The 55,547-nt window shown below is 69.9% G+C and carries 52 protein-coding genes and 1 tRNA gene (2 of these 53 cut by a window edge); 29 read left to right on the forward strand and 24 right to left on the reverse strand.

Going from position 1 to position 55,547, the window contains the following annotated elements; all coding sequences use genetic code 11:
• Nucleotides 1-84, forward strand: partial view of an amino acid ABC transporter ATP-binding protein gene (locus MFF22_RS01315; protein WP_283206146.1) — the final stretch only. Its footprint begins 696 nt before the window's first position; the window shows 84 of its 780 coding nt (coding positions 697-780); its start codon lies off the left edge, out of view; the stop codon is at nt 82-84.
• A gap of 153 nt (nt 85-237) precedes the next feature.
• Here the strand turns inward: MFF22_RS01315 and MFF22_RS01320 are convergent, their stop codons facing one another.
• The 3 genes from MFF22_RS01320 to MFF22_RS01330 form a co-directional block, all read right to left on the reverse strand.
• Entirely contained in the window at nt 238-2,454 is a 2,217-nt protein-coding gene (locus MFF22_RS01320) for a tyrosine-type recombinase/integrase (protein ID WP_238247316.1), read from the reverse strand.
• A 321-nt stretch (nt 2,455-2,775) separates the two neighbouring features.
• A tRNA-Gln gene (locus MFF22_RS01325) sits at nt 2,776-2,850 on the reverse strand.
• Between the two features lie 124 nt (nt 2,851-2,974).
• A complete protein-coding gene (locus MFF22_RS01330; protein WP_238247317.1) occupies nt 2,975-3,688 on the reverse strand; it encodes an SDR family NAD(P)-dependent oxidoreductase in 714 nt (237 codons plus the stop codon).
• A 132-nt stretch (nt 3,689-3,820) separates the two neighbouring features.
• On the opposite strand from MFF22_RS01330, the gene MFF22_RS01335 reads away from it, so the two are divergent.
• Complete coding sequence (locus MFF22_RS01335; RefSeq protein WP_238247318.1) at nt 3,821-4,060, forward strand: hypothetical protein; 240 nt, start codon at nt 3,821-3,823, stop codon at nt 4,058-4,060.
• Between the two features lie 40 nt (nt 4,061-4,100).
• Here MFF22_RS01335 and MFF22_RS01340 read toward each other — a convergent pair whose 3' ends face one another.
• From MFF22_RS01340 to MFF22_RS01355, 4 genes are all read right to left on the reverse strand, one after another.
• Complete coding sequence (locus tag MFF22_RS01340) at nt 4,101-4,490, reverse strand: phage holin family protein (RefSeq protein WP_238247319.1); 390 nt, start codon at nt 4,488-4,490, stop codon at nt 4,101-4,103.
• Between the two features lie 133 nt (nt 4,491-4,623).
• Entirely contained in the window at nt 4,624-5,427 is an 804-nt protein-coding gene (locus tag MFF22_RS01345) for an ABC transporter permease (protein ID WP_238247320.1), read from the reverse strand.
• A gap of 128 nt (nt 5,428-5,555) precedes the next feature.
• On the reverse strand, nt 5,556-5,708 hold the full coding sequence (locus MFF22_RS01350) for a hypothetical protein (protein WP_238247321.1): 153 nt from the start codon (nt 5,706-5,708) through the stop codon (nt 5,556-5,558).
• A 180-nt stretch (nt 5,709-5,888) separates the two neighbouring features.
• Nucleotides 5,889-6,305 carry a hypothetical protein gene (locus MFF22_RS01355; RefSeq protein ID WP_238247322.1) on the reverse strand — a complete coding sequence of 139 codons (417 nt, stop codon included), beginning with the start codon at nt 6,303-6,305 and terminating at the stop codon, nt 5,889-5,891.
• A 246-nt stretch (nt 6,306-6,551) separates the two neighbouring features.
• Here MFF22_RS01355 and MFF22_RS01360 point away from each other — a divergent pair, with 246 nt between their 5' ends.
• Entirely contained in the window at nt 6,552-8,012 is a 1,461-nt protein-coding gene (locus MFF22_RS01360) for a methyl-accepting chemotaxis protein (RefSeq protein WP_238247323.1), read from the forward strand.
• Nucleotides 8,013-8,031: 19 nt separating this feature from the next.
• Here the strand turns inward: MFF22_RS01360 and thpR are convergent, their stop codons facing one another.
• Nucleotides 8,032-8,571 (reverse strand): RNA 2',3'-cyclic phosphodiesterase, encoded by a 540-nt coding sequence (gene thpR, locus MFF22_RS01365; RefSeq protein WP_238247324.1) that lies wholly within the window; start codon nt 8,569-8,571, stop codon nt 8,032-8,034.
• Nucleotides 8,571-9,185: an arylesterase gene (locus tag MFF22_RS01370; RefSeq protein WP_238247325.1), complete on the reverse strand. Its 615-nt coding sequence runs from the start codon at nt 9,183-9,185 to the stop codon at nt 8,571-8,573. The genes thpR and MFF22_RS01370 overlap by 1 nt, the downstream gene beginning before the upstream one ends.
• Nucleotides 9,186-9,329: 144 nt before the next feature.
• Between MFF22_RS01370 and MFF22_RS01375 the strand changes: the two genes are divergently transcribed.
• From MFF22_RS01375 to MFF22_RS01390, 4 genes are all read left to right on the forward strand, one after another.
• Entirely contained in the window at nt 9,330-10,031 is a 702-nt protein-coding gene (locus tag MFF22_RS01375; protein WP_238247326.1) for an ABC transporter ATP-binding protein, read from the forward strand.
• Between the two features lie 254 nt (nt 10,032-10,285).
• Nucleotides 10,286-12,853, forward strand: coding sequence for an ABC transporter permease (locus MFF22_RS01380; RefSeq protein ID WP_238247327.1), 2,568 nt, complete (start codon nt 10,286-10,288; stop codon nt 12,851-12,853).
• Between the two features lie 248 nt (nt 12,854-13,101).
• The gene (locus MFF22_RS01385; protein WP_238247328.1) at nt 13,102-13,875 is read left to right on the forward strand and encodes a Bax inhibitor-1/YccA family protein; all 774 of its coding nucleotides are present in this window, start codon (nt 13,102-13,104) and stop codon (nt 13,873-13,875) included.
• 162 nt (nt 13,876-14,037) lie between these two features.
• Nucleotides 14,038-14,931, forward strand: coding sequence for a dihydrodipicolinate synthase family protein (locus MFF22_RS01390; protein WP_238247329.1), 894 nt, complete (start codon nt 14,038-14,040; stop codon nt 14,929-14,931).
• Nucleotides 14,932-14,938: 7 nt separating this feature from the next.
• Here the strand turns inward: MFF22_RS01390 and MFF22_RS01395 are convergent, their stop codons facing one another.
• The gene (locus MFF22_RS01395) at nt 14,939-15,313 is read right to left on the reverse strand and encodes a DUF2794 domain-containing protein (protein WP_238247330.1); all 375 of its coding nucleotides are present in this window, start codon (nt 15,311-15,313) and stop codon (nt 14,939-14,941) included.
• 381 nt (nt 15,314-15,694) lie between these two features.
• On the opposite strand from MFF22_RS01395, the gene bluB reads away from it, so the two are divergent.
• A complete protein-coding gene (gene bluB / locus MFF22_RS01400; protein ID WP_238247388.1) occupies nt 15,695-16,333 on the forward strand; it encodes a 5,6-dimethylbenzimidazole synthase in 639 nt (212 codons plus the stop codon).
• Nucleotides 16,334-16,558: 225 nt separating this feature from the next.
• Nucleotides 16,559-17,056 carry a L,D-transpeptidase gene (locus MFF22_RS01405; protein WP_238247331.1) on the forward strand — a complete coding sequence of 166 codons (498 nt, stop codon included), beginning with the start codon at nt 16,559-16,561 and terminating at the stop codon, nt 17,054-17,056.
• A 226-nt stretch (nt 17,057-17,282) separates the two neighbouring features.
• On the opposite strand, the gene MFF22_RS01410 is transcribed toward MFF22_RS01405, so the two are convergent.
• Nucleotides 17,283-17,591 (reverse strand): cupin domain-containing protein, encoded by a 309-nt coding sequence (locus MFF22_RS01410; RefSeq protein ID WP_238247332.1) that lies wholly within the window; start codon nt 17,589-17,591, stop codon nt 17,283-17,285.
• A 55-nt stretch (nt 17,592-17,646) separates the two neighbouring features.
• Nucleotides 17,647-17,865 (reverse strand): DUF1674 domain-containing protein, encoded by a 219-nt coding sequence (locus MFF22_RS01415; RefSeq protein ID WP_238247333.1) that lies wholly within the window; start codon nt 17,863-17,865, stop codon nt 17,647-17,649.
• Nucleotides 17,866-17,962: 97 nt separating this feature from the next.
• On the opposite strand from MFF22_RS01415, the gene MFF22_RS01420 reads away from it, so the two are divergent.
• The 6 genes from MFF22_RS01420 to MFF22_RS01445 all read left to right on the forward strand — a co-directional run bounded on the left by MFF22_RS01420 (nt 17,963) and on the right by MFF22_RS01445 (nt 23,926).
• On the forward strand, nt 17,963-19,276 hold the full coding sequence (locus MFF22_RS01420) for an RsmB/NOP family class I SAM-dependent RNA methyltransferase (protein ID WP_238247389.1): 1,314 nt from the start codon (nt 17,963-17,965) through the stop codon (nt 19,274-19,276).
• A 183-nt stretch (nt 19,277-19,459) separates the two neighbouring features.
• The gene (gene thrS / locus MFF22_RS01425; RefSeq protein ID WP_238247334.1) at nt 19,460-21,487 is read left to right on the forward strand and encodes a threonine--tRNA ligase; all 2,028 of its coding nucleotides are present in this window, start codon (nt 19,460-19,462) and stop codon (nt 21,485-21,487) included.
• Between the two features lie 328 nt (nt 21,488-21,815).
• The gene (coaD, locus tag MFF22_RS01430; RefSeq protein ID WP_238247335.1) at nt 21,816-22,316 is read left to right on the forward strand and encodes a pantetheine-phosphate adenylyltransferase; all 501 of its coding nucleotides are present in this window, start codon (nt 21,816-21,818) and stop codon (nt 22,314-22,316) included.
• Nucleotides 22,317-22,347: 31 nt separating this feature from the next.
• Nucleotides 22,348-22,893 (forward strand): peptidylprolyl isomerase, encoded by a 546-nt coding sequence (locus tag MFF22_RS01435; protein WP_238247336.1) that lies wholly within the window; start codon nt 22,348-22,350, stop codon nt 22,891-22,893.
• Nucleotides 22,890-23,405, forward strand: a complete 516-nt coding sequence (locus MFF22_RS01440) for a UCP034077 family protein (protein ID WP_370877595.1) — start codon at nt 22,890-22,892, stop codon at nt 23,403-23,405. Before MFF22_RS01435 ends, MFF22_RS01440 begins: the two co-directional genes overlap by 4 nt.
• Before the next feature lie 62 nt (nt 23,406-23,467).
• Nucleotides 23,468-23,926 carry a peptidylprolyl isomerase gene (locus MFF22_RS01445; protein WP_238247337.1) on the forward strand — a complete coding sequence of 153 codons (459 nt, stop codon included), beginning with the start codon at nt 23,468-23,470 and terminating at the stop codon, nt 23,924-23,926.
• A 253-nt stretch (nt 23,927-24,179) separates the two neighbouring features.
• Here MFF22_RS01445 and mobA read toward each other — a convergent pair whose 3' ends face one another.
• Both mobA and apbC read right to left on the reverse strand, forming a co-directional pair.
• Complete coding sequence (gene mobA, locus MFF22_RS01450) at nt 24,180-24,782, reverse strand: molybdenum cofactor guanylyltransferase MobA (protein WP_283206147.1); 603 nt, start codon at nt 24,780-24,782, stop codon at nt 24,180-24,182.
• Nucleotides 24,783-25,033: 251 nt separating this feature from the next.
• Nucleotides 25,034-26,182, reverse strand: coding sequence for an iron-sulfur cluster carrier protein ApbC (apbC, locus tag MFF22_RS01455; protein ID WP_238247338.1), 1,149 nt, complete (start codon nt 26,180-26,182; stop codon nt 25,034-25,036).
• Between the two features lie 204 nt (nt 26,183-26,386).
• On the opposite strand from apbC, the gene MFF22_RS01460 reads away from it, so the two are divergent.
• From MFF22_RS01460 to MFF22_RS01495, 8 genes are all read left to right on the forward strand, one after another.
• Nucleotides 26,387-26,887 (forward strand): pyridoxamine 5'-phosphate oxidase family protein, encoded by a 501-nt coding sequence (locus tag MFF22_RS01460; RefSeq protein WP_238247339.1) that lies wholly within the window; start codon nt 26,387-26,389, stop codon nt 26,885-26,887.
• 195 nt (nt 26,888-27,082) lie between these two features.
• Nucleotides 27,083-28,378 (forward strand): nicotinate phosphoribosyltransferase, encoded by a 1,296-nt coding sequence (locus MFF22_RS01465; RefSeq protein ID WP_238247340.1) that lies wholly within the window; start codon nt 27,083-27,085, stop codon nt 28,376-28,378.
• A gap of 264 nt (nt 28,379-28,642) precedes the next feature.
• Nucleotides 28,643-30,112: an MmgE/PrpD family protein gene (locus MFF22_RS01470; RefSeq protein WP_238247341.1), complete on the forward strand. Its 1,470-nt coding sequence runs from the start codon at nt 28,643-28,645 to the stop codon at nt 30,110-30,112.
• A gap of 172 nt (nt 30,113-30,284) precedes the next feature.
• Nucleotides 30,285-32,363, forward strand: coding sequence for an AI-2E family transporter (locus MFF22_RS01475; RefSeq protein WP_238247342.1), 2,079 nt, complete (start codon nt 30,285-30,287; stop codon nt 32,361-32,363).
• 68 nt (nt 32,364-32,431) lie between these two features.
• Nucleotides 32,432-33,220, forward strand: a complete 789-nt coding sequence (hisN, locus tag MFF22_RS01480; RefSeq protein ID WP_238247343.1) for a histidinol-phosphatase — start codon at nt 32,432-32,434, stop codon at nt 33,218-33,220.
• 46 nt (nt 33,221-33,266) lie between these two features.
• A complete protein-coding gene (locus tag MFF22_RS01485) occupies nt 33,267-34,403 on the forward strand; it encodes a hypothetical protein (RefSeq protein ID WP_238247344.1) in 1,137 nt (378 codons plus the stop codon).
• Between the two features lie 136 nt (nt 34,404-34,539).
• The gene (locus MFF22_RS01490) at nt 34,540-35,976 is read left to right on the forward strand and encodes a YcjX family GTP-binding protein (RefSeq protein ID WP_238247345.1); all 1,437 of its coding nucleotides are present in this window, start codon (nt 34,540-34,542) and stop codon (nt 35,974-35,976) included.
• Between the two features lie 74 nt (nt 35,977-36,050).
• Nucleotides 36,051-37,070: a YcjF family protein gene (locus MFF22_RS01495; RefSeq protein ID WP_238247346.1), complete on the forward strand. Its 1,020-nt coding sequence runs from the start codon at nt 36,051-36,053 to the stop codon at nt 37,068-37,070.
• A 133-nt stretch (nt 37,071-37,203) separates the two neighbouring features.
• Here MFF22_RS01495 and MFF22_RS01500 read toward each other — a convergent pair whose 3' ends face one another.
• Both MFF22_RS01500 and MFF22_RS01505 read right to left on the reverse strand, forming a co-directional pair.
• Nucleotides 37,204-37,608 carry a PRC-barrel domain-containing protein gene (locus tag MFF22_RS01500; protein WP_238247347.1) on the reverse strand — a complete coding sequence of 135 codons (405 nt, stop codon included), beginning with the start codon at nt 37,606-37,608 and terminating at the stop codon, nt 37,204-37,206.
• Nucleotides 37,609-37,757: 149 nt separating this feature from the next.
• The gene (locus tag MFF22_RS01505) at nt 37,758-38,714 is read right to left on the reverse strand and encodes an RgsD C-terminal domain-containing protein (protein ID WP_238247348.1); all 957 of its coding nucleotides are present in this window, start codon (nt 38,712-38,714) and stop codon (nt 37,758-37,760) included.
• 178 nt (nt 38,715-38,892) lie between these two features.
• On the opposite strand from MFF22_RS01505, the gene MFF22_RS01510 reads away from it, so the two are divergent.
• From MFF22_RS01510 to MFF22_RS01530, 5 genes are all read left to right on the forward strand, one after another.
• Nucleotides 38,893-39,456 (forward strand): nitroreductase family protein, encoded by a 564-nt coding sequence (locus MFF22_RS01510; protein WP_238247349.1) that lies wholly within the window; start codon nt 38,893-38,895, stop codon nt 39,454-39,456.
• 7 nt (nt 39,457-39,463) lie between these two features.
• Complete coding sequence (locus MFF22_RS01515; RefSeq protein ID WP_238247350.1) at nt 39,464-40,093, forward strand: flavin reductase family protein; 630 nt, start codon at nt 39,464-39,466, stop codon at nt 40,091-40,093.
• A 135-nt stretch (nt 40,094-40,228) separates the two neighbouring features.
• Entirely contained in the window at nt 40,229-41,320 is a 1,092-nt protein-coding gene (locus MFF22_RS01520) for a lytic transglycosylase domain-containing protein (RefSeq protein WP_238247351.1), read from the forward strand.
• 11 nt (nt 41,321-41,331) lie between these two features.
• The gene (locus MFF22_RS01525; RefSeq protein WP_238247352.1) at nt 41,332-42,825 is read left to right on the forward strand and encodes a DUF2336 domain-containing protein; all 1,494 of its coding nucleotides are present in this window, start codon (nt 41,332-41,334) and stop codon (nt 42,823-42,825) included.
• A 176-nt stretch (nt 42,826-43,001) separates the two neighbouring features.
• Nucleotides 43,002-44,198 carry a hypothetical protein gene (locus tag MFF22_RS01530; protein WP_238247353.1) on the forward strand — a complete coding sequence of 399 codons (1,197 nt, stop codon included), beginning with the start codon at nt 43,002-43,004 and terminating at the stop codon, nt 44,196-44,198.
• A gap of 309 nt (nt 44,199-44,507) precedes the next feature.
• Here the strand turns inward: MFF22_RS01530 and speG are convergent, their stop codons facing one another.
• From speG to apaG, 3 genes are read right to left on the reverse strand one after another with little or no spacing between them, the layout of a single operon-like run.
• Complete coding sequence (gene speG / locus MFF22_RS01535; RefSeq protein ID WP_238247354.1) at nt 44,508-45,074, reverse strand: spermidine N1-acetyltransferase; 567 nt, start codon at nt 45,072-45,074, stop codon at nt 44,508-44,510.
• The gene (gene argE / locus MFF22_RS01540) at nt 45,071-46,240 is read right to left on the reverse strand and encodes an acetylornithine deacetylase (protein WP_238247355.1); all 1,170 of its coding nucleotides are present in this window, start codon (nt 46,238-46,240) and stop codon (nt 45,071-45,073) included. The genes speG and argE overlap by 4 nt, the downstream gene beginning before the upstream one ends.
• Before the next feature lie 55 nt (nt 46,241-46,295).
• Nucleotides 46,296-46,688, reverse strand: coding sequence for a Co2+/Mg2+ efflux facilitator ApaG/CorD (apaG, locus tag MFF22_RS01545; RefSeq protein ID WP_238247356.1), 393 nt, complete (start codon nt 46,686-46,688; stop codon nt 46,296-46,298).
• A 227-nt stretch (nt 46,689-46,915) separates the two neighbouring features.
• Between apaG and MFF22_RS01550 the strand changes: the two genes are divergently transcribed.
• Nucleotides 46,916-48,022: a 2'-deoxycytidine 5'-triphosphate deaminase gene (locus tag MFF22_RS01550; protein WP_238247357.1), complete on the forward strand. Its 1,107-nt coding sequence runs from the start codon at nt 46,916-46,918 to the stop codon at nt 48,020-48,022.
• Between the two features lie 71 nt (nt 48,023-48,093).
• Here MFF22_RS01550 and MFF22_RS01555 read toward each other — a convergent pair whose 3' ends face one another.
• From MFF22_RS01555 to tkt, 5 genes are all read right to left on the reverse strand, one after another.
• Complete coding sequence (locus MFF22_RS01555) at nt 48,094-49,164, reverse strand: HD-GYP domain-containing protein (RefSeq protein ID WP_238247358.1); 1,071 nt, start codon at nt 49,162-49,164, stop codon at nt 48,094-48,096.
• Nucleotides 49,165-49,292: 128 nt separating this feature from the next.
• Nucleotides 49,293-50,018, reverse strand: coding sequence for a 6-phosphogluconolactonase (pgl, locus tag MFF22_RS01560; RefSeq protein WP_238247359.1), 726 nt, complete (start codon nt 50,016-50,018; stop codon nt 49,293-49,295).
• 7 nt (nt 50,019-50,025) lie between these two features.
• Nucleotides 50,026-51,006, reverse strand: coding sequence for a phosphogluconate dehydrogenase (NAD(+)-dependent, decarboxylating) (gene gnd, locus MFF22_RS01565; RefSeq protein ID WP_238247392.1), 981 nt, complete (start codon nt 51,004-51,006; stop codon nt 50,026-50,028).
• A 279-nt stretch (nt 51,007-51,285) separates the two neighbouring features.
• Nucleotides 51,286-54,135, reverse strand: a complete 2,850-nt coding sequence (locus MFF22_RS01570) for a bifunctional transaldolase/phosoglucose isomerase (protein ID WP_238247360.1) — start codon at nt 54,133-54,135, stop codon at nt 51,286-51,288.
• A gap of 247 nt (nt 54,136-54,382) precedes the next feature.
• A protein-coding gene (gene tkt / locus MFF22_RS01575) for a transketolase (RefSeq protein WP_238247361.1) crosses the window boundary here: on the reverse strand, nt 54,383-55,547 show its 3' portion. Its footprint extends 911 nt past the window's final position; 1,165 of the gene's 2,076 nt are visible here — the last part of the coding sequence; its start codon lies off the right edge, out of view — the gene reads right to left on this strand; its stop codon occupies nt 54,383-54,385.

Consider the following 55,547-nt stretch of genomic DNA (forward strand, 5'->3'; position numbering starts at 1 on the left):
ATCGTCGAGCACGGGCCGCCCGCGACCTTTTTCGCCTCCGCCCGGGACGAGCGCACGCGCCGGTTCCTGTCGCAGGTCCTATGACCCTCCTTTCGCAAAGAACTCAATTCAAAATCTTGAACCTGAATGTCCGCTCTGAAGGAGAGTTCGTGTCTTACTGAATGACCGGAATGGGCGCTTTGCAGAATGTCCGCTCCGGACAAAGGAAATACCGAAGCGGACACGATCCATAGTTCTTCAAGTAGTGTTTTTGAGTTTGCGGCTTGGCTCTGGGCGGGGTTCGACAGAACGAGGCGACCGTCCGGTCACGATGATGCAATCCTTGCGTAAAGCATGCCGGGGTGATCCGCTGGATGTCGTACGTCGCGCGCCCCGAGGTCGAGCTGCTCGCGCTTTCGGCGGGTCTTCCGTGAGCGCTTTGCCCAACAGCGACCAGTCGTACGCTTTCAAACTCCAAGTGACTTCAGGTATGGAGGCGATAGCAGTTTGCAGCTTCTCGGGCTTGAGCGTCTTTTTGTAATGGCGTGAATTGACCGTGGTACCCTCGTGACCCATCATCGACTCGCGGATCGGATCAAGAACAAGAGCCAAGATCATTTCCATGTTGCCCAAGTGTCGGAAGGAATGAAACGTCTTTCCTTCTTCCCGTGCCGACGACACGGCTTGGTCCAAGACGACGCTCCAGCGCTTGTCGAACAAGTTCGAAAGTGGTGTGTTTTCACCAAGCCGTTCGATTTCCGAAAAGATCAGATCCGTTCGTTTTCCTGATTGTCTCTGCACAAAATCGAGGAAGCCGAGCCGAATAAGTTCGGGATGGATCGGCAAGGTTCGCTGCGACGCCGCATTCTTGAGACGGCGCCTACGTGTTGGCCTAATCTTGAGCGTGCCCCGTGTTACGTCGACGTCGCCGATTTCAAGATAGGTCAACTCCGACAAGCGTGCGCAGGTGTAGTAGCCGAGAAGGGGCAGCCAATAAACAGCTGCGAAGATCTGCTGTTGGCTTGCAATCTGCCGCATGTCTACCTCGGACGCTGTCGACGTCCAGACGGGATGCGCGAATAGCCGCTCGACGTCCTCTACCTCGAAGGCGGGTCGCTTGTCGCCATCCCGTTGGGGGTCGATCAGGCGAAAGTCGCGTAAGAGCTCCACTTCTCCGATCGGACGCTGATTGGCGCGGCAGTATTTCAAAATGGTCGAAAGCTGTGTGATATGCCGGTTGACCGTCGCAGGACTGAGCCCAACTTTCTCAGCCTCTCCAGCAGCACGCAGCCTCTTCCCACGTTCGAGAAGATCCGCGATCGAGAGTTCCGCATCCCGTTGGCTTTTGCCGTAAGACTTCGGCAAGTTCGAGAGATTCTGAACATAGGCGACGCAATGCGCGTGTTTGATCTCCCCCAGAACGTCAGTTCCCGCGATGGCGGTGAGCATCTTGGAGACGGCCCGATGCTGACGCCGGGTCTTCTCGTCCCACGTCTTACCTTTGTGGCCGATGAGCTGTTCGACGATTTCCGTCAGAGAGTTTGTATTTTCGTCAGAGGTCGTCTCAGTTTGATCGTCTTTACAATTTAAGCCTTCTTGTTCGAAAACCTCGGTGCCGATGGTGGCGTTCTCAACCGGTTTCTCACTTTCATTCACTGCCTCAGTGTCAAGCGTTTCTGAGGCATGCTCAGGCGCTCCGCTGTGCCTTTGTTGAGGAGGCGTCGGTGCGGCGGAGGTCTGGTGTCGCCTGCCGGGCACAGGATCTTGTTCGGGCGTCGGAGAGGATGCAGGCTCGGTTTGGCGAGCGTTAGATCTCTCATCATCGTCCATCGCCTGCTGCGACGGGGCAGGGACTTCGACTTCGAAGTCGCCCCATTCGAAGCTGTCGGCGCCGTCGAAGTCCGACTTGGCCCAGCCCAATGTGTCGCGGGGTACTTCGCCATTTGCACGCATGGCTGAGAGATTGGCCCAGGCCTCCCGTGGATCTGCCCGCGCCTCGGCATAAGTCGAGGCGAATTCGCGTGAAACATGGCCGGAAAGCGCCGCGAGTCCACGCAGGCAGCGATTGAGGCCGGCCTCCGTCAAAGGCTCGTTCATGCTGGTCAGCATCGTCTGAAGATAAGCGCGCGGTGGCGTAAGCCGACCGGTTTCGTCCGGGCGACCGAGATCGCGCAGGTAACCGCTCTCGATGCGCCGTCGGATGGCTCCGCGCTCCGTCGGGCTGAAGCCTTCCCGCTTCAGGCGGTTATCGAGTTCGCTGTCGTAGCCTGTGTCGAAGCCTTCCTCGGCTGCGAGTGCCTGCAGGCGTCCAAAGATCCGGTACTCTTGTTCCCGTTTCTCCATAAGCGAGGACCAGTCGCCGATGAGAGGCGCGCGCGGTGGATTGAGGTCGCGCTGCAAGCGCGCGATCCGCGCGCTTCGCTCCCGATCGACGAAGGCGCGTAGGTGATCGCGGATTTGAGTCGCTGTTTGCATGGCGGGGTCATCCCGGACGCGGAGGCTTTCCGCGTTGAGCCCCCAGCCGAGTGTGCGCGCACCTGCTGGGTCGGTGGTGCCTAGGCTCAGAGCGACCGTGGTGGACGTCCCCCTAACAGGGGCACCGGACGGTCGTGTCCGCTCATCGCAACGGAATCGCCTTCGCCACCAGTATACCGCCCCTCGGCGATAGACGTTAGAACAAATCGTCAACGGCCTGCCCCTGTGGACAAGCGCGTGCAACAGCTCTGCGTACAATCGGCATGGCCGCCGAAGCGGCCGAGAGCCGAATGCAATCAGATCAATGACTTAACGGAGGCTTGGCTGGGGCGCCAGGATTCGAACCTGGGAATGGCGGTACCAAAAACCGCTGCCTTACCACTTGGCGACGCCCCAAGGGCAGCGATCTCCTAGACGGAGGGCTTCGCTCTGGCAAGTCTCCTGTGTCCAAACCAGCCACGCCGCGGAGGAGGTCGAATCGTCTTGCCGCCGGCAGGACTGACCGGCTCGCGGATATAGTTCACGGCGGGACCGGTTGCCCATCCCAGGCGAAGACGCCTCCGCTCTCGCCTGGGGTGAGACCGTCGAGGACCGCCAGCAGATGCGCCGCCGCGGTCTCCGGATCGACCGTGTCCGGACTGTCCGTGCCGGGCCGGAACGGATGCGACAGGGCCGTCCGCACGGTGCCCGGGTGAAGTCCGGCGACGATCGCGTCGGGATGCGTGCGGCCGAGTTCGATCGCCAGCGTTCGCAGGACCTGGTTGAGGGCGGCCTTCGACGCCCGGTAGCCGTACCAGCCACCAAGCCGGTTGTCGCCGATGGAGCCGACCCGCGCCGAAAGCGCCGCAAAGATGCTGCGGCCCCTCCGCGGCAACAGGGGAACGAAGTGCTTGGCCACGAGCGCCGGACCGATCGCGTTGATGGCGAAAAGCTCGGCCATCGCCGCCGGATCGAGGCTCTTGAGGGCCTTCTCCGGGGCGATGCCGGGGCCGTGCAGCAGCCCCGTTGCCACGAGCACGAGGCTTACCGGCCCGGCCTCCGCCACCCGCTCCGCCGCCGCGCGGACGGATTCCTCGTCGGTCACGTCGATTCGGCCACCGAGGGCCTGCCCCGGGACCTCGGTCGCCGCTCGCGACAGGGCGAAGAGCCGGTCATAGGCACCGGCTGCGGAGAGCCTCCCCACCAGCGCTTGGCCGATGCCGCCCGAAGCGCCGACGATCACCGCGGATGTCATGCCGCGGTACCCGCTGCCGCAGCACGGTCCCCCGCATGGGGGGCCGTGTGGGGACCGCAGCCAGGGCGCGATGGCGCCGTTAATCTTTCATCAACCATCGCCGACCCAGTCTCCTCGCCGAGGAGCTGAAGCATGGCCAGACGCCGCAACTTCGACGCGTTGAGCGAAGCACAGATCGTTGCGGGTCGCATGACCTCGCGGCGTGTCGGCGGACTTGCTTCCTTCCGGCCGGTCGCCGCGCAGCCAGTGGCAGACCTCCTCGATGCAATCGCGCATGTCGCCGAGGCCGCTACGGGGGAACGAAGCTTCCTCCATCTCCCGACCGTGACCGGGGGCACGCCGACGGCCAAGGAATCGGACCGTACCGTCTGACCGGCCCGCCCGCGACCCGGGTAGCGTTCGCAGCCAGCCGTCACTTCGGCGACCGCAGCCGATCGGTCCGGGACGGGCCCCCATTGCGCTGCCAGCTTCGCCAGGGCTCGAGATTCGCCAGCGCCATCCGCCGCAGCCCGAGCCGGGCCAGCACGAGGGTGATGGCGATGAACGGTGACGCGACGACGGCTGCGGAGGCGAGGGGCGCACCGCTCAAGGCTGCGATGATCTTCACCAGCGCATCGAGGCCGAGGAAGAAGGTCGCGATGGCGAGGATCGGAATCGTCCCGACGATCCCCGCGAGACGCAGCCACGCCCGCAGGTTGGCATCGGTCTCCATCCGCGCCAGCTGAAGGACTTGGCTGACATGCCCCGCACCGTCGCGCAGGGCCGCCGAGAGAAGGTGCTGGAGCGGAGCGTCGCGTCGCATCGGAGACTTCCCGGCAGCCGGGATCGGCCGCGCCGTGCCCGGCGCGGATCCGCCGGGCACCGCGCCAACGGGATCTGCCCCGGTCGGTTCCGCAGCTGCCCGCCCCAGCAGGGGCCGCAAGGGCGCGATCGTGTCAGGTTCGCTTGCTGACGACGTGTTTGATGAGGAGCAGCCCCAACGTGAGGCAGGTCAGGCTCCATAGGATGACGTAGAGATAGTCGACTTTCAGCCCTGCGGAAGGATAATAGGCCGCCCTCATCCACTCCGCCAGTTGAAGCGCCGGATTATATTTCATCCAGTAATAGATTTTATCGGGCAGAAAGCTCGGCATGAACATGACGCCACTGGCGACATACATTAGAATGTTGAAGAGAGCATATCCCACGAGCCATCCCGGGAAGAAGCCGACGATGGCGACGTTGACGACACCGACACCGATCCCGAGGGAGATGGCGGCAAGATAAGCCGTCACCGCGAGGAAGCTGTCGACCGGCTGGGGATTGGTTCCGACGGCCGCCAAGAGCGAGATGACGACGATGAGGCCCAGGAACCCCGTGACCATCTCCACGAGCGCGCGGGCCAGGATCAGGTCGAACAGCTTGACCTGCGGGTAATAGGTCAGCGGCTTATTGATGATCGTCGCCTTCATGACCTCCCGTGAGATGTACTGAAAGATCAGCACGGGAACGGCGCCTGTGGCGAAGAAGAGCGGCGCGCTGTTTCCCACCGGGGCAGGGATGTGCTGCAAGGTGTAAATGGCGATGAGCATGAAGATGTGGACGCAGGGCCACAGCACGACCACGCCGTAACCCCACAGCGTGCCCCCGAAACGGGTGCGCATGTCGCGTAGCATCAGCGCATGGAGGACGTGCAGGTAGGATTCGAGCGCGCTGAGCCTGTCTCCCTCGCGCACGCTCGTCGTCACGCCGGTCGCCATCGTTCTTCCGGTCCCGCCCTGGGCCGCCGGCCGAACGCGGCCAGCCTGGGTCGGACATGCCGGGGGAAAGCGACGAAACTACGTCGCGCGCCTCAGGACTGCCGGCCAACAGCGACGAGGGGAGGGGGTCACAGCAGGCCGCCGGACCCGGTGCGCTCGAACCTGAGCCGCTGCTCCTCGTAACGCCCCGCCACGGAACGGTTCAGGGCCCGCCCGATCCGGTTCGCGAGATGCGGTGCCGAGGCGAGCCCGCGGACGACGGTTCTGGCGAGGAAACTCACGACTCTCTCCGGCGGGCGGGCTCCGGCGCCCGCGATGGTGCAATGCAACATCATGCCCGCGATTGGCCTTCGTCGGGAGGGTCCGGCCGCCATATCCACCTTGCGCTGGATGCATCGATGGCCACTGGCCGTCATGCGGCGCAGCAACGAGCCTTGGCCGTCCCCTTGGCCGAAACCCCGTCATTGCGCCTTGTCGTGCTCGGACAGACCGATCGCCCGGTAATCGTAGGTGGGGTAGAATTCCGTCCGGTAGGCCCCCCATGCGGTGTCCTCCAGCACCCGGTTGACCTCCCGCAGGCGGGACGCCGGCAGGCGCAGGACGATGACCTGTCCGATCCCCATCGTGACCGTCCACGACACGACCTCCATGCCGGCGGGCGGAAAGGCCTTGTAGAAGCCCTGGCGGGCCAATTGCTGGTTCAAGTCCGCGAGCGGCCGCGACTGGTCGTGGCGGAGGAAGATCGTCAGCAGGATGGCATCCGTGGCCGCCGCCGCCGCCGATCCGGCCGTGGGGGATGGCACGCCCTGTGCCGCCGCCGGGCCGATCGCGAGGCCCGTGGCCAGGATGGCGAAGGCGGTCGGGAAGAGGCGGCTCATGGGAATCTCCGGACGTCCAGGGCGCGATGCCCGTCCGGTGCAACGCATGGCCCCCGGATGGGATGCCGGCACCCGCCTGGCCGCCGAGTTGCGGGTCGCGTTAGGTGCAAACGCCTTACTTGCGATGTATGCGCGGAAACATGCCATGACTTGGCCAGGACTTCCATTTTTTTCAGACTGATGCCGCAAAATTTTTTAGTTATTTGCCCTTAACTGCTTTGCGAGGGTTTGGAAGTGGAGCGAAATATGTTCGGGCGCGTGAAATTCAATGAATCACAATCTCTGATCGACGCGCTCGATCGCTCGCTAGGCATCATAGAGTTCGCCATGGATGGGACGATCCTCCGGGCGAACGCCAATTTCCTCGCGGTGGTCGGGTACGACGCGGGCGAGGTCCAGGGGAAGCACCACAGCATCTTCATCGAGGAGGCCGCCGCGCGGAGCAGCGACTACAAAAAATTCTGGACGACGCTTCAGTCGGGCGAATTCGTCGCCGGAGAGTTCATGCGCCTTGCCAAGGGGCATCGGCGGGTATGGCTCGAGGCGACCTACAACCCGATTTTCGGTCCCGACCGCAAGCTGATCAAGGTCGTGAAGTTCGCCTCGGACATCACGGCCAAGAAGAACGAGGTCAGCCGTCTGCTGACCATGATCGACGACATGCCCGTCGCGGTGATGACCGCCGACCCGAACGACGATTTCAAGATCAACTACCTCAACGGAACCTCGACGCGGACTCTCGGAGCGATCGAGCAACATCTTCCGGTGAAGGTCGCCGACATGGTCGGCAAATCCTTCGACGTGTTCCACAAGAACCCGAAGCACCAGCGCACCATGTTGGCGGATGCAAGCCGTCTGCCGCACAGGACGCGGATCAAGGTCGGTCCGGAAACCCTCGACCTTCAGGTCTCGGCGATCAAGGATCCGGAGGGAAAGTATCTCGGGCCGATGCTCACCTGGGCGGTGGTCACGGCGCAGGTCGCCATGGCGAGCGAGGTGACGCGGGTGGTCGATGCGCTGGGCTCGGCCATTTCCGAGATGCGGCAATCGGCGGAAGGGCTCAACCATTCCGCCGATGAGGCGAGCGGGCTCGCCGCCAACGTGGCGGCCGGATCGGAAGAGATGTCGAGCACCATCAGGGAGATCTCCGGCCAGGTCGGCCGGGTCTCCGAGCGGGCGAACCAGATCGCCGACCAAGCCGGCACGACCGACCAGACCGTCCGGGCCTTGGCCGAAAAGACCGGCAAGGTCGATTCGGTCGTCGCGATGATCAAGTCGATTGCCGATCAGACCAACCTGCTGGCCCTGAACGCCACTATCGAGGCGGCCCGGGCCGGAGAGGCGGGGCGGGGCTTCGCGGTGGTGGCGGCCGAGGTGAAGGAGCTGGCCGGCCAGACCGCCCGGGCCACCGACGAGATCACCCAGCAGATCCATGCCATCCAGAGCGCCACGGGCGAGGCGGTCTCGGCGATCGGGACGATCACCGCCGCCGTGGAGGAGCTGTCGCGACTCACCCTTGCCATCGCGGGGGCGGTCGAGCAGCAGGCAGCCTCCACCCAGGAGATGACGACGAACATCACCGGTGTGTCCACCGCCGCCGGGGCGACCGGGCGGCTGGCTGAGACGGTGCGCGAGATCTCCGAGCGCCTCGCCGAGCAGTCGACGGGGCTCGGCGCCAGCATGCAGACCTTCCTGAAGGCCTCCTGACGGGGCCGGTCTCAGGCTCTCAGGCGAAGGGGAGCTCGGCCTCCGCGACATACGGGCCGCCGCCGGTCGAGTCGCGGGCCGAGAACACGGTCACCCGGTCCGCGGTGAAGCTCAGGAGCTTGAAGACCGGGGCCGCGGACAGGGCCATCGCCACGGCCTCGGGGGTCGCCTCCCGGCGCAGCCGGGCGAGGGTGACGTGCGGGGTGAACCGGCGCGTCTCCGGGGCGAGGCCGGCCCGGCGGGCGAGGCGTTCCTGCTCGGCCTGGAGGTCGAGGAGGTCGGGGGAGGGGTGGACGGCGGCATAGAGCGCCCGCGGCTTCCCCCCGCCGAAGGCCCCGAGCCCATCGAGGGTCACGGTGAGCGGCCCCCGCACCCGCATCTCGGCCATGAGGTCGAGGAAATCCTCCGCCACAATCCGCTCGACGTCGCCGAGGAAGCGCAGGGTGACGTGGTAGTCCGAGGGCTCGATCCAGCGGGCACCCGCCAGCCCGCCCCGGTACGCGGCGAGGGCGGCCCCCACCTCCGGCGGGACGGCGAGGGCGGTGAACAGCCGCGGCATCAGCGGGTCGCCGGAGCCGGCAGGCCGTCGAGGAACCGTTCGACGGTGGGCAGGATCCGCGCGGCGATGGTCTCGACGCCCTTCACGTTGGGGTGCAGCCCGTCGTCAAGGTGCTGGCCGGCATCGCCGATGATCCCGTCGAGGAAGAACGGGTAGAGCATGACCCCGTCCTGCTTGGCGAGGTCGGGATAGATCGAATCGAAGGCCTGCCGGTAGGCCGGGCCGAGATTGGGGGCCGCTTGCATGCCCGCGAGCAGTACCGGGATGTGCCGCGCCTTCAGCCGGTCAAGCATCGCCGCGATGTTGCGGCGGGCGATCGCCGGGTCGGTGCCGCGCAGCATGTCGTTGGCGCCGAGTTCGATGATCACCCCGTCTGTCCCGTCCGGCACGGACCAGTCCAGTCGGTCGAGGCCCCCGGTGGTGGTGTCGCCGGAGACGCCGGCATTGGCGATCTCCACGTCCCGTCCCTGGGCCTTCAGCATCCGCTGCAGCACCGCCGGGAAGGCGGCGTCGGCGGGCAGGCGGTAGCCCGCCGTCAGGCTGTCCCCGAAGGCCACGAGCTTGGTCGGACGGGGGGCGGCGAGTGCGGCCGGGGCGGCGAAGAGCAGGCTCATCAGCAGGGCCATCAGCGTGGAAAGTGCGAAACGACGTCGCCTGTCATGGCGCAGCCGCAATGCATCGCCCATATCGCGCCGCAACCCAATCCGGCGCGGAGCCGTGCGTCTGATGCTCGTCATCGCCCACAGATCGGACAGGCCATGAGCGACGGCAAGGTCTCCCCCGCATCCGCGATCGCCCTGGAAGGGATCGACCTCAGTCTGGGGCGCGGCCCGGCCCGCGTCCATGTGCTGCGGGGGATCTCCCTGTCCGTGGGCCGGGGCGAGGCGGTGGGCCTCGTCGGGCCCTCGGGCTCGGGCAAGTCGACGCTGCTGATGGTCATGGCTGGCCTGGAGCGGCCGGATTCCGGGCGGGTCGTCGTCGAGGACACCGATCTCGTCGGGCTCGACGAGGATGCGCTCGCCCGCTTCCGCGGCCGCCGGATCGGGATCGTGTTCCAGTCCTTCCACCTCGTGCCGACCATGACGGCCCTGGAGAACGTGGCGCTGCCCCTCGAACTCGCCGACCGGCCCGGCGCCCACGAGCGTGCCCGGGCCGAACTGGAGGCGGTCGGCCTCGGGCACCGGCTGCACCACTACCCGGCCCAGCTCTCCGGCGGCGAGCAGCAGCGGGTCGCCATCGCTCGGGCGGTGGCCCCGGACCCGGCGATCCTCGTGGCCGACGAGCCCACCGGCAACCTCGACGAGGCGACTGGCCGGCAGATCGTCGACCTCCTGTTCCGCCTAAAGCGGGATCGGGGCGCGACCCTCGTCCTCGTGACCCACGACAACAGCCTCGCCCGCCTCTGCGACCGGACGGTTCGGCTGCGCTCCGGCGTGGTCGAGGAGGCGGTGGCGGCGTGATCGTCCAGCCCTTTCCCCTCTGTGGGGATCGTCGCGACAGCGCTCCCTCCCTCGTCCTCATCCTGAGGTGCCCGCGCCAGCGGGCCTCGGAGGAGGGCTCCGGAAGACTCCGCGATCCCTGGAGCCCTCCTTCGAGGCGGCTGCCGCCGCACCTCGGGGTGAGGGGAGGGGGTGGGAACGGCGGTCGGAGACCGCTTGCCGCAACGATCCTTCCTGCGGGGGAGGGACATGCGCGCATTTGAGAACGGGTAGAGATGCACGGCACCCTTCCCCCCACCGCCAGCGCCCCCCGCCGCAGACCCCTGGTCCTGCGCCTCGCCCTGCGCGAGTTGCGCGGCGGCCTCTCGGGCTTCGGCGTGTTCCTCGCCTGCATCGCGCTCGGCGTCGCGGCCATCGCCGGCATCGCCTCGGTGTCGCGCTCCCTGTCCGACGGGCTCGGGCGCGAGGGGCGGCGGATCATCGGCGGCGACCTGTCCTACAGCCTCATCAACCGGGAGGCGACGGACGAGGAGAAGGCCGTGCTCGCCCGCGAAGGCCGGCTCGACACCGTCGCCTCCCTGCGGGCCATGGCCGTGGCGCCCGGCGGTGACGCGACCCTCGTGGAACTCAAGGCCGTCGATCCCGGGACCTATCCGGCCGCGGGCGAACTCGTCACCGAACCCGCGGGGCCGCTCGCGGATCTCCTCGGCGCCCGGGACGGCGTCTTCGGAGCCCTCGCCGATCCGGCGCTCCTCACCCGCCTGGACCTGAAGCCCGGCGACCGCATCACCCTGGCGGGCCATCCGCTCGTCCTGCGCGGGACGATCCGGTCCGAACCCGACAAGATCGCCGGGGGCATCGGCTTCGGCCCGCGCCTGATGGTGTCGCAGGCGGCCCTGCGCGAGACCGGCCTCGTCCAGCCGGGCAGCCTCAGCCGCTGGAGCTACCGGGTGCAGCTCCCGCCCGGCGCTTCCCTCGACGCAAGCGAGGCGCGGGTGCTCCGGGCCGCCCCCGAGGCGGGGTGGCAGATCCGCAGCCGGGCGAATGCCGACCCGCGCTTCGCCCAGAGCATCGAGCGCTTCACCCAGTTCCTGACGCTGGTCGGCCTCACCGCCCTCATCGTCGGCGGAGTGGGCGTGGCGAACGCCGTCCACGCCTTCGTGGAGCGCAAGCGCGGCTCGATCGCTACCCTGAAGAGCATCGGCGCGCCGGGCTCGACGGTGGTCGCCCTGTACCTGACGCAGGTGATGCTGATCGCCGGCCTCGGCACCCTCATCGGCCTCGCCGTCGGGGCGAGCCTGCCCTTCCTCGTCGAGGCGCTGTTCTCCGACAGCCTGCCCCTGCCCTTGAACCCGACGATCGCGCCGGGCGAGCTGGCCCTGGCGGCGGCCTACGGCCTCACCACCGCCTTCGCCTTCGCGATCACGCCGCTGGGCCGCGCCCACGACGTGCCCGTCTCCGGCCTGTTCCGCGACACCGTGGACCGGTCGAAGGTGGCGCCCCGGCGGCGCTACCGGATCTGGCTCGGGCTGGCGCTCGCGCTCCTGGTCGGCCTGTCGGTGGCCACGGCCTTCGACCGGCGGGTGGCGTTGATCTTCATCGCGGCGGCGGGGATCGCCTTCGCGCTTCTCCACCTCGTCGCCCTCGGGCTGATGGCCGGCGCCCGCCGCCTGCCGCACCCGAAGGGGGCCGCGCCCCGGATGGCGCTCGCCAACCTCCACCGGCCCGGCGCGCTGACGCCGACCATCGTGCTCTCCCTCGGCCTCGGGGTGACGCTCCTCGTGGCGCTGAGCCTGATCGACGCCAACGTCAGCCGGACGATCAGCGCGACCCTTCCGGCCAAGGCACCCAACCTGTTCTTCCTCGACATTCCCTCCCACGATTCGGTCCGGTTCCGGGACTACCTCCGGGCGGAGGCCCCCGCGGCCAGGATCGAGGACGTGCCGATGATGCGGGGCCGGATCGTCGCTCTGAACGGCGTCGCGGTGGGCAAGATCCGCCCGCCCGAGGATGCCGCCTGGGTCCTCGACGGCGACCGGGGCGTCACCTACGCCGACTCGGTGCCCGAGGGCACGAGGGTCGAGGAAGGCCGCTGGTGGGATGCGGGGGAGGGGGCGGGCCACCTCGTCTCCTTCGAGGGAGACCTCGCCCGCCTGCTCGGCCTGAAGATCGGCGACACCGTCACCGTGAACGTCCTGGGGCGGGACGTGACCGCGACGATCTTCAACCTGCGCAAGGTCGAGTGGCGCAACCTCGGCATCAACTTCGTGATGGTGTTCTCGCCCGGGACCTTCCGGGGCGCGCCGCACTCGGACCTCGCCACCCTCAGCCTGCCCGGCGGCACCGATGCCGACGCGGAGAACCGCATCCTCCGGGGTGTCGCCAAGGAGTTCCCCTCCGTCACCTCGGTGCGGGTGAAGGATGCCCTCGACGCCGTGGGCGACCTCGTCGGACGCCTCGTCCTGGCGATCCGCGGGGCGAGCGGAGTGGCGATCCTGGCGAGCCTGCTGGTGCTGGGCGGCGCGGTAGCAGCGGGCCACCGGGCGAGGCTCTACGATGCGGTGGTGCTGAAGGTGCTTGGCGCGAGCCGGGCCCGGCTCCTCTCCGCCTACGCCCTCGAATACGCCGCTTTGGGCCTCGCCACCGCGCTGTTCGGGCTGGCGGCGGGCAGCCTCGCGGGCTGGGTGATCGTGGCCAAGGTCATGCACCTCGACTTCCGCCTCGACCTTACCGGCGCCCTGCTGGCGGCGGGGGCGGCTGTGCTGCTGGCGGTTCTCCTCGGCCTCGCCGGCACGGCCCGAATCCTCGGCCAGAAGCCCGCGCCATACCTGCGCGAGTTATAAGGAAAGCATCAATCCTTCGAGCAGTCGAAGCCTCGTCCTTCGGATGACAAGAGGGGTTTTAATCCCGGATTTCATGAACAAATTTACATGCCCGGGTGGCCGAAAAGCGCTTGCGGAACCTCGGCCGGCCCTTGTGCGCGGAGGCGTCCCGCAACATATTCTCGACCGAGGCGCCATCCGGCGCCAGAGGTCCTGCGTGGGCCTCGCCTGAAACACCACGCTGAGAGAGCCTCCGCAAGGACACTCCCATGGCCTTCGAGAATAGCCCCTTCCGGTACGGCCAGCAGCAGCAGCCGACCGGCTACGCCGGGACCCAGGTCGAGGTCGACCAGGGCCTGCGCGCCTTCATGCTCGGCGTCTACAACAACATGATCGTGGGGCTCGGGATTTCCGGCCTCGTGGCGCTGGGTCTCAACATGGCGTCGGTCGCGGCCTATCAGGGCACGCGGCCGGTGCTGACGCCCTTCGGCGTCGCGCTCTACACCAGCCCCCTCAAGTGGCTGTTGATGCTCGCGCCGCTGGCCTTCATCTTCATCTTCTCGTTCCGCATGGACCGGATGTCGGCTTCCTCGGCGCGGTCGATGTTCTTCGCCTTCGCGGCGGTGATGGGCGCATCGATGTCCACCCTCCTCCTCGTCTTCACGGGGGCGAGCGTGGTGCAGGTGTTCTTCATCACGGCGGCGGCCTTCGGCGGCCTGAGCCTGTGGGGTTACACCACCAAGCGCAGCCTGTCGGGCATGGGCTCGTTCCTGATGATGGGCCTCATCGGCATCATCATCGCCTCGCTGGTGAACATCTTCCTCGCTTCGTCGGCGATGCAGTTCGCGATCTCGGTGCTCGGCGTGCTGATCTTCGCGGGCCTGACCGCCTACGACACCCAGAAGCTCAAGGAGATGTATCTCTACTCCGGGGTCGACGGTGAGATGGCGGCCAAGATGTCGGTGAACGGCGCCCTGACACTCTATCTCGACTTCATCAACATGTTCCAGTTCCTGCTCTCCCTGGTTGGTGACCGCCGCTAACCGAAGGCAACGACCCGGAACACGAAGGCCCCGGCGGGACACCGCCGGGGCCTTTTTCATGGTCCGGCCATCGCCTTGCGACGGGGGGCCATGACCGCAAGCCCGGTGACATCGGATGAGCGCCATGCGATCCCACCGCGTCTTCGTTCATCGAGCGACATCATGAGCGCGTTCACCGGTCTGTCCGCCTTCCCGATCACCCCCTGCGATGCGCAGGGCCGGCTCGATGCGGACGGGCTGAGGCGGCTCCTCGCGCCCCTCGTCGAAGCCGGCGTCGATTCCATCGGACTGCTCGGCAGCACCGGCACCTATGCCTACCTGACCCGCGAGGAGCGACGCCGGGCCGTCTCCGTCGCGGCGGAGGCGGTCGCCGGGCGGGTGCCCCTCCTCGTGGGAGTGGGCGCCCTGCGTACCGACGAGGCCGTGCGCCTCGCCCAGGACGCGAAGGCGGCCGGTGCGGCGGCGGGGTTGCTCGCCCCGATGTCGTACACCCCCCTGACGGAGGTCGAGGTCTTCGCCCACTTCGCCACCGTGGCGGAGGAGGGCGGGTTGCCCCTGGTGATCTACGACAACCCGGCCACCACCCATTTCCGCTTCACCCCCGCCCTGCTTGGGCGGATCGCCCGCCTGCCGGGGGTCGCCGCCGCCAAGTGCCCCGGGCCGGCTGCCGAAGCCGCGGCGGAGACGGTGGCGGAGTTGCGCGCCGCCCTGCCGGCGGAGGCCGCCCTCGGCTTCAGCGGCGACTGGAACGCCACCGAAGCCATGATCGCCGGAGGTGTCGCGTGGTACTCCGTCGCCGCGGGCCTGTTCCCGAGGCCCTGCCTGGAGATCGTCCGCGCGGTCCAGGCGGGCGATGCCGAGACGGCAAGGCGCCTCGACGGGGCGATGGCGCCCCTCTGGGGCCTGTTCAAGGCCCATTCGAGCCTGCGGATCGTCTACGGGCTCGCCCAATCCCTCGGGCTGGCCGGGGTGGAGCCCCCGCGGCCGATCCTGCCCTTGCCGGAGCCGGTGCGGGCGCAGGCGCTGGCGACGGTGCGGGCCATGGGGCTCGTCTGAGGGGCAGTCACACGGCGCGGGGGCCGGGCTCCAGGACCGCGAGGACCCGGGCGAGGTCGGTGCCGCGCTTCAGCACCTGCCCGCTCGCGGCGATCACCGCGTAGGCGCCCTGCCGCCGGGCCAGCTTCGGGTCCTTCTCGATGCGGTAGAGCGGCATCTCGGAGGCGCGGCGATAGATCGAGAACACCGCCTTGTCCCGGCGAAAATCGAGGGCGTAATCACGCCATTCGCCACCGGCCACCTGCCGGCCGTAGAGGTTGAAGATCACCCGCAGCTCATCCCTCTGAAAGGCGACCTGCGGGGGCTCGGCCCGGGACGGGAAGGGAATGACACGTCCTGCCGCTTCGTCGGGCCGAGACCCGGCGCCTGTCCATTCGCTCATCATCGCTCCTGGCGCGCTTCGTTAGCCGGGATGATGGTCCGCGGTGAGGCGGCCTGCAAGGGGCGCGGCCGCGCCACCATCCGGACCCCCGATGACGGGCGCGTGATGAATGAGACACATCCAAGCGACAAAATTCTTGCTTTCGCCCCATTCGCGCCTTTTCCGAGCCGTGTTGCGGAACGACAACAGACATCGAACCTCGCCGGGTCTTGCCCGGCCGGCGGCCGAACCCGTGCTCCCCAGCCTCGGCCACCGTCCGACCCTGCCAGAGCCGGCACTCCGAGGTTTCGAGACCCAAGAGACTTAAAGGCCGCCCCGACCGGGCGGCCTTTTTTTGCTTTTGCGGTGAGGGGGCCAGACCGGCTATGCCCGGCCGTGACCATCGACCCGCCTGACTTCGATGCAGCCTTCGCGGCACGGCTCGACACGCTGTTCGCGTGGCGCCGGGACGTGCGCCGGTTCCGCCCCGACCCCCTGGACGAGGCGACCCTGCGGGCCTGCCTCGCCGCCGCCCACCGGGCGCCCTCCGTCGGCAACAGCCGCCCGTGGCGATTCGTGCGGGTGTCGGATCCCGCCCGGCGGGAGGCGGTCATCGCCAGTTTCGGCCAATGCAACGCCCTGGCGGCGGCGGGCTACGAGGGCGAGCGGGCCGCCCGCTACCGGGCCTTGAAGCTGGCGGGACTGAAGGAAGCGCCGGTCCACCTTGCCGCCTTCTGCGATGGGGAGACCGGGACCGGCCTCGGCCTCGGCCGGGGCACGATGCCGGAGACCCTGGCCTATTCGGTGGTGGGCGCCGTGCAGTGCCTGTGGCTCGCCGCCCGCGCCAGGGGCATCGGCGTCGGCTGGGTCTCGATCCTCGACCCCTGCGCGGTCACGGAGGTTCTCGCGGTGCCGCCCGCCTGGCGGCTCGTGGCCTATCTCTGCCTCGGCCGTCCGCAGGAGGAACACCCGGACCCGGAACTCGAACGCCACGGCTGGCAGGCGGAGGACCCGCGGGGGGCCGAACTCTACGAGCGGTGAGTGTCGCACCCGTGATCGGTTCGCGGCGCTCGCCGTGACGACGGTAGGCGGGGGAGTGTCGTGAACGGGTCGTTTACAATATCGGCGCGCGGGATTTACCGACTTCCTTCACCCTCATCTTGGGTTTCAGTGGTCTTCCGGTCGTCAACCATAGCTATCGGTGGAACGGCGAGACCCAACATGGATTGATGCGGCGCATACGCTCACGCTTGCGGAGTCGCCGAAATGTCTCGTCGCGTATCGATTGTTGTCGGGTTGGCTGCCACCCTCGTCGCGGGCGCGGCGATGGCCAGGGAGGTGGTGCCGTTCAGCGAAGGTGCCGCCGGATCGGTGGTGATCAGCGTGTCCCAGCGCAAGCTCTACCTCGTCAACGGCGACGGGACGGCGATCCGCTACCCCGTGGCGGTGGGCAAGCCGGGCAAGCAATGGTTCGGCACCGCGACCATCGACGGCAAGTACGTGGCGCCGGCTTGGTCGCCCCCGTGGGAGGTGAAGCGCGACAACCCGCGCCTGCCCGACGTCATCGCCGGGGGCTCGCCCCACAACCCGATGGGCGCCGCCGCCATGACCCTGGCCGGGGGCCAGTACGCGATCCACGGCACCAACCGCCCCAGCTCCATCGGCACCTGGGCGTCCTATGGCTGCATCCGGATGTACAATCAGGACGTGGTCGATCTCTACCAGCGGGTGGATGTCGGCACGCCGGTCTACATGACGCACTGATGCCGCGTCCGACCGGATCAGGCCGTGTCGGGAGATTGTAATTGTGGGTCTTTCCCTCTCTCCCTCCTCCTTCGAGGCCCTCGCCTCGCGACGGCATCTCAGGATGGAGGGCGCTAGCGGAAATGAGGGCCGGTGGATCGACACTGGCGAAACCCGGTCGGGCACCATTCCCGACCGGACCTATGGCGCTGGGCCGGACCGTGGCTCCGATCCTGCCGCGGCGGCCTTACTTCGCCGGGGGCGAGGTCGCCTCGACGGCGGTGAAGGTCTCGAGGATGCGGTAGGTGTGCTCGGCATTCGCCGGGACGAGGTAGGAATCGCCCGGCTCGAGGGTCACCGTCTCGCCGGCCACGACGAGTTCCGCCCGGCCGCTTACCACGTAGCCCACCGTCTCGTGCGCGGAGCGGGTCGCCGGCTTGTCGGAATTCGGCTCCTCGTTGCGCCACATCCGCATGCCGATCCGCTCGCCGACGGCGAGGCCGATCTCCCCGTGCGGACCTTCAGCCGCTTGCTTCGCAGAAACCTTCGTCGCCATTGCCAACCTCCGTGAATGGCGGGGCAACGGGGGCGGCGGGCGTCCGTTCCGCCCGTCAGAAATCAACGGCCAGCCCCTTCACCTCCCAGTCCTCGTACCGAACGGGCTCGAGGCCGCCCCGGCCCTGGCGCTCCGGCTTGGCCTGGATCGCAGCGGCGCGGGCATCGATGGCAGCGCGGCGTTCGGCCGCCTCGGCCAGCGCACGCTCGGCCGCGGGGCTGAGGGGGCGCTGCGGCGCCTCGGCGGGGACGGAATCGTCGCTGCGGTCTTGCATCGCGCTCGCTCGGGTGTGAGGTCGTGTCCTGATCGACAGGGGTTCGGACACAAACGTGGCATCTCGGGGCAAGGTCCGCAACGCGGCGGATACGGACATGGCGGAGGCGCCGGGCGCCGACGTGGCGGGCCTCGGCGCCCGGCGGGCGGCGCTGCACGCGGTGGCCGAGATCATCGGCCAGGAGCGGCCCCCCGCCCTCGACGAGGCGCTGGCGACCGCCCTGCGCGCGGAGGGGCTGCAATCCGGCGATGCGGCGCTGGCCCGGGCCATCGCGGTGGCGACCTTCCGCCGCCTCGGCCAGATCCGCAGGACGCTCGCCGAGCGGCTGGACAAGGGCCTGCCGGTGAACAAGCCGCGCCTCCTCGCCCTCCTCGCCACGGGGTGCGCCCAGATCCTCGACCTCGCCGTCCCGGACCACGCGGCCGTCGATCTCGCGGTGCGCCTCGCCAAGGCCGACCACCGCACGGCCGGCTTCGCGGGCATGGTGAACGCCGTGCTCCGGCGGGTCGCCCGGGAGCGGGAGGCGATCCTCGCCGGGGCGGACCCCCTGGCCGACAACACCCCGGAATGGCTCGCCCGCCGCTGGGTGGCCGCCTACGGGCCGGAGCGGGCGGCCGCCATCGCCCGGGCGCACCTCACCGGCGCCCCCATCGACCTGACCCTCCGGCGGGAGGACGAGGCCGAGACCTGGGCCGAACGCCTCGGCGCCACGCGCCTGCCCACCGGCTCCCTGCGGATGCCCCCGGACGGGGCGGCGATCCCCGATCTGCCGGGCTTCGGCGAGGCGGCGTGGTGGGTGCAGGACGCCGCCGCGGCGATCCCCGCCCGGTTGCTCCGGGCCGCCCATGGCGAGCGGGTCCTCGACCTCTGCGCCGCGCCCGGCGGTAAGACGATGCAGCTCGCCAGCGGCGGTGCCCTGGTCACGGCCCTCGACCGCTCGGCGCCGCGCCTCGAGCGCCTGCGGGAGAACCTGTCGCGGCTCGGCCTCACCGCCGAGATCGCGGTGGCCGACGCCACGGCCTACGCCGCCGAGCCGTTCGACGCGGTGCTCCTCGATGCGCCCTGCTCGGCCACCGGCACCATCCGCCGCCATCCGGACGTGGCCTGGACCAAGACCGAGGCCGACATCGCCCGCCTCGCCGGCCTCCAGGCCCGGCTCCTTGACCGGGCAGCCGGGCTGGTGCGGCCGGGGGGGCGGCTCGTCTACTGCACCTGCTCCCTGGAGCCGCAGGAGGGGGAGGGACAAGTCTCCGCCTTCCTCGCCCGGAACCCTGCCTTCGCGCGGGTGCCGGCGACCCCAGACGAGGTCGGCGGCCAGGCCGAGCTGATCGACGGCAACGGCGACCTGCGCACCCTACCGTCCCACGGCCTCGACGGCTTCTTCGCGAGCCGGCTGGCGCGGACGGCGTAGACTATGGAAAGCGCGCCCTCATCCTGAGGTGCCCGCCCTGGCGGGCCACGAAGGAGGGCTCAGGGGATCGCGCGCCTTCCGCATTCCCTCGGAGGGCGAAACGGTCTAAACGGCCGGCCTCGCGACAACCCCCAAACACCCGCTTACCTGCCCCGTTCGCAGGAGTGAGCCAGGAGACAGACCATGCCCGTCCTGACCTTCCCCGATGGCAACAGCCGGGAGGTCGCCGCCGGCACCACCGGCCGCAGCGTGGTCGAGGGAATTGCCAAGTCGCTCGCCAAACGCACCGTGGCCATGGCGCTGGATGGGACCGTCTGCGATCTCGACGACCCTATCGCCCAGGACGCCCGGATCGAGTTCCTCGACCGGACCGATCCCCGCGCCCTGGAGCTGATCCGGCACGATTGCGCCCACGTGCTCGCCGAGGCGGTACAGTCCCTCTGGCCGGAGACGCAGGTCACCATCGGCCCGGTGATCGAGAACGGCTTCTATTACGATTTCCACCGGGAAGCCCCGTTCACGCCGGAGGATTTCCCGGCGATCGAAGCGAAGATGCGCGAGATCATCGCCCGCGACGCCCCCTTCACCAAGGAGGTCTGGACCCGGGACGACGTCCGCAACCTGTTCGCGGAGAAGAAGGAGGGCTTCAAGGTCGAATTGGTCGACGCCATCCCGCCGGGGGAGGACCTGAAGATCTACCGCCAGGGCGAGTGGTTCGATCTCTGCCGCGGCCCGCACATGACCTCGACGGGGAAGGTGGGCACCGCCTTCAAGCTGATGAAGGTCGCGGGCGCCTACTGGCGGGGCGATTCGAACAACCCGATGCTGACCCGCATCTACGGCACCGCCTGGGCCACCAAGGAAGACCTCGACGCCTACATCCACCGCCTGGAGGAGGCCGAGCGCCGGGACCACCGCCGGCTTGGCCGGGAGATGGACCTGTTCCACTTCCAAGAGGAGGGGCCGGGTGTCGTCTTCTGGCACGCCAAGGGCTGGACGATCTTCCAGAAGCTGATCGCCTACATGCGCCGCCGCCTGCGGGGCGACTACGCGGAGGTGAACGCCCCGCAGATCCTCGACAAGGCGTTGTGGGAGACCTCAGGCCACTGGGGCTGGTACCGCGAAAACATGTTCGCCGCGCAATCGGCCGGCGAGGAGGCCGAGGACAAGCGCTGGTTCGCCCTTAAGCCGATGAACTGCCCCGGCCACGTGCAGATCTTCAAGCATGGGTTGAAGAGTTACCGCGATCTTCCCCTGAGGATGGCAGAATTCGGTGTGGTGCACCGCTACGAGCCGTCCGGCGCCATGCATGGGCTGATGCGGGTGCGCGGCTTCACCCAAGACGACGCGCACATCTTCTGCACCGAGGATCAGCTCGCCGACGAGTGCCTGAAGATCAACGACCTGATCCTCTCGACCTATGCCGATTTCGGCTTCGGCGAGATCGTCGTGAAGCTCTCGACCCGGCCGGAGAAGCGCGTCGGCTCGGATGCCCTGTGGGACCATGCCGAGAGCGTGATGACGCGGGTGCTGGCGCAGATCGAGGAGCAGTCGGGCGGGCGGATCAAGACCGCCGTGAACCCGGGGGAGGGCGCCTTCTACGGGCCGAAATTCGAGTACGTGCTGCGGGACGCCATCGGCCGCGACTGGCAGTGCGGGACGACGCAGGTGGACTTCAACCTGCCCGAGCGGTTCGGCGCGTTCTATGTCGATGCCGACGGGCAGAAGAAGCCGCCGGTCATGGTCCACCGGGCGATCTGCGGCTCGATGGAGCGGTTCACCGGCATCCTGATCGAGCATTTCGCCGGGCATTTCCCCCTGTGGCTCGCTCCTGTGCAGGTGGTGGTCGCCACCATCACCGGCGAGGCCGACGCCTACGCCGCCAAGGTGGTGCGGGCGCTGGAGCGGGCGGGCCTGCGGGTCGAGGCGGATCTGCGCAACGAAAAAATCAACTACAAGGTCCGAGAGCATTCCCTGGCCAAGGTGCCGGTGCTGCTGGCGCTGGGCAAGCGCGAGGCGGAGGAGGGGACGGTCTCGATCCGGCGGCTCGGTAGCCAGCAGACCCGCACCCTGCCCCTTGAGGAGGCGGTGGCGAGCTTCGTGGACGAGGCGACCACCCCCGACCGCCGCCGGGCCGACGCGGTCGCCGAGACCGTCCCGACCAGCGATACGGTGCTCGACTCGCACCATGGGGAGAGCGCCGTTCCGTAGGGACGGGCCTCTCCCCTCATCCTGAGGTGCGGCGAAGCCGCCTCGAAGGAGGGCTCCAGAAGGCTCTGCGATCCCTGGAACCCTCCTTCGAGGCCCGCTGCCGCGGGCACCTCAGGATGAGGAGGCGGGTGGGATCGGTGCGGAACTCCGGCAAGATCCGCTCGCTGTCGTCATTGCAAGCGCAGCCAAGCAATCCAGGGAAGCGGGACGTCTCGGATCGGGGCGGACCCTTGGATTGCTTCGCTGCGCACGCGATGACCGGCTGGGCAGGAGGGAAATAGGCGTCAAAGGTTCCGTCCTGCTCCAAAACGCGCTAGGGCAACCGGCGATGACCCGCACCGCCCTCTATGCAGGCTCGTTCGATCCGGTCACGAACGGCCATCTCGATGTCGTGCGCCAGGCCTGCCGCCTGGTCGACCGGCTGGTGATCGCCATCGGCGTGCATCCCGGCAAGGCGCCGCTCTTCTCCGCCGAGGAGCGGTCCGAGCTGCTGGCGGCGACCTGCGGGCCGGTGGCCCAGGCCGAGGGGGCGGCCCTTGAGGTCGTCACCTTCGACGACCTCGCCGTCTCGGCGGCGCGACGCTGCGGCGCCACGGTGTTCATCCGGGGCCTGCGGGACGGGACCGACCTCGACTACGAGATGCAACTCGCGGGGATGAACGGGGCCATGGCCCCGGAAGTCCAGACCGTGTTCCTGCCCGCCTCGACCAGCGCCCGGCCCATCACCGCGACCCTGGTGCGGCAGATCGCCGGGATGGGGGGCGACGTCTCGCCCTTCGTGCCCGCCGAGGTGGCCGCCCGGCTCAAGGCGCGTTTCGCGCCGGCCTGACCCTCAAGACCGGAAGGATTCCGACAGAGCCATGAAACGCCGCACGCTCCTCGCGCTCGCCCTCTCGATGGGCCTTACCGCCCCGGCCATGGCCGCCGACGCCAACACCGTCTACCTGCAGACCAAGGACGGCCGCATCACCATCGAGCTGCGCCCCGACCTCGCCCCGAAGCACGTGAAGCAGATCAAGACCCTGGTCTCCCGGGGCTTCTACGACGGCTTGAAGTTTCACCGGGTGATCGACGGCTTCATGGCCCAGACCGGCGACCCGAAGGGCAACGGCACCGGCGGCTCGGACCTGCCCGACATCCCGGCCGAGTTCTCGCAGACGGCACAGTTCAAGCGCGGCACGGTGGGCATGGCCCGCTCGGGCAACCCGAACTCGGCCAACTCGCAGTTCTTCATCTGCCTCGGCGACGCGCCGTTCCTGAACGGCCAGTACACGGTCGTCGGCAACGTCACGGATGGGCTCGACGTCCTCGACAAGATCAAGAAGGCCGCCCCCGGCGCCCCCGGCGGCGCGGTGCAGGACCCGGACAAGATCGTCCGCATGACGCTGGCCGAGAAGGGCAAGTGAGGGGCGCGGGGGGCAGGCCGGTCCTGCGGTTCCTGCTCCTCGGCGCGCTCGTTGCGGGCGCGCCCCTCCCGGCCTGCGCCTATGACGGGGCCCACTTCTATTCCGGCTACGCCTATGAGCCGGGCGGCGGTTATCCCCTGAGCCTGCCCCAGACCCTGCGGGCGACCGTAGCCGTGCCCCTCCCGGACAGGCCCGCCGCCCCGGCGAACACCCTGGCCGCGCTCTATCCGGCCCTCGCCGCCTGCTGGAGCCTGCCGCACCTTGCGGGCGGCATCCAGGGACCCGACGTGGAGGTGACGGCGCGGCTGTCGCTCCGGCGCGACGGCAGCCTCATCGGCCCGCCGCGCATCACCTACGCCGCCGGCGTCGCGGGGAGCGACCGGCAGGTCCTCACCCGGGCCACCCTGGCCGCCCTCGCCCGGTGCACCCCGGCCCGCATCACCCCCGGCCTGGGCCGGGCGATCGCCGGCCGCCCCGTCGCCCTGCGCTTCGTCTACCGGCCGCCGGCCTGACCGGCGCCGCCGACCTGTCGTAGGATCGCCTTTTCCCACCCGCACCATTGGAGAACCAGACCATGGCCGATACCGAAACCATCGTCCTCGAGACCACCAAGGGCCGCGTCGTCATCGGCCTGCGCCCCGACCTCGCCCCGAACCATGTGGAGCGGATCAAGACTCTGGCCTCCCAGGGCTTCTACGACGGCGTGCCGTTCCACCGGGTCATCGACGGCTTCATGGCCCAGACCGGCGACCCGACCGGCACCGGCTCCGGCGGCTCCGAGCTCCCGGACTTGAAGGCCGAGTTCAACGCCGAGCCCCACACCCGCGGCACCTGCTCGATGGCGCGGACCAACTTCCCGCATTCGGCGAATTCGCAGTTCTTCATCTGCTTCGACGACGCGCGCTTCCTCGACAAGCAGTACACCGTGTGGGGCAAGGTCGTAGAGGGCATGGACGTGGTCGACACGATCAACAAGGGCGAGCCGCCGCGCTCGCCGGACAAGATCGTCAAGGCCACCGTCGCCGCCGCCTGAGCCGGCCAGCGCGCTCCCTCTCCCCGCCGGGGGAGGGGGCGTGGTGACGTCGATCCCACCCTCTTCGTCATCCTGAGGTGCCCGCCCCTGGCGGGCCTCGAAGGAGGGCTCCAGGGATCGCAGAGCCTTCTGGAGCCCTCCTTCGAGGCCGCCGCTTCGCGTCGGCACCTCAGGATGAGGGGAGGGGGTGGGATTGGCGGTCTTGTCCGTCCCGCCTCGGCTCCGCTCGCAATGACGAAGGGGCTTTGACCCTTCACCCTTTCAGCCAACCCTCCGCCCGGCGAAAATCCTCCGGCGCGTTGAGGTTCAGGAACGGATCGACCGGCTCTGCCGGCCATTCCACCACCATGCTTCCATGGCGGGCGATGAAGGCACCGACCCGGCGCTCGCCGGACGCGAGCCACGCCCGCAGGTCGTCCCGCAGGGCGACCGGCCAGATCGCCACCGTAAAGTGCTCCCGCCCGCCGGACGCCGCCACCGCAATGGGGGCAGGGCCGAGGGAGGCCGCGAGGCGCGCGACGAGATCGTCCGGTAGGAACGGGGCATCGCCGGGCACGCTCAGCACATGCGTCACGCCGGGCAGGCCCGTACCGTGCTCCAGCCCGGCCAGGATGCCCGCCAGCGGCCCCACGGCACCCGGTACGGGGTCGGGCAGGACCGGGCCGTCGAACACCCTTGAAAACCGCCCCGGATCGCCGTTGGCGCTGAGCGCCAACCCGGCGGGGCATTGCGGCGCCATGCGCTCCACGATCCGCGCCAGGACCGGCCGTCCCCCGAGGGGCAGCAGGGTCTTGTCCACCCCGCCCATCCGGCGCCCGAGGCCGCCCGCGAGGATCAGGCCGAGGATCAGCGCCACTGGCGGGCCACATCGAGCATCCTCTCGCCCCGCTTGCGGGGAGAGGGCCGCGACGACCCTGTCGTCGGCGCGGCAAGGCGGCAGCCGGGGGTGAGGGGGGCTTGTCGGAGAAGCCTCATCCTGCGGGCCCCCTCACCATCGCTCCGGCTTCGGCTTTGCTTTCCGCATGGACAGCCCGGTCCACGCGGGCCTCTCCCCGCAAACGGGGAGAGGGGAAGGCGTGGGCCGGATCACGCCATCACGCCAAACACCTACTCGATGACGATCTTCGGCGCCGAGCGGGCCGGCCCTGCGCCGGAGAGGTTCGCCCAGAGCGCCGCGGCGATCTCGCGATAGACCTTGGCCTGCGGCCCTTCGGGATCGGTCGCCACCACCGGCCGGCCGGCATCGGAGGTCTCGCGGATCGTCATGTTCAGGGGCACCTCGCCGAGGAACGGCACGCCGAGGCGCTGGGCCTCGTGGCGCGCGCCGCCGTGCCCGAAGATGTGCGAGGCGTGGCCGCAATTCGGGCAGATGAACGTCGCCATGTTCTCGACGATGCCGAGGATCGGCACCGCGACCTTCTTGAACATCGTCACCCCGCGCCGGGCGTCGATGAGCGCGAGGTCCTGGGGCGTCGAGACGATCACCGCGCCCGACAGCGGCGTGGCCTGGGCCATGGTGAGCTGCGCGTCGCCCGTGCCGGGGGGCATGTCCACGAGGAGCACGTCGAGTTCGCCCCACAGGACGTCCCGGAGCATCTGCGTGATCGCCGACTGGACCATCGGCCCGCGCCAGATCATCGCCGCCTCGGGCTCGATCAGGAAGCCGATGGACATCACCTTCAGGCCGTAGCCGACCATGGGCTCCATGGCCTTGTTGTCGACCACGGTCGGCTTGCCCGACAGGCCGAACAGCTTCGGCACCGAGGGGCCGTAGATGTCGGCATCCAGCAGGCCGACCTTCAGCCCCTGCGCCTGGAGGGCCAGTGCGAGGTTGCAGGCGGTGGTGGACTTGCCCACTCCGCCCTTGCCGGAGGCCACCGCCACGATGTGGCGCACGCCCGGGAGCTTCGGCCCCTGCTGCGGCGGGGCGCCGGGCCGGGGCGGCGCGACGGGCGGCGGCGAGACCGGCCGCGGCGCGGCGCTGCTCTGGGCCGGGTGGCTGGTATCCCGCTCGGAGGTCAGGCTGGCGAAGACGCCGGAGACGCCCTGGATCTGCAGGACGCGGCCCTCCGCCTGCCGCCGCACCGGCTCGAAGCGCTCGGCCTCCGAGGGATCGACCAGGATCGAGAACATCACCCGGTTGTTGGGGTCGACCACAACCTGGGAGAGGCGCCCGGAACCGGGCAGGGTGGTGCCGGCGGCATCGATCGTCACCGATTGCAGGGCGCGCAGCACGTCGTCGCGGGTGATGGCCAAGGGTCGGTGCTCCGGAACTTTCGATGCCCGCCGGACCCGGTGGGGCATCGCGCCGTCATCTCAGGGCGAACCTGTCATCTATACGTGCCTGCCGGAAACACCACCCCGCTGACGGACCTGAACCAACCGGAGCCTCGCCCGTTGTCGAGGCGAATCCGGGCAGGGCCGCCGTGCGCGGCCCGCCACCGAGGCAGGAGTGACGCCGTGCACCAGAACCACCGCGACCATGAGGGCGCCGAGAAGCTGTTCGACCTGATCAAGGATGTGAAGGTCGCGATGATGACTACCGTCGATACCGACGGCACCCTCAACAGCCGGCCGATGTGGAACAACGACGTCGATGAGAATGGCGACCTGTGGTTCTTCACCAAGCTGCACTCGCCCAAGACCGCCGAGATCAGCCGGGACAACCAGGTGAACCTGGCTTACTCGGACCCGTCCAGCCAGAACTACGTGTCGGTCGCCGGCAAGGCCGAAGTGGTCCGTGACCAGGCACTCATCGATCAGAAGTGGAATGCCAGCCTGAAGACGTGGTTTCCGAACGGAAAGGACGACCCCGAGGTCGCCCTGATCCGCGTCTGCCCGGAAAAGGGCGAGTACTGGGACAGCCCGAACGCGACGATGCTGCACATCTACGGCACCGTGAAGGCCGCCCTCACCGGCGAGAGCCCGAAGACCGAGACCAAGAAGGTCGGCCTGTCGTAAGGCCTTCTCCACCGTCAGCGAGGGCGGCAGGCCGGGCACGGCCGCCGCCCTTCTTCGTACCCTCTATCGTCATTGCTTCGCGGTGCTCGCAATGGCTGTGGGACAATCGCGCGTTTCCACGACCGCAAGCGTTGACGCCACGGGCGAAAAGGTGCGCCGTCCCTCTCCCCCGGCGCCAACACCAAGTCCCAAAAAATGCTCGATCTCGCGAAGCGGGTGTACGACCACAGCTTCCGCATCGACCCCATCGTGCGGTCGCTGCTCGACACGGATTTCTACAAGCTCCTGATGGCGCAGACGATCCTGCGCCGGCACCCGCAGGTGGAGACGACCTTCGGCATCGCCAACCGCACGGCGCGGGTCCGCATCGCCGACGAGGTCGATGAGGGACTGCTGCGGGAGCAACTCGACCATGCCCGGTCGCTGCGCCTGTCGAAGGGCGAGGTGACGTGGCTGCGCGGCAACGTGTTCCGTGGCCAGGGGCGGATCCTCGAGCCCGACTTCGTGGCGTGGTTCGAGAGTTTCCGCCTGCCCGAATACGAGCTCGCCACCCGCGACGGACAATACGAGCTCACCTTCCACGGCCCCTGGGTCGAGACGACCATGTGGGAGGTCCCGGCGCTCGCCATCCTCAACGAATTGCGGGCGCGCTCGGTCCTGCGCGGCCTCGGCAAGCTGACTTTGCAGGTGCTCTATGCCCGGGCGATGACCCGGGTGTGGGAGAAGATCGAGCGGCTGCAACGTCTGCCGGACCTGTCGATCGCCGATTTCGGCACGCGCCGCCGCCACGGCTTCCTGTGGCAGGACTGGTGCGTGCAGGCGATGGCCGAGGGCTTGGGGGAGCCGCGCTTCCTCGGCACCTCCAACTGCCTCATCGCCGCCAAGCGCGAGGTCGAGCCGGTGGGCACCAACGCCCACGAACTGCCGATGGTCTACGCGGCCCTCGCCCCGGACGACGCGGCCCTGGCGGCGGCGCCCTACGCGGTGCTCTCCGATTGGCAGGAGGATTATGCGGGGAACCTCCGCATCGTCCTGCCCGACACCTACGGCACCACGGGCTTCCTCGCCGACGCCCCCGACTGGGTCGCCGACTGGACCGGCATCCGCATCGACTCGAAAGACCCGATCGAGGGAGGCGAGGAGGCGATCCGCTTCTGGCAGGAGCACGGGCGCGATCCCCGGGACAAGCTCGCGATCTTCTCGGACGGGCTCGACATCGCCGAGATCGAGCGCATCCATGCCCGGTTCCACGGGCGGATGCGGATCGGCTACGGCTGGGGCACCCTGCTCACCAACGATTTCCGCGGCCTGATGCCGGACGGGCGGCTCGACCCGGTTTCGGTGGTCTGCAAGGTCATGGATGCCGACGGTCGGCCGACGGTGAAGCTTTCCGACAACCCCACCAAGGCGCAGGGGCCGGCGGACGAGATCGCCCGCTACCGCCGGGTCTTCGCCGTCGGCGAGCAGGCGGCGCTGCCCGTGCTGGTGTGAGGGGCGCATCCTGCCCCTGCGGGGATCGCGCGAGCGCTGACGTCCTCACCGTCATTGCGAGCGCAGCGAAGCAATCCAGGAATCCGCCACGCTCTCCGAATGTCCCGTTGCCCTGGATTGCATCGCTGCGCTCGCAATGACGGGGTTGGCAAGGCGTGCAGAAAAGTCCCCAGCGCACCGGGCAGCCATACTCGCCCGCTCTGGAATACTTAATATAGTGATGACCACGACGGGTCCGAGACGGCCCGCGCGGGAGGAATTGTCATGACCATGAACCGCCGCTCGCTCATCGGCGCCGCCGGCCTCGCCCTCGGCGCCCCGGCCCTCCAGATGGCCCAAGCCGCGGAGGGTGCCGCCCCGGCCGCCGCGCCGCCCACGGCCAAAGCCCCGCCGCCGCCGGTCACGAAGATCCTTGCGGAGTTCATCCGCAGTTCCACCTATGACGGCCTGCCGGAGAACGTCCGCCGCGAGGGCGTGCGGACCTTCCTGAACTGGGTCGGCGTGGCGATCGGCGGCTCGCACCACGAGACGCTGGACATCGCGGTCTCGGCGCTCAAGCCCTTCTCCGGGCCGCCGCAGGCGGGGCTGTTCGGACGCACCGAGCGGTTCGACATCATGAACGCCGCCTTCCTCAACGGCGTGTCGAGCCACATCTTCGACTTCGACGACACCCACCTGAAGACCATCATCCATCCGGCCGGGCCCGTGGCCTCGGCGATCCTCGCCTATGCCGAGATGCACCCGGTCTCCGGCAAGGATTTCCTCGACGCGCTGGTCGTCGGCATCGAGGTCGAATGCCGGATCGGCAACATGGTCTATCCGAACCATTACGATGCCGGCTGGCACATCACCGGCACCTGCGGGCCGTTCGGAGCGGCCGCCGCCACGGCGAAGCTGATGGGGCTCGACGAGGAGAAGACGATCTTCGCCCTGGGTCTTGCCGCCTCGCAGCTGGTAGGCCTGCGGGAATCGTTCGGCTCGATGAACAAGAGCTTCAACCCCGGCCGGGCGGCGTCAAACGGGCTGTTCGCCGCGATCCTCGCCGCGAAGGGCTTCACGTCGTCGGAGCACATGATCGAGGTCCGCCGGGGTTGGGCGCAGACCATCTCGACCAAGCAGGACTGGTCGCAGATCACCGACGGCCTCGGCAGCCACTACGAGAGCGCCCTCAACACCTACAAGCCCTTCGCCTGCGGTATCGTCATGCACCCGACCATCGACGCGGCGATCCAGACCCGCGACGAGGACCATGTAAAGCCGGAGGATATCCGGAGCGTCGACCTGAAGGTCCACCCGCTGGTCCTCGAACTCACGGGCAAGACGGCACCGAAGACCGGGCTCGAGGGCAAGTTCAGCATCTACCACGCGGCGGCGGTGGCCTTCGTGGAGGGGGCGGGCGGCGAGAAGCAGTTCAGCGACCGGGCGGTGAACGACCCGCGGGTCGTGGCGCTGCGCCAGAAGGTCCACCCGGTCGTCACCCCCGGCATCGACGCGGCCCAGGTCGACATGACCGTGACCCTCAACGACGGGCGCACGCTCCACCGCCACATCGTCCATGCCGTCGGCAGCGTCGAGAAGCCGATGACTGACGCGCAGCTCGACGCGAAGTTCAAGGACCTCGCCGACGGCGTCCTGCCCGCCGCCCAGGCCGAGCGCGTCCTGCGGATGTGCCGCGACCTGCCGAACCTTTCCAACGCGGCGGATGTGACCCGCGCCGGCGTGGCCGGGGCCTGACGCCCCCAGCACGCGGGCCTCGTCCCGGAGGCCACGCCGCCGCCGGGCGGGATCGTTTTCCCGCCCCGTGCCGTTCCCCGTCCGTATGGCGCCCCGGCCCCGGCCGGCGCCCGGTTCGGCGTGGCGGGGGCTCCGGCTCGGTATGGTCAGACGTAAAACCGGGGTTCCCGGCATGGACGATCCGCTAATCCGCCCGCGGCCGACCCGTGTCGCCGCCGCAGAGACGCCCCGGGCGGCGCTCGCCTCGCCGTTCCTCGTCGGCGCGCTGCTCGTCGCCGGCCTGTATGTCGGCCGGGAGATCTTCATCCCGATCGCCATCGCCCTGCTCCTGTCCTTCGTGATCGGGCCGTTGGTGAACTGGCTGCGCCGCTGGCGCCTCCCGCGGCTCGTCGCCGTGGGGCTCGCGGTGCTGATGACCCTGGGAATCGTGGGGGCGCTCGCCACCCTCATCGGCATCCAGGTCGCTGACCTCGCCGGAGACGTGCCGCGCTACCGGGCCACGATCGAGCACAAGCTGGAGGGCCTGCGCAACAGCCCCGCTGGCCGGATGACGGACTACGTCGCCAATATCGGCCGGGTGATCCACAACGCCGGCCACGCCGAGGGACAGGCCAAGACGGAGCCGAAGCCCAGCGAGCCGCCGGCCCCCTCCGCCGGCTCGAAGGACGAGCGCAAGCCGATGCTCGTCGAGATGGCGGCGACCCCCCCGAGCCCCCTGGAGACGGCGAGCACCCTGCTCTCACCGGTCCTCCAGCCCCTGGCCACCGCCGGGATCGTCTCCGTGGTGCTCCTGTTCGTCCTGATGCAGCGGGAGGACCTGCGCGACAGGCTCATTCGCCTTGCGGGGTCCCGCGACCTCCACCGGACCACCGTGGCGATGGACGATGCCGCCCGGCGCCTGTCCCGCTACTTCGTCGCCCAGGTCGCCCTCAACACCGCCTTCGGCGTCGTGGTGGGTGTCGGCCTCTACTTCATCGGCGTGCCCAACCCGGTCCTGTGCGGGATCGTCTCGGCGCTGATGCGGTTCGTGCCCTATCTCGGCGCCTTCGTCTCTGCCCTGCTGCCGATGATGCTGGCCGCCTCGGTGGACCCGGGCTGGAACATGACCATCGCCACCGCGATCCTGTTCCTGATCCTGGAGCCGATCACCGGACAGGTCATCGAGCCGATCTTTTACGGCCAGTCCACCGGCCTCTCGCCCACCGCGGTGCTGGTCTCCGCCCTATTCTGGACATGGCTGTGGGGGCCTGTCGGCCTGCTCCTCTCGACGCCGCTCACCGCCTGCCTCGTGGTTCTCGGGCGCCATGTGGAGCACCTCGAATTCCTCGACGTGCTGTTCGGCGACCGACCCGCGCTGACGCCCGTCCAGAACTTCTACCAGCGCATCCTCGCGGGCGACTCGGAGGAGGTCCTCGGCCACGCGGACCTGATCCTCCAGCACTGCTCCCTGTCGTCCTACTACGAGGACGTCGTGATGAAGGCCCTGGAGCTGGCCGCCCGCGACGCGGCCCGGGGCGTCCTGACGCCGGGCCAGAAGGGCGCCATGCGCAGCACGCTCTCCGAACTGATCGAAGATCTCGCCGACCGGACCGACGGGCCGGCGGACGGCAGCCCCAAGGGGGAGGCGACGGATGCCTGCGAGGCCGAGGGCGCCTGCAGCCCACTCCCCGTCCATCCCGTTCCAGACACCCTGCCCGAGGCCTGGACCCGGGAGGGGGCGGTGCTGTGCGTGTCGGGCCGGGGCTTCCTCGATGCCGCCGCCGTGGCGATCCTGGCGCAAATTCTCGCCAAGCGCGGGATCGGCGCCCGGACGGTGCTTTTCTCCGAAACGGCGTCAGCCCGCCTCGCCACCCTCGATCCAGGGCTGCCGCGCCTCGCCTGCGTCGTCTCCATTGCCCATGGCGGCGAACCGCAGCACCTCAACCGGCTCATCGCCCGGCTGAAGCGGCACATGCCCACGGTGCCCGTCCTGGCGGGGCTGTGGCTCGCCGACGAGAAGGCGCGCAGGCCAGGCTTCTCCTTCGATGCCGACATCACGGCCGGCTCCCTCCACGAGGCCGTCGATGCGGTGCTCGCCGCGGCCACGGCGGACCCGACCCACTTCCTGCATCCGCGCACCGGAGCGCAAACGGCGAAATCGTCCCCGGTGCAGGGGGATTCGGCGCAGGAGACGACGGAGCAGGACGCGGCGGGACGAGACGCAGCTGGACAAGGGGTCAGCGGATTCGACGCGGTGAGAGTGGGGGCTTGACGCCGGCCCCTACGCCCCGGCTTCGTCTCACTGCCGGCGCGGAGCCGGAAGGTCGGAGACAGGACCCCATGAGCGTCGTCGAACTCGGCCGGTTCATGGACGATCTCGCCCACGCCTCGGGCAAGGCGATCATGCCGTTCTTCCGGGCGCAGTTCGCCATGGAGGACAAGGCCCGAGGCGGCTCGCCCTTCGATCCCGTGACGGAGGCCGACCGGGCGGCGGAGATCGTGCTGCGGGCCATGATCGGCAGGGCCTTTCCCGGGCACGGCATCCTCGGCGAGGAGTTCGGCACCGAGCGGGCGGATGCGGAATGCGTCTGGGTGCTCGATCCCATCGACGGCACCCGCGCCTTCATCGCCGGGATCCCGACCTGGGGCACCCTCATCGGCCTCACCCGTAACGGTGTGCCGGTGCGCGGGCTCATGCACCAGCCCTATCTCGGCGAGCTGTTCACAGGCGACGGCCACACCGCGAAGCTGCGGGGACCGGCCGGGGAGCGCACCCTTCGCAGCCGCCGCTGTGCCGACCTCTCCCAGGCGTTGCTCGCCACCACCGACCCGCGGCTGTTCGCGGAGGGAGAGGAAGCCGAACGCTTCCGCGCCCTGGAAGGGCAGGTGCGCCTCTCCCGCTACGGCACCGACTGCTACGCCTATTGCATGCTCGCGGCCGGGCAGATCGACCTCGTGGTCGAGGCGGGGCTCAAGCCCTACGACATCTGCGCCCTGATCCCCATCGTCGAGGGGGCCGGGGGCCGGGTCACGGGGTGGGATGGCGGTCCGGCCGGCTCCGGGGGCAGGGTCATCGCCGCGGGCGATCCCCGGCTGCACGAGGCGGCGTTGAAGGTGCTGAACCCGTGAAGGCGGCGTTCGGCGGCAGGCACCCCCATCGTGGAGGTCCTTCTGCATGCTGTTGACGGCCCTCGTCCTGCTCGCGGGGCTCGCCTCGCAGGCCGGGGAGGGCGCCGCAACGCTCCTGCAGGCCCTGCCGCGCCCCACGGAGGCGACGGCGTCCGCCGAGGCACCGCGTTTCGACCCGGCGGCGCGGGCGGTGTCCAACTGGCACGCACAGACCGCCGCGGCCTTGCAGCCGCAGGCTCTGGCCCTCACCGCGAGCCTCGCCAAGGACCCGCCCTACGTCGCCCGCTGCGTCCGGCTCAACAACGGGTGGTGCATCAAGTCGGCCCGTTGGCCGGGGGAGATCGGCGCGGACGGGGAGGGGCACACCGCCTTCGCCACTCTCGCCGACGGGGCCGACGCCGCGGCCCATCTGCTCCGCCGTTACTACCGCGACTACGGTCGCCGGAGCGCGCTGGCCATCGTGCGCCGCTGGGCGCCTGCGGAATGCCGCATCGCCCCCACCGGCCGGGGAGGATCGGCCGGACCGGCGGTCGTCTCGACCGGCCTCGCGCCCCGGGGCATCGGCGGCACGCTGCGGGCTCGCTTCCTCGCCCGGCACAGGCCCGGCGGCGCCCCGCGCCTCGCGGCGGCCCGGGCCGGCCGGGGCGGAGCCCTGCGGATCCAGCCCTGGTCGCCCCTCGCCCGCCTCGCCGGGCGTTCCGGCACCCGCCCGGCCGTCCGGTCGGTCACCCGGGTCTCGGATCCGCGGCCCGTGGCGGACATCGCCGCGGGAATAGCGCCGACGGAGCATGCCCCGGCGCGGACCTCCCCGCGAGCCCTGCGCGGAATCGACAACCCGTCCGCCCTGCTGTCCGGGGGCCGGGTGCCGAGCCCGGACCGGATGGTGGCCGAATCGGCCCTGCTGCCGGCCATCGCCGCCGGCCTGCCGGTCCTCGACCTGCGTCTTCCGGCCCCCCTCTGCACCGGCGACGAGGTGCGCATCCGGGCCTATGCCGGGCGAATCGCCGCCAGCGTGGGCCTCAAGCCCGACGACGACCTGAAGCTATTCGGTCCGGACGACGAGGTCCTGCCGAACCTCGCCCCCGTCATGCTGGCCATGTCGGCGGTGGAACTCGGCACCCTGCGCGCCGGGCCGGAGCTCGTGGCGGGGGCGGTCACCCGCCTCGCGGGGGAGGGGCCTTAGGCATGGGCACTCCCTCCGCCGCAGCGGGTGGAAAGGAGAAGCGGCGCAGCCGCATCGCACACCCTTGCGGCCGAGCCTTTCCCGCGCCACCTCACGCCCGCCCCCTTCCAACCGTCGCCGGCCCGTGCCCCCTCCCTTGACCGATTTCACCTCCCGCGCCGGCTCTGCCCTGCGCGCCTTCGCCGAGGCGTCCCAGGACCTCCTCGTCCAGCCGACGCTCCGCCTCGGGGTGACCGGCCTCGCCCGCTCGGGGAAGACCGTGTTCACCACGGCCCTGATCCACCATCTCGTGGAGACCCACGCCCTGCCGGCCTTCGCCGCCGCGCAGGAGGGCCGCCTGCGCCGGGCGCGCCTCGTGCCGCAGCCCGACGACGATGTGCCCCGCTTCCCCTTCGAGGAGCATTTCGCGACCCTCACCGAGGCCCGCGCCTGGCCCCGGTCCACCGACCGGATCAGCCAGTTCCGCCTGGAGATCGCCTACGAGCGCGCCGCCGGCTGGCGCTCCGGCCCGGCGACCCTGATGCTCGACGTGGTCGATTACCCCGGCGAATGGCTCCTCGACCTCGCCCTGATCGAGACCGACTACGTGGCGTGGTCCCGGTCGACCATCGCGGGCACCCGGCGGCCTGGCCGGGCGGCCGTCGCCGCCCCGTGGCTTGCCGCCCTCCAGGCCTTCGACCCCGCCGGGCCCCTCGACGAGGTCGCCGCCGAGCGGGCGAGCGACGCGTTCAAGGCCTATCTCGCGGCCCTGCGGGCGGGCCCCGAGGCGGTCGCCACCACTCCGCCGGGCCGGTTCCTGATGCCCGGCGACCTCGCCGGATCCCCGGCGCTGACCTTCGCGCCCCTCGACCGTCTCCCCGAGACGATCGCGCCCGACAGCCTCGCCGGGCTGATGCAGCGGCGCTTCGAGGCCTACAAGGCGAAGGTCGTGACACCGTTCTTCCGGGACCACTTCCAGCGGGTCGACCGGCAGATCGTGCTGGTGGACGTGCTCTCGGCGGTGGATGCCGGGCCGACGGCCCTCGCCGAGTTGGAGGAAGCCCTCGACGCGGTGCTGCTCAGCCTCAACATCGGCCGCAACTCGATCCTGTCGCGATTCTTCGCGCCCCGGGCGGACCGGGTGCTGTTCGCCGCCACGAAGGCCGACCACCTCCACCAGACCAGCCACGACCGGCTCGACGCCCTGCTGCGCCTCCTCGTCTCGCGGTCCATGCGCCGGACGGAAGCCGCGGGCGCCCGGGTCGGGACGGTGGCGCTGGCCTCCGTCCGCGCGACCCGCGAGACCACGGTCCATGACGGCGGCACGGTGCTGCGGGCGGTGGCCGGCACGCCGGAGGCCGGCGAGGTCGTCGGCGACGAGACCTTCGACGGCCAGAGCGAGGCGGCAATCTTCCCTGGCGAGCTTCCGGCCCGGCCGGAGGCGGTGCTGGAAGGCGCCGTGGAGCCTGGCTCCTTACGCTTCCCCCGCTTCCGCCCGCCGCTCATCCGCCCGGACAGCCTCGGACGTCCCGGCCACCTGCCGCAGATCCGCCTTGACCGGGCGATGCAATTCCTGATCGGCGACCGGCTGTGATTGTTTTGGAAACAAGACTGCCCTTTCTCCCGGAGACGGGGAAGGGGCGGTGTGGTCGTCATGAGGAGCGGTGAATGACCTCGGGCCAGAAACCCCGCGCCTTCCGCCTGTCCCCCGAGCCGCCCCCGGCCCCCGGCTTCGCGCCGCCGCCCGAGGCGGCCCCGCCGGGGCCGGTGATCGTCGAGGAGCCCTTCGAGATCGTGGACGCCGCCGATGGCGTGCCGGTCCCGGTGGCGCCGAAACGCCGCTCGCCCTGGGGCGGCCTGTTCTGGTCGGCGGCGGGCGGTCTCGTCTCCCTGGGGATCGGCCTGTCCATCGAGCGCATGATCACCGACCTGTTCCAGGCGGCGCCGTGGCTCGGCTATGTCGCCCTGGCGCTGCTGGCCCTGGCGCTCACGGCGCTGGCTGTCATCCTCGGCCGCGAACTCGCCGGCCTGCGGCGGGAGAAGCGGATCGAGCGACTGCGCCAGTCGGCCATCGATGCCATCGCCTCCCGGGATCATTCCGGGGCGATGCTGGTGGTGCGCGAGGTGTCGGCGCTCTACGCCGACCGGGCGCAGCTCGCCGCCGCCCGGGGACGCCTGGACGGGACCGCCGACGCGATCCTCGACGTGGATGACCGGATCGGGCTCGCCGAGCGCGAACTCCTCGCCGACCTCGACCGGCAGGCCCGCAACGCCATCGCGACGGCGGCCAAGCAGGTCTCGGCGGTCACGGCGCTCAGCCCCCGGGCCATCGTCGATGTCGCCTTCGTCCTCTTCGCCAACGTGCGGCTGCTGCGCCGGATCGCGGCGATCTACGGCGGACGCCCCGGCTTCCTCGGCTTCCTGCGGCTGGCCCGTGCGGCCCTGGCCCATCTCACCGTGACGGGCGGCATGGCGGTGGGTGAGAGCGTGATCCAGCAGGTGCTCGGCCTCGGGCTCGCCGCCCGGGTCTCGGCCAAGCTCGGGGAGGGCGTGCTCAACGGCTTGATGACCGGCCGCTTCGGGCTCGCGGCCCTGGCCGTGTGCCGGCCGCTGCCCTTCGTGCGCATCGAGCCGCCGCGTCTGTCGGACGTCGCGGGGGAATTGCTGCGTTCGGGCGAGGAGAAGTAAGCCATGCACCTCGCGTCATTGCGGGGCGACGCCGGAGCCATCCAGAAGGCAGAGCCGGCTGGATCGCTTTGCGCTCGCTCGCAATGACGGAGTGGCTGTCAGGCCGGCCGTCCCGGCAAGGGACGGCGCGGGATCAGCGCTTGAACTTGCCGTCGTACTTGAACTCCGGCGCGGACTTCAGCTGGTCCTTGCTGGCGCCGATGATCGCCTTCCACTTCTTGGCGTCGGCATCGTAGCCCAGGGCCACCGAGTCGGGGGAGACGACGACGTAGTGCTCGCCCATGCCGAGGAAGCCGCCCACCGAGAGGATGTAGCCCGAGAGCTTCTGGTTCTCGATCACGAGATCCTTGATCTCGCCGACGGTGTTGTTCTGCGCGTCGGTGACGTTGAGGCCGATGATGTTGTAGCTCAGCACCGCGTCCTGCGGCACGTTCACGAACTTCGGCGCCACGGTCGGCGGGGTGGCATTGTGTTCGGCCGCCAGGGCGGGGCCGGCGAGCATCGCGGCAGCGAGCGAAGCGAGAACGAGACGACGCATGAAAAACCTCCGAGCACCCGAATTGGGCGGCTGGGAATGGCCTGTCGCCCAAGATCGTTCCGCCGGTTCGCAGAAATGTTAATGCACGGAACATGGAACCGCGCTGCCTCATGGGGAGGCAGGGCGGTGCGGCGGTTCAGGGTGGCTCGTCAGTTGCCCTGCGTCGCCTCGGGCTTGGTGTCCGTCTTGGCGTCCGTCTTGGCGTCTGTCCTGGCAAGCACCTCGATGTCCCGGTCGAGGCCGCTCTCCACCTTGAACTCGTGGGTGTAGACCTGCCCGTCGTGGCGGGCGATGAGGACGTAGTCGCCCTCGGCCAGGGTCACCTGGGGGAAGGCGCCGATCGCCTCGCGGATCGTGTCGCCGCCGGGCGTCAGCACTGAGAAGGCGGTGCCCGCGAAGGCCTCGCTGCCCGGCGCGGCCACGAGCTTCAGGGTCACGGTCGCCGCCCGGTGGTTGAGGGTCGCCTCGGTGACCTTGCCGTTCTCCACCTTGAGGTCGGCCCGCTGGATCGCGTTCGATTCCCCGTAGGTCGAGACCACGTGGTAGGTCCCCTCCGGCAGGCGCAGCAACTCCCCGGTATGGATCTCCGAGCGGACGAGGCGGCCCTCCGAGTTGGTGCCCACCGGCACGAAGACCGAGAAGGTCACCTGATCCGGGGGGATCTTCGTGTCGCCCACCGCCCCGGACAGGCGCAGCGCCCCGGCGGCCACCCGGAGCGTGTCGCTCGCGGCCTGACCGCCCAGGACGATCCGCTTCGAGGCGCTGGCGAAGCCGTAGGTGACGGTGGCCACGTAGGCGCCGGGCGGCAGGGTGAAGTGCGGCTCCGCCTCGTTCGAGCGGCCGACGATCGCCGGCCGGGCGCCTTCGCCCCTGTCGTCGAAGATCCGCCAGACGAGGCCGTCCTGCAGGGGGGTCCCCACGCCGGACAGGATCGCCGTGAGGGTGAGCTGCGCGTCGGGCTCGGACGAGGGCAGGGCGGGCGGAAGAGTGGGGCCGGAAATCGAGGGACCCAGCCGGGGAGAGTTCGACGGCACGAGACCCTGCTGTGCGAAGGCCGCCACCGGCAGGAGCGCGCCGGGGAGGGCCAGCGGCATCGCCGCGAGCATCGCACACACCCTCGTCCGCCGTCCCGCCGTCATCCCCACGCGATCCCTCGCCCGCCGATCCCTCCCTGTGCCCGCTGACCGTGGCGGCCGCAAGGCGGCGGTGCCGCCGCCCTTTCATGCCGGGGCGCCCCGTGCCACATCGCCAACGGACCGCTTCGCCCTATCCTCGGACGGGATCATGAACGCCACCCTCGACCTCCTGAAGACCCGCCGCTCGGTTCCCCCGCCCCTCCTCGACGGGCCAGGTCCGACCCGCGATGAGTTGGACACCCTGCTCACCCTTGCTTCCCGGGTGCCGGACCACGGCAAGCTCGCCCCCTGGCGGTTCATCGTCATCGAGGGCGAGGCCAGGGCACGGATCGGCGAGACGATCGCCACCGCCTTCGCGGCGGACAACCCGGAGGCCGGGGCCGACCGGTTGGACCAGGAACGCCGCCGCCTGATGCATGCGCCCGTCGTGGTCGCCGTGGTGTCGAGGGCCGGGCCGCATGTGAAGATCCCCGACTGGGAGCAGGTGCTCTCGGCCGGGGCGGTGGCGATGAACCTCGTCGTCGCGGCCAACGCCATGGGGTTCTCGACCTCTTGGCTGACCGAGTGGCACGCCTACGACCGGCGGGTGCTCGACGCCCTGGGCCTCGCCCCGACGGAGCGGCTGGCCGGGCATATCCATATCGGCCGGGGGCGGGAGATCCCCTCGGATCGCCCCCGTCCGGCGCTCGCCGACATCGTCACCTACCTGTGAGGCGCCTGTGCATTACGACCTCGACCTCCCCCACGACGAGCGCTGCCTGCCCCACAGCCCCCTGAAGGCGATCGTCGCCCCCCGGCCGATCGGGTGGATCAGCGCCATGGACCAAGCGGGGCGCCTGAACCTCGCGCCGTACTCGTTCTTCAACGCCGTGGCCGACAACATGGTCGCGTTCTCCTCCACCGGCCGCAAGGATGCGCTGACCTTCGCGGAGGAGGGCGGCGAGTTCGTCTGCAGCTTCGCCACCTGGGACCTGCGCGACGGCATGAACGATTCCTCGGCGCCGCTGCCCAGGGGCGAGAGCGAGTTCGCCTTCGCCAAGCTCGGGACCGCGCCCTCGCACAAGGTCCGCCCGCCGCGGGTGGCCGGCTCGCCCGCCGCCCTGGAATGCCGCTGGCTCCAGACCGTGCCCCTCGTGCCCCTGGAGGGCGGCGAGGCTGAGAACTTCCTCGTCATCGGGCAGGTGGTCTCGATCTACGTGGACGAGCGCTTCGTCACCGACGGCATGGTCGACACCGCCGCGATGCACCCGATCATGCGCGGTGGGTATTTCGACTATTTCCAGGTGACGCCGGAGACGCGCTTCACCATGCGCCGGCCGAAGGGTGCGGGAGAGTTCACCGGACGCTGAGGGGCCCACGCCCGACCGCCCGGGGGCGGGGAGGGGACGTCCCTCTCCGGGCCGTTAAGTCCCCGTCATCCTTGAGGCTTTGTTTACCATAGCGGGAGCAGGGTCGGCCGGTCCCATCGTACTGGCCGAAGCCGGATGTTCCTGTTCACCACCACGGCCAGCCCCCCCGCGGTCCCCGATCCGCCCGCCCTGGTGCGTCCCGCGCCGGCGCCGGTGGTGCAGGCGATCCGCGACGGGGCCAGCGCCACGGGCGTCGGGTTCGATTACCTCCTCGCCACGGCCCGGCGGGAATCGGCCCTCGACCCGGCAGCCAAGGCGCCGACTTCGTCAGCCACGGGGCTGTTCCAGTTCATCGAGCAGACGTGGCTCGGGACGATGAAGAGCGCCGGGCCGCAACTCGGCCTCCAGGCCGAGGCGGATGCCATCGTCCGCCAGCCCGACGGCACCTATGCCGTGACCGACGCCGCCCAGCGGCAGGCGATCCTCGATCTGCGCCGGGACCCGAAGGTCGCGGCGGTCCTGGCCGGCGCCCTCACGCAGAAGAACGCGCAGGCGCTCCAGGCGGCGACCGGGCAGGAGCCCACGCCCGGCGAACTCTATGCCGCCCACGTGCTGGGGGCGAAGGGCGCGGCGAGCCTCATCGCCACCGCCCGAACCTTCCCCGAGCGGGCCGCCGCCCTCGACCTGCCGGAGGCCGCCGCCGCCAACCGCGGCCTGTTCTACGACCGCTCCGGCCGCCCGCGCACGGCGGCGGAACTCTACGCGAGCCTGTCCGCGGCGGCGCAATCGGTCCCTCCGGTCATCACAGGAGGGGCGGGGGCATCCCCGGCGGCGGGGGAGGCGCCGCAGGCGAGCGCCTACGCCACGACCGCCGCGGCCTTCGGTGGCGGCGCGGACCTCCGCAGCCTGTTCCAGACCGATCGCCGCTCCCCGGTCTCCGATGCCGCCGCGAAGCTCTGGCAGGGGCGGATCACGGGCACCGCCACGGCGCGGCCGGCGCCGTCCTATTTCCCGCGCTCGGACGAGGGTGAGGCCGACACGCCCGCGCCCGTCGCCGTCGCCTCGGCCGACCCCGAGTCCCTCCCCGCCACCACGGGCTCCCTGGCATCGCCGTCGCTGCCGCCGGGACTCGCCCTCGTCAACGCTCCCCTGCCGCCCCGCCGCCCGGCGGCATTCGGGGCGAATGTGGCGCCGAGCAGTCTGTTCGCACCCAGGAAGGGCTTGTGATGGAGAGGCCCGTGATCAAGAAATCCATGATCATCCGCCAATTCCTGGCCATGACCCTGAACGCTCCCGCCGGCCGGCGGGCGCAGGGCGCGACGGCCCTGGTCCGGGCCTACCTGTACGGCGACCTCGACGCCGACGCCGCCTGGGAAGCCAAGACGGCGATCCTGAGCCTCCTCGACGATCCCGCCCCCAAGGTGCGGCGGGCCCTGGCAGAGGCCTGCGCCGACTCCGCCCGCAGCCCGCGACCGGTGGTGGTCGCCCTGTCCTGCGACGTGTTCGAGGTGGCGGCGCCGATCCTCGCCCGCTCGCCCGTCCTGACCGAGGCCGATCTCGTGGAGGCCGCCGCCCTCGGCGAAGAGGGCGCCCGCCTGGTCATCGCCCGGCGCCATCACCTGACCCCCGCCGTGTCCGGGGCCCTGATCGAGATCGCCGACCTCGAGACCCTCGTCGCCCTGGCCGGCAACCCCACCGCCCGGATCACCGGCGGGCGGATCCTGCGGATGGTCGAGCGGTTCGGCCACGAGGCGGATCTGCGCGAGGCACTGCTCACCCGGCACGACCTGCCGCCGGAGGGGCGCCACGCCATCGCCGTCGCCCTCGCCCGGAGCCTCACGACCTTCGCGACCCGGCGCGGCTGGCTCGGCGAGGCGCGCAGCGAGCGCATGAACCGCGAGGTGTCGGAACGCTCCGCCCTCGACCTCAGCGCCGAAGCCGGGGCGGCGGCCACCGGCCGCCTCGTCACCTACCTGCGCGCCACGCACCAACTCAATGCCGGGTTGATCCTGCGGGCGATTCTGTCCGGGCGGATCGAGTTCGCGTGCAGCGCCCTCGCCGACCTGTCGGGCCTCGACCACGCGAGCGTCGCCCGGGCCATGCGCGACCCCCGGGGCATCGCCGACCTGCACGAGCGGGCCGGCCTGCCCGCGGCGCTGCTGCCGGCCATGGACGCGGTCCTCGCCGCGTGGCGGGAGACCGCCAAGCTGCCGGTGGCCCCCGGTCAGGGCGCTGGTCTGTCCCGGCGGATGATCGAGCGGGCGATCACCGCCTGCGAAGGGTGGGAGAGCCACGAGATCCGCGCCGTCGTCGCCCTCCTCACGCGGTTCGAGGCCGAGGCCGCCCGCGACGAGGCCCGGGAGACCACCCGCGCCATCCTCGCCGAGGCGGCGGCCCGGGAGGCGGCGGAACGCCAGCGGCTCGCCGCCGACGCCGCGTGGCGGGAGGCGCTGGAGGCCCATCGCCGGAACGAGGCTGCGCCGGACGCTGCCGCCCCGGCGGCCGAGACGCCGGATGCCGGGACCGGCCGCACCGATCCGGTCGGGGCGATCCTCGACGCGCTTCCGGAGCAGATCCTCGAATGGTTCCGGGCGGAGCGGGGGCAGGGTCCGGCGGAGGTGGTGCCGGACGCGGTCCTCGACGACCTCGACGCCGCGCTCATCGCCGAATACCGGGCCAGCCGGATCACCCCCACGGGGGATCGCAGGCACCGCATCGCCATCGCCGCCTGACCCCGGCGCCGGGGTTGGCCGGGAAGACTACTGACAGCAATCGATGCAACGGCTAAGCTATCACTCGCGAAACGTTCAAGTACTCAATAGTGTTGCAACATTTAATGCTTCCGAGGCGGTGAACCGTTTTCGGCAGATCGGCGTTCTGAGCCATCATTACGATGTGGAGGAACGCCGTGACCACTTTCTCGACAAGACTGTCCGTCGGCCTTGCCGCCCTGCTGCTCAGCACCTCCGTCTATGCCCAGGGCATGGGCGGCGAACGCGAGCCTGCCGGCGCCGGACAGGGGCGCCCCGAGGCGGGGATGAAGGCCGAAGGCGGTGCGAAGGCGGGCGGGATGTCCGGCTCGCAAACCCGGGCGGATCGCGATGCCGGCGGCCGGATGGGCCAGGATCGCAACGGCCAGGATCGCAACGGCCAGGATCGCATGGGCCAGCAGCGCATGGGCCAGGACCGGGCCGGGCGTGAGCGCGCCAAGGCGGATCGTTCGGCCGGCGGCGACCGCAACGCCCGGGACAACGACCGCATGGCGCGCAACGGCGCCGAGCGCATGGGTCGGGACCGCCACGATGGCGACCGGGCCGAGACCCGCGGCGAAGTCCACGGCGGACGCGGGCATCTCGATGGCCGGAGCGCCCGCTTCGAGGGCGGTTTCCGCCGCGAGGGACGCTTCGTGTTCATCGGCGGTCAGCGGGTCGTCTACGGCTCCCCCGAATACCGCCGGCTCATCGTGGCCGAACGCGGCCCACGGGTGCGCTACGTGACCATTCGCGGCGAGCGGGTCGTCTACGGGTCCCCGGAGTATCGCCGCCTCGTCAGCGTCCGCGAGAGCGGCCCGCGGGTGCGCTACGTGACCATCCGCGGCCAGCGGGTGCTCTACGGGTCCCCCGAGTACCGCCGCCTCGTCAGCATCCGTGAGACCGGTCCGAGCGAGCGCTGGGTGGTGATCCGCGGCCAGCGCGTTCGCTACGGCTCGGTCGAGTATCGCCGGCTCTCGGGTGGCGGTGTCGTGGGGGCGAGCTTCCGCGGCGAGACCCGCGCCAGCGCCGGCTTCCATGAGGGTCGCGACCACGTGCGTGACGGCCTTCAGGCCCGGGGTGAGAATCGAGGCGACCTGAAGCGCGACGCCAAGAACGGCATGAAGAACGACATGAAGGGCAACATGCGCGACGACGGTGCGCGCAACGCCGGGATGCGCGGCGACGCCGACCGGAGCAACATGCGCAACGTGTCGGATCGCAACGAGCGGCAGGGCGGCATGCAGACCGGCGGCGCCCGTGGTGGCGAAGGCGCCGAGATGAAAGGCGGCATGAAGGCTGGCGGCGGCATGCAGGGTGGCGGCCGCGGGGGCGCCGGCCAGCAGGGTCGGTAAGTCTCAAGGCTCAGCGGGGTCGGGCCGGTGCCCGACCCCGTTTCATGTTTGGGACTGGCGCATTGTCGGGAAGCGTTGGATCGCGTCCTCTCCGTCTTTGCGAGCAGAGCGCAGCAATCCAGGGCTGCGGGACCTCTCAGGATGTGGCGGATCCCCGGGTTGCTTCGCTTCGCTCGCAATGACCGTGGAGGAGGTGATCCAAGGATAACAGAAAACAATCTAAACTGTTGTTTTCCGTATTTTCTGACGCCGAACCGGTGTCCACTTCGGCGGACAATGCTTGAGGCCCCGCGTCCCTCGTCGGCGCCGTTACGCCTTGAGCACGGGCTCGGCGATGTCGCCTCCGCCCCGGGCGGCGAGGTAGTCCGGCTGGAACAGGCACATCCGCACCGCGTCCCGGTAGCGGCCGTTCATGAAGAACTCGTCCTTCAGCACGCCTTCGGGCACGAACCCGCACTGTTCGTAGATCCGCACCGCCCGCCGGTTCTCCCGATCCACGTGCAGATACAGCTTGTGAATGTTGAGGACGCTGAACGCGTAATCCATCACGATCTTCGTCGAGCGCCACGCATAGCCCCGGCCCTGGTAGGACGGGTGGATGGCGATCTGGAACTCGCAGCGGCGGTGGAGGTGGTTGATCTCCACCAGCTCGATCAGCCCCGCGGGCTCGCCGTCCGGGGCGGCGACGATGAAGCGCCGCTCGGTCTGGTTGTGAATATTGCGCTCGTAGAGCTGCTGAAGTTCGGCGAAGGACTCGTAGGCCTCCTCGAACCAGTAGCGCATGATGCTGTCGTTGTTGTTGAGCTGGTGGACGAAGCGCAGGTCTTCGCGCTCCAGGGGCCGCAGCTTCACATGCTCGGAGATCCTGAGGTTCATGCCGCACACTCCGCGATCAGGCGGCGGACAAACCGTTCTCCGTCCGCGAGGGCATCCAGGGTGATGAACTCGTCCGGCTGGTGGGCCTGGGCGATGTCGCCGGGCCCGCAGACGATGGTCGGGATCCCCGCCTCTTGGAAGCGGCCCGCTTCGGTGGCGTAGGGCATCGCGACGGTCCGGTTGCGCCCGGCGAGCCGCAGGGCGAGGCGCTCGGCGTCCGAACCGGGCTCGGGGGCAAGGCCCGGGATGGCCACCTCTTCCAGGGTGTCGATGCGGCCGAACTCACCGTAGCGGTTGAGGCGCCGCGCGGTCACCTCGGCCACGGCGGCCCCGAAGAGGGCCGGAATTTCCCGGGGGTCGAGGTCCGGCAGGCCCCGGTATTCCCAGTGGAAGTGGCATTCCCGGGCGAGGATGTTGCGCGCCGTCCCGCCCTGGATGGTGCCGACATGGATCGTCGTGGCCGGCGGATCGAACCGGCCGGAGGCGTCGCCGCGCTCGATCATCATGTCGGCGATGCGGTTCAGGGCGGCGACGAGATCGCAGGCGGCGGAGACGGCGTTGGCGCCGAGTTCGGGCCGGGAGGAATGCGCCTCCCGCCCGTGGACGGTCGTCAGGCAGGTGACGATGCTCTTATGGGCGTCCGCCACGTCGAGGCCGGTCGGCTCGCCGACGATGCAGGCGGAGGGGCGGGGCAGGTCCTCGCCGAACCGGGCGATCGCGTCCATCGAGCCGAGACAGGTGGTCTCCTCGTCGTACGAAAGGAGCAGATGGATCGGCCGGGTGAGCCCGGCGGCGAGCATGTCGGGCACCAGGGCGAGGGCGGTGGCGCAGAAGCCCTTCATGTCGACGGCCCCGCGCCCGTAGGCCCGGCCGCCCTCGACGCGCAGGGTGAAGGGATCGGAGGTCCAGGGCTGGCCCGCCACGGGCACCACGTCGGTATGGCCGGATAGCACGACGCCCCCGTCCCGGGCCGGCCCGAGGGTCGCGAACACGGCGGCCTTCCGGCCGCTCGCATCGGGGAAGCGCCGGTAGGTCACGCCCCAGCCGTCGAGATAGGCGCAGACCGCATCGATCAGCGCGATGTTGGGCTTGTCGCTCTCGGTGTCGAACCCGACGAGGCGGGCGAGCATCTCGAGCGGGGACAACCGCTCGCCGTTCACAGGCATGATCCCTCCGGGGCACGCCCGGCTCCCGCGCTTCCCGACGGTGGCGAGGCCGCCTTCAGTGAAGGCTGCGCCGCACGTGCGGGCTGTCGAGGGAGAAGGCGGGGATCTCGGCCTCGAAGCTCTCACCGGCCACGGTCGCCATCGTGTAGCTGCCGGCCATGAGCCCGTCGGGAGTCGTGAGCGGGCAGCCGCTGGTGTAGCAGAAGGATTCGCCGGGCTCCAGAACCGGTTGCTTGCCGACGACGCCGATGCCCCGCACCTCCTGGCAGGAGCCGCGGCCGTCGATGATGCGCCAGTGGCGCGACCGGAGCTGCACCTGCTCCTCGCCATTGTTCACGATCTCGACCGTGTAGGCGAAGAAGTAGCGGCTCTCGTTCGGCGAGGACTCCTCCTCGACGAAGCGCGGCTGCACCGTCACGCTGATTCCGCGCGTCTCGGCCTTGTACATTGCCCCTAATGGCCCCCGAAGACTGTGCGATTCGACGGGCTCGGCCTCGGCCGCACCGCATTGCAAGGTGGTAGTTCCCAGGGGAATCGCCGTCAATTGCGGCGGATTACGTCGCACCGTAGCATGAGGTCCGGCCGCCCCGGGAAGCTGTGCCATTAAACCGGTCTTAGGTGCCGGTGGCGGACAAGGGATCGCGCGGATCTCCACCGCGTGGCGGGAGCGCGGTGATGCGGGCCGAGACGACGGTGAAGGCGGGGGCACGGGACGGGATCCTGCCGGCGCAGGCGATCGCCACCCTGGCCCAGGCCGGAGGCATCTGCCCCGCCACGCCCTTCGCGGCGGACCAGATCCAGCCCGCGAGCCTCGACCTCCGCCTCGGCGCCCGGGCCTACCGGGTTCGCACCAGCTTCCTGCCCGGCGCCTCCCGGACGGTCGATGCCTGCGTCGACCACCTGTCCTTCCATGCCATCGACCTCCGGCCGGGTGCTGTGCTGGAAACGGGCTGCGTCTACATCGCGGAATTGCAGGAGACCCTTGCGCTGCCCGCGGACCTCGCGGCCAGCGCCAACCCGAAAAGCTCCACCGGCCGCATCGACGTGTTCACCCGGGTCATCACCGACCGGGCCGAGGCGTTCGATCAGGTCGAGGCCGGTTACGCCGGCCCGCTCTATGCGGAAATCTCACCGCGGACCTTCCCCGTCCTGGTGCGGACGGGTTCGCGCCTGTCGCAGATCCGCTTCCGCCGGGGCCAGCCGCGGCTCGGCGAAGCGGAGCTGGCCGCCCTGCATGCCCGCACCCCCCTGGTGAACGTGGCCGCGCCCTCGCTCCTGGGCGGGGTGGCGGTCTCCGTCGATCTCTCGGGCTTCGACGGGCTGATCGGCTACCGGGCCAAGCGCCATACCGGCCTCGTGGACGTCGATGCGCCCGGCCGCCACGCCGTCGATGCCTTCTGGGAGCGCCTCCCCTCCGACGGCAGCGCCAGCCTGATCCTCGATCCCGGCCAGTTCTACATCCTCGCCTCGAAGGAGGCGGTTCAGGTGCCTCCGGACCACGCCGCCGAGATGGTGCCCTTCGATCCCCTGGTGGGGGAGTTCCGGGTGCATTACGCGGGCTTCTTCGACCCCGGCTTCGGCCACGCCGCGGCGGGGGGGACCGGCGCCCGTGCGGTGCTGGAGGTGCGCTCCCGGGACGTGCCGTTCCTGCTGGAGGACGGCCAGATCGTCGGTCGCCTCGTGTACGAGCGCCTGAGCGAAGAGCCGTCGACCCTCTACGGCGCCGGGGCCGGCTCGAACTATCAGGCTCAGGGCCTGAAGTTGTCCAAGCACTTCGTCTGACGGGAGCGAGTCCGGCTTCGGTTTCAACGGGATTGCTTGGCTTCGCTCGCAACGACGGCAGCGGATGCCGACTAAGCCTGCGCGACGGCCTGCTCGAAGGAGCGGACGAGGGCCATGTCCAGTTTGCTTTCCATGCTGCGCAGGACGCGGAACGCCTCCGGGAGCGGCATCGGGGCCCGGTAAGGGCGGCGCTCGGCCAGCGCCGCGTAGATATCGCAGACAGTGATCATGCGGACGATGTCGGGGATCGCGTCGCCGGACAAGCGGTCCGGGTAGCCGGTCCCGTCGAGCATCTCGTGGTGGTGCCGGACCACGGCCAGGATCGAATCGTCGAAGCCGCCGGCCTCGATCAGGATCGCGTGGCCGAGGGCCGCGTGGGTCCGCATCACGGCCTTCTCGGCCGGGTCGAGGGGCCCGGCCTTGTTGAGGATCTCCAGGGGAATGCGGGCCTTGCCAACGTCGTGGACCAGGGCGGCCCGGACGAGGTGCTCCCGGTCCCTCAGGCTGAAGCCGAGGCCGATGGCGAAGGTCGCCGCCAAGCCTGCGACGAGCAGGCAGTGCTGGTAGGTGGCGTCGTCGTAGGCGCGCACGGTATCGAGCCACGCCCCCAGCCCTGCCTCGCCGACGGCGCCGAGGATCGGGTCGAGGCCGTGATCCACCAGCATCGGATCGACGGTGCCCGTGAGCCTCGCCGCATCGAGGAGCCCGGCAAGCACCGCCCCGGCCTTGTCGGCGGCCTGGGCGATCCCCGTCCCCCCGGTACCCCTGGGCGGGCGGATCGTCGGCGTGGTGGGGTTGGTGAGGCGGATCCGCATGGCCTGCGCCACCGCCCCAGCCTCCGCATCGGGGGGCAGGCACAGGTCCGCACCGAGGCTGCGAGCGGTGGCGAGGCTGCGCTCGCCCATGTCCCGCATCAGGAACAGCCGCGGCAGGCGCGGGACCTCCGCGATCAGGGCGCGCAGGCCACGCAGGAGCGTGGGGTGGAGCAGGTTGAGATCGGCCACGAACCCGATGCAATCCCCCGCCGGCACCACCACGGCCGCATCCCGCAGGTGGCAGGGGGCGACGGCGCCGAGCGCCTGCACGAGGTCCTGGCGCTGCTCCGGGCGGTCGGTGAACAGGACGAGCGTGCCCGGCTGCATCGGTCTCTTCGGGGTCGGCCTGACGACGGACGCACGCAGCCGACGGCCGGGCCTGCCTCGCGGAGTGGTCACGCTACCAGCCCGAGCTTGACGGAGTGTAACGGCAGGGGATCAGGGGGATGCGTCGGCTACCCCGCCGCCGCCTCGTCCAGCAGCCAAGCGACCTGCGGTCCCTTTACCCGGCCGGCGGGGAGATCCTCACCGGCGGCGAGGCGGGCGAGCGGGGCGCGCTTGCCCTCGCCGGTGACGAGGAACAACACGTGCCGGGCCGAAGTCAGGGCTGGCACGGTCAGGCTGATCCGCGGCACGAAGGGGGCGAGGCCCGCCTCCGGCACCGGGGCGACGAGGGCGCCGGTCTCCTGAGCGGCGGGCTTGCCGGGGAACAGGGAGGCGGTGTGGCCATCCTCCCCGAGGCCGAGCAGCACGAGGTCGAAGAGCGGCCGGGCCGGATCGAGGCTATCGGCGTCGTAGAAGTCGAGGAGGGTGCGCGCGTAGGCCCGCGCGCCGGCCTCAGCGCCCTCGTCCGAGGGGATGAAGTGCAGATGGGTCGGCGGAATCGCGCTGCCGTGGCCGAACGCCTCGCGGACCATGCGGACGTTGCTGCGCTCGTCGTCCCACGGCACAGCCCGGTCGTCACCGAAGAACCAGTGTATCTTCGGCCAGGGCACCCGCGCGGCGTAGTCGGGGCCGGCGAGGAGGGCATAGAGGCGCTTGGGCGTTGAGCCGCCGGAGAGGCAGACCGCCATCCGCTCACCGTCCGCCTCGCCGCAGGCGGCGATCAGCCGTTCGGCCGCCTCCCGGGCTACCGCCTCGGCATCGGGGAGGACGTGCGTTCCGGGCGGCAGACTCACCATGCTGTCCTCATGACTTCTTCGGTTCCTGGTGGCCGCCGAACCCCTTGCGCATCGCGGACAGGAGCTTGTCGCCGTAGGAGGCATCCTCCCGTGAGCGAAAGCGGCGGTAGAGGGCGGCCGACAGGACGGTGGCCGGCACGGCCTGTTCCACGGCGGCGTTGATGGTCCAGCGGCCCTCGCCCGAATCCTCGACCCAGCCGGAGAAATCCGCGAGATCCTCGTCGCCCGCGAGCGCCTGGGCGGTGAGGTCGAGGAGCCAGGATGAGACTACGCTGCCCCGCCGCCAGACCTCGGCGATGTCGCCGAGGTTCAGGTCGAAGCGCCGCTCCGGCGGGAGATTTTCCGAATCCGCGTGGCGGAGGATGTCGAACCCTTCCGCATAGGCCTGCATCAGCCCGTACTCGATGCCGTTATGGACCATCTTGACGTAGTGGCCCGCCCCGGTCGGCCCGGCATGGATGTAGCCGTGCTCGGCCCGGGGGTCGCGGCCCTCCCGGCCCGGGGTGCGGGGCACGTCGCCGACGCCGGGCGCCAGGGTAGCGAAGATCGGGTCGAGGCGGTCGACGGCCTCCTTGTCGCCGCCGATCATCATGCAATAGCCGCGCTCCAGGCCCCAGACGCCGCCGGACGTGCCGACATCGACGTAGTGAATGCCCTTTTCCTTCAGGGCGAGGCCCCGGCGGACGTCGTCGCCGTAGAAGGAGTTGCCGCCGTCGATGATGCAGTCGTCGGATTGCATCAGGTGGCCCAGCGTCTGCACCGTCTCCTCGGTGATCGGCCCGGCCGGCAGCATCACCCAGGCGGTGCGGGGGAGTTCGAGCTTCGAGACAAGATCCTCAAGGCTCGCTGCGCCGACGGCTCCCTCCTTCACCAGGGCCTCGACGGCTTCCGTGTTCCTGTCGAACACCACCGCCGTGTGCCCGTCCCGCAGCAGGCGCCGGACGATATTGCCGCCCATCCGGCCGAGGCCGATCATGCCGAGTTGCATCGTGTTGGCCTCCGAACTGTATCCCCCCTCAAGGGAGATCGTTGCGAAATTGATCCAACTCTCGTCCTCATCCTGAGGCGCCTGCGTCAGCAGGCCTCGAAGGAGGGCTCCAGAAAGCTCCACGATCCCTGGAGCCCTCCTTCGAGGCTGCTTTGCAGCACCTCAGGATGAGGCTTCGAGGCTGCTTTGCAGCACCTCAGGATGAGGTGGCAGGCGGGATCGGCCGCCGGCCACCGACTTGTCCGCCAATCACCCCCGGGGGAGGCCTCCGGCCGAGCGTCAGGCCACCGCCGCCTTCAGCGCCGCGGCGATCCGCTTCAGCCCGGCTTCCGACTGCCCGGCCTTGAGGTGGACCCGCAGCGCCCGGCGCCCGCGCTCGGCGAGCACCGCGAAGTCGCCCCGGGCCTGAGCCGCCACCACCGTGCCGAAGCCGAGGCTCCGGCCGGGGATCGGCAGGTCGTCCACCGCGTCCCCGGTGATCTGCACGAACACGCCGGTGTTCGGCCCACCCTTGTAGGCCTGCCCCGTCGAGTGCAGGAACCGCGGCCCGAATTCGAGGCAGGTCGCGACTTTGCGGGCGTCCCGCACCGTCAGGCGCCCCTCCTGCAGGATCGCGTGGTGGGCCTCGGTGCGGGGTAGGTAGGCGAGGAGGGCGAGGTAATCCCCCGTCCGCAGGCGGGCGAGATGCGCCTTCATCGCCGCCTCAAGCCCGTCCCGGGCCTGGGGCAGGGCCTCGGCATTGGCGGTGTCGGCGTAGAGGGCGAGGGTGTCGTCCTCGAACAGGGGCGTCTCCGGGGGGAGGGCGCCACTCTTCTCGGCTTCGGCGAAGAGCTTCTTCGTCTCGATCTTGCTCGCTTCCACGTCCGGCTGGTCGAACGGGTTGATGCCGAGCATCGCGCCGGCCACGGCCGTAGCGATCTCCAGCCGGTAGAATTCCTGCGAGAGCTGCTCGACCCCGTCGAGGCCGATCCGCGCGATCGGGTGTCCGTCCTTCTCCAGGGCGGAGAGGGCGGCGTCCTGGGCCGGGTCGGCCTGGGAATCGAGGCGCAGGTACAGGAAGAACCGGTCGTGCCCGTAGACCGCCGGCACGCCCGCCGGCTCGCCATCGACCGGGATCAGCCCCTTGCCGACCTTGCCGGTGGACTCGGCGATGAGCTGCTCCGCCCAGGCGCCGAAGCTGGCGATGGCGGGGGAGGCGATCACCGTCACCTTATCCCGACCCTTCAACGCCGCCGCGCCCATGGCGGTGCCGAGCAGCACGCCGGGGTTCACCGCCGGCGGCACGGCCGGCCCGCAGGAGCGGACCATGATTCGCGCCCGGTCCAGGCCTTCCTTCACATCGAGGCCCATGGCCGCCGCCGGCACGAGGCCGAAGGCCGAGAGCACCGAGTAGCGCCCGCCGATCTGCTTCACGCCGTAGAAGATCTTCTTGAAGTTCTGCGCCTTGGCCGCCTTCTCCATGTCGGAGCCGGGGTCGGTGACGGCGACGAAATGGTCGCCGACCTTATCTCCAACGGTCTGCTTCACGCGGTCGTAGAAGTAATCGCGAAAAACGTTGGGCTCCAAGGTCGAGCCGGACTTCGACGAGACGATGAACAGCGTCCGGGCGAGGTCGATCTCCGCCTCGACGGCGCGGACTTCATCCGGGTGGGTCGAATCGAGGATGCGCAGGGCCGGGAAGCCCGACCGCTGGCCGTAGGTCAGGCTCAGCACTTCCGGCCCGAGGCTGGAACCGCCCATGCCGAGCACCACTGCATGGGTGAAGCCCTCGGCCTTCACCCAGTCGGAGAAGGCGGCGTAGTCGGCGGCCTTCTCGAGCTCCTCCTCGACGATGTGCAGCCAGCCGAGCCAGTTCGCCTCGTCGGCGCCGGTCCAGACGCTGGCGTCGCGGGCCCAGAGGCGGCGAATCGCGCCGCTCGCCCGCCAAGATTCCACCGCCTTCTTCGCGTCCTCGGCCAGGGGCTCGTCCAGCGCCAGGGCCATCGGGTCGAGGCGGGCGCCCAGCAGCGCGACGCGCTTGCCGGCCACCGCGCCGAGCAGGTTGTCGGCGGCGTCGATAAACAGCTGCACGCCCTCCTCGACGAGCTGCCGGGCCACGGCCTCGATGTCGATGCCGGCCCGGGCGAGGCGGGCCATCACCGCCTCGGCGCCGGGCACGTCCTCCTCGATGGTTGCGCGGACCTCGCCGTGGTCGCGGAAGGCGGCCATGGTGGCCGGCGGCATGGTGTTGACGGTGTTCGGGCCGATCAGCTCCTCGACGTAGAGCACGTCGGAATAGGCCTTGTTCTTGGTGCCTGTGGAGGCCCAGAGCAGGCGCTGCGCCTTGGCGCCCTTTTCCGCGAGGGCCTGCCATTTCGCCTCGCCGAAGATGCGCTTGTAGCGCTGGTAGGCGAGCTTGGCGTTGGCGATGGCGACCTTGCCCTTGAGGCTGCCGAGCGCGGTCTTCTCATCGGGATCGTTGGCCTGGGCGATCTTCTCGTCGAGCAGCTTGTCGACCAAGCTGTCGATGCGGCTGATGAAGAAGCTCGCCACGCTGGCGATGCGGGAGACGTCGTGGCCGGCCTTTGCCCGCTCGTCGAGCCCGTCGATGAACGCCCTCGCCACCGCCTCGTAGGCTTCCTGCGAGAACAGCAGCGTGACGTTGATCGAGATGCCCTCGGCGGTGAGTTGCCGGATCGCCGGGATGCCCTCCGGGGTGGCGGGCACCTTCACCATCAGGTTGTCCCGGCCGACCGCCTTGTGCAGGCGCCGCGCCTCGTGCAGCGTCTCCTGCGTGTCGAGGGCGAGGTAGGGGGAGACTTCCAGGCTGACATAGCCGTCCGCCCCGTCGCTCGCCTCGTAGACCGGGCGCAGCACATCCGCCGCGGCCTGGATGTCGGCGATGGCGAGGCCCTCGTAGAGATCGATGACCCGGCTGTCGCCGGTCTCCTGCACGGCCTTGAGGCTGGCGTCGTACTCTTCCGAGTGGCCGATCGCCTTCTCGAAGATCGCCGGGTTGGAGGTGACGCCCCGCAGACCGTCCTCCTCGACGAGCTTCTTCAGCTCGCCCTTCTCGATGAAACCGCGGGCGACGAAGTCGAGCCAGACGGCCTGATCCTGTTGCTCGTGCAGGGCCTTGAGCGCGTTCATGTCCGAGCCTCGTCTGTCAATCGCACCTTCCCGCGGAGGGGTGGTGCGAACTTCCGGTGTTCCTGCCGATCCCTCCCCCCACCTCAGCCTGAGGAGCGGCGTCAGCCGCTTCGAAGGAGGGCTCCAGAGATCGCTGAGCCTTCTGGAGCCCTCCTTCGAGGCCCGCCGAGGCGGCCACCTCAGGATGAGGAGAGGGGGTGGGATGCGTGTCGCAACCCTCCCCCGCAGAGGGGGGAGGGTAATCACCTCAGTGCTTGTGCTTCTTCACCTGCGCCTTGGCGGCTTCCAGGACCTTCTCAGGGGTAAACCCGAACTTGCTCAGGAGATCCTTCAGGGGCGCCGAGGCGCCGAAGGTGTGCATGCCGATGATCATGCCCTCGGAGCCGGCATAGCGGTCCCAGCCGATCACGCTGCCCTGCTCGACGGCGACCCGGGCCTTCACCGCGGGCGGCAGCACGGAATGGCGGTACGCCTCGTCCTGCCGCTCGAACAGATCCCACGAGGGCATCGAGACCACCCGGGCCTTCACGCCCTCGGCGGTCAGGGCGTCGTAGGCGCCCAGGCACAGCTGCACCTCCGATCCGGAGGCCATCAGGATCACCTCCGGCGTCCCCTCGCAATCGGCCAGCACGTAGCCGCCCTTGGCGGTGCCCGAGGCCGCGCCGTATTTCGACCGGTCGAGGGTCGGCAGCGGCTGGCGGGACAGGGCCAAAACCGCCGGCTGGTTCTTGAGCGAAAAAATCACCCGGTAGGCTTCCGCCACCTCGTTGGCGTCCGCCGGGCGCAGCGTCACGAGGCCGGGGATGCAGCGCAGGGAGAGCAGTTGCTCCACCGGCTGGTGGGTCGGCCCGTCCTCGCCCACGCCGATCGAGTCGTGGGTGAAGATGTGGAAGACCGGCAGTTCCATCAGCGCGGCGAGCCGGATCGGCGGACGCATGTAGTCGGCGAAGACGAGGAAGGTCGCGCCGTAGGCCCGCAGCCCCGAGAGGCCGAGGCCGTTCACGATCGAGCCCATGGCATGCTCGCGCACGCCGAAGTGGACGTTGCGCCCGCCGGGGTTCAGGGGGGTGAGGGAGCCCGCCCCCTCGAAGGTCAGGTTCGACTTGTTGGACGGCGCGAGGTCCGCCGAGCCGCCGAGCATGAACGGGACATGCTGGGCGATGGCGTTCAGCACCTTGCCCGAGGATTCGCGTGTGGCGAGGCCCTTGGCATCCGGCTCAAAGAACGGGATGTCCTTGTCCCATCCCTCCGGAAGGCGCCCTTCTAGGAAGGCATCGAGTTGTTCGGCATGGGCGGCGTCGCTCTCCTTCGCCTTGGCGAACAGGCCCTGCCATTCGTCGTAGAGGGCGGCCCCGCGCTTGCCGATCCCATCGCGAAAGTTCTCGTGGACGCCGTCGGGGACGAGGAACTGC

It is taken from the genome of Methylobacterium persicinum, assembly GCF_022179525.1.
GTDB lineage: Bacteria > Pseudomonadota > Alphaproteobacteria > Rhizobiales > Beijerinckiaceae > Methylobacterium > Methylobacterium persicinum.

What these genes read in the sequence shown, in the direction of transcription:
- MFF22_RS01520 (WP_238247351.1), top strand. Translation starts at nt 40,229, where the DNA reads ATGTTCCTGTTCACCACCACGGCCAGCCCCCCCGCGGTCCCCGATCCG.
- argE (WP_238247355.1), bottom strand. Translation starts at nt 46,240, where the DNA reads ATGCCTGTGAACGGCGAGCGGTTGTCCCCGCTCGAGATGCTCGCCCGC.
- MFF22_RS01390 (WP_238247329.1), top strand. Translation starts at nt 14,038, where the DNA reads ATGAGCGCGTTCACCGGTCTGTCCGCCTTCCCGATCACCCCCTGCGAT.
- MFF22_RS01375 (WP_238247326.1), top strand. Translation starts at nt 9,330, where the DNA reads ATGAGCGACGGCAAGGTCTCCCCCGCATCCGCGATCGCCCTGGAAGGG.
- coaD (WP_238247335.1), top strand. Translation starts at nt 21,816, where the DNA reads ATGACCCGCACCGCCCTCTATGCAGGCTCGTTCGATCCGGTCACGAAC.
- MFF22_RS01320 (WP_238247316.1), bottom strand. Translation starts at nt 2,454, where the DNA reads ATGCAAACAGCGACTCAAATCCGCGATCACCTACGCGCCTTCGTCGAT.
- MFF22_RS01335 (WP_238247318.1), top strand. Translation starts at nt 3,821, where the DNA reads ATGGCCAGACGCCGCAACTTCGACGCGTTGAGCGAAGCACAGATCGTT.
- apaG (WP_238247356.1), bottom strand. Translation starts at nt 46,688, where the DNA reads ATGTACAAGGCCGAGACGCGCGGAATCAGCGTGACGGTGCAGCCGCGC.
- MFF22_RS01550 (WP_238247357.1), top strand. Translation starts at nt 46,916, where the DNA reads ATGCGGGCCGAGACGACGGTGAAGGCGGGGGCACGGGACGGGATCCTG.
- MFF22_RS01570 (WP_238247360.1), bottom strand. Translation starts at nt 54,135, where the DNA reads ATGAACGCGCTCAAGGCCCTGCACGAGCAACAGGATCAGGCCGTCTGG.
- MFF22_RS01370 (WP_238247325.1), bottom strand. Translation starts at nt 9,185, where the DNA reads ATGAGCCTGCTCTTCGCCGCCCCGGCCGCACTCGCCGCCCCCCGTCCG.
- MFF22_RS01485 (WP_238247344.1), top strand. Translation starts at nt 33,267, where the DNA reads ATGCTGTTGACGGCCCTCGTCCTGCTCGCGGGGCTCGCCTCGCAGGCC.
- hisN (WP_238247343.1), top strand. Translation starts at nt 32,432, where the DNA reads ATGAGCGTCGTCGAACTCGGCCGGTTCATGGACGATCTCGCCCACGCC.
- MFF22_RS01420 (WP_238247389.1), top strand. Translation starts at nt 17,963, where the DNA reads ATGGCGGAGGCGCCGGGCGCCGACGTGGCGGGCCTCGGCGCCCGGCGG.
- MFF22_RS01330 (WP_238247317.1), bottom strand. Translation starts at nt 3,688, where the DNA reads ATGACATCCGCGGTGATCGTCGGCGCTTCGGGCGGCATCGGCCAAGCG.
- thrS (WP_238247334.1), top strand. Translation starts at nt 19,460, where the DNA reads ATGCCCGTCCTGACCTTCCCCGATGGCAACAGCCGGGAGGTCGCCGCC.
- MFF22_RS01555 (WP_238247358.1), bottom strand. Translation starts at nt 49,164, where the DNA reads ATGCAGCCGGGCACGCTCGTCCTGTTCACCGACCGCCCGGAGCAGCGC.
- MFF22_RS01395 (WP_238247330.1), bottom strand. Translation starts at nt 15,313, where the DNA reads ATGAGCGAATGGACAGGCGCCGGGTCTCGGCCCGACGAAGCGGCAGGA.
- MFF22_RS01405 (WP_238247331.1), top strand. Translation starts at nt 16,559, where the DNA reads ATGTCTCGTCGCGTATCGATTGTTGTCGGGTTGGCTGCCACCCTCGTC.
- MFF22_RS01360 (WP_238247323.1), top strand. Translation starts at nt 6,552, where the DNA reads ATGTTCGGGCGCGTGAAATTCAATGAATCACAATCTCTGATCGACGCG.
- MFF22_RS01475 (WP_238247342.1), top strand. Translation starts at nt 30,285, where the DNA reads ATGGACGATCCGCTAATCCGCCCGCGGCCGACCCGTGTCGCCGCCGCA.
- gnd (WP_238247392.1), bottom strand. Translation starts at nt 51,006, where the DNA reads ATGCAACTCGGCATGATCGGCCTCGGCCGGATGGGCGGCAATATCGTC.
- MFF22_RS01465 (WP_238247340.1), top strand. Translation starts at nt 27,083, where the DNA reads ATGCTCGATCTCGCGAAGCGGGTGTACGACCACAGCTTCCGCATCGAC.
- MFF22_RS01410 (WP_238247332.1), bottom strand. Translation starts at nt 17,591, where the DNA reads ATGGCGACGAAGGTTTCTGCGAAGCAAGCGGCTGAAGGTCCGCACGGG.
- thpR (WP_238247324.1), bottom strand. Translation starts at nt 8,571, where the DNA reads ATGCCGCGGCTGTTCACCGCCCTCGCCGTCCCGCCGGAGGTGGGGGCC.
- MFF22_RS01380 (WP_238247327.1), top strand. Translation starts at nt 10,286, where the DNA reads ATGCACGGCACCCTTCCCCCCACCGCCAGCGCCCCCCGCCGCAGACCC.
- MFF22_RS01510 (WP_238247349.1), top strand. Translation starts at nt 38,893, where the DNA reads ATGAACGCCACCCTCGACCTCCTGAAGACCCGCCGCTCGGTTCCCCCG.
- MFF22_RS01355 (WP_238247322.1), bottom strand. Translation starts at nt 6,305, where the DNA reads ATGAGCCGCCTCTTCCCGACCGCCTTCGCCATCCTGGCCACGGGCCTC.
- MFF22_RS01345 (WP_238247320.1), bottom strand. Translation starts at nt 5,427, where the DNA reads ATGGCGACCGGCGTGACGACGAGCGTGCGCGAGGGAGACAGGCTCAGC.
- MFF22_RS01500 (WP_238247347.1), bottom strand. Translation starts at nt 37,608, where the DNA reads ATGCGTCGTCTCGTTCTCGCTTCGCTCGCTGCCGCGATGCTCGCCGGC.
- MFF22_RS01385 (WP_238247328.1), top strand. Translation starts at nt 13,102, where the DNA reads ATGGCCTTCGAGAATAGCCCCTTCCGGTACGGCCAGCAGCAGCAGCCG.
- MFF22_RS01435 (WP_238247336.1), top strand. Translation starts at nt 22,348, where the DNA reads ATGAAACGCCGCACGCTCCTCGCGCTCGCCCTCTCGATGGGCCTTACC.
- MFF22_RS01445 (WP_238247337.1), top strand. Translation starts at nt 23,468, where the DNA reads ATGGCCGATACCGAAACCATCGTCCTCGAGACCACCAAGGGCCGCGTC.
- speG (WP_238247354.1), bottom strand. Translation starts at nt 45,074, where the DNA reads ATGAACCTCAGGATCTCCGAGCATGTGAAGCTGCGGCCCCTGGAGCGC.
- MFF22_RS01340 (WP_238247319.1), bottom strand. Translation starts at nt 4,490, where the DNA reads ATGCGACGCGACGCTCCGCTCCAGCACCTTCTCTCGGCGGCCCTGCGC.
- MFF22_RS01495 (WP_238247346.1), top strand. Translation starts at nt 36,051, where the DNA reads ATGACCTCGGGCCAGAAACCCCGCGCCTTCCGCCTGTCCCCCGAGCCG.
- MFF22_RS01415 (WP_238247333.1), bottom strand. Translation starts at nt 17,865, where the DNA reads ATGCAAGACCGCAGCGACGATTCCGTCCCCGCCGAGGCGCCGCAGCGC.
- MFF22_RS01505 (WP_238247348.1), bottom strand. Translation starts at nt 38,714, where the DNA reads ATGCTCGCGGCGATGCCGCTGGCCCTCCCCGGCGCGCTCCTGCCGGTG.
- pgl (WP_238247359.1), bottom strand. Translation starts at nt 50,018, where the DNA reads ATGGTGAGTCTGCCGCCCGGAACGCACGTCCTCCCCGATGCCGAGGCG.
- MFF22_RS01470 (WP_238247341.1), top strand. Translation starts at nt 28,643, where the DNA reads ATGACCATGAACCGCCGCTCGCTCATCGGCGCCGCCGGCCTCGCCCTC.